General features: G+C 43.1%; 50 protein-coding genes, 6 tRNA genes and 1 pseudogene (1 of these 57 running past the window's edge). 28 read left to right on the top strand and 29 right to left on the bottom strand.

Annotated elements, in window-relative coordinates; all coding sequences use genetic code 11:
* Both B5D06_RS06590 and B5D06_RS06585 read right to left on the bottom strand, forming a co-directional pair.
* Positions 1 to 344: the 5' portion of a tetratricopeptide repeat protein gene (locus B5D06_RS06590; protein WP_078737210.1), read on the bottom strand. 2668 nt of this gene lie to the left of the window's left edge; 344 of the gene's 3012 nt are visible here — the first part of the coding sequence; the start codon lies at positions 342 to 344; the stop codon falls past the left edge of the window.
* Between the two features lie 166 nt (positions 345 to 510).
* Positions 511 to 581: transfer RNA gene (locus B5D06_RS06585), tRNA-Gln, on the bottom strand.
* A gap of 939 nt (positions 582 to 1520) precedes the next feature.
* On the opposite strand from B5D06_RS06585, the gene B5D06_RS06580 reads away from it, so the two are divergent.
* A complete protein-coding gene (locus B5D06_RS06580) occupies positions 1521 to 2717 on the top strand; it encodes a hypothetical protein (protein ID WP_078737209.1) in 1197 nt (398 codons plus the stop codon).
* Between the two features lie 266 nt (positions 2718 to 2983).
* Here the strand turns inward: B5D06_RS06580 and B5D06_RS06575 are convergent, their stop codons facing one another.
* The 5 genes from B5D06_RS06575 to pdxH form a co-directional block, all read right to left on the bottom strand.
* Complete coding sequence (locus tag B5D06_RS06575) at positions 2984 to 4702, bottom strand: Acyl-CoA dehydrogenase C-terminal domain-containing protein (protein ID WP_078737208.1); 1719 nt, start codon at positions 4700 to 4702, stop codon at positions 2984 to 2986.
* A 17-nt stretch (positions 4703 to 4719) separates the two neighbouring features.
* The gene (locus B5D06_RS06570) at positions 4720 to 5739 is read right to left on the bottom strand and encodes an electron transfer flavoprotein subunit alpha/FixB family protein (RefSeq protein WP_078737207.1); all 1020 of its coding nucleotides are present in this window, start codon (positions 5737 to 5739) and stop codon (positions 4720 to 4722) included.
* Between the two features lie 20 nt (positions 5740 to 5759).
* Complete coding sequence (locus B5D06_RS06565; RefSeq protein WP_078737206.1) at positions 5760 to 6632, bottom strand: electron transfer flavoprotein subunit beta/FixA family protein; 873 nt, start codon at positions 6630 to 6632, stop codon at positions 5760 to 5762.
* A 64-nt stretch (positions 6633 to 6696) separates the two neighbouring features.
* Positions 6697 to 7410 (bottom strand): tRNA (adenosine(37)-N6)-threonylcarbamoyltransferase complex dimerization subunit type 1 TsaB, encoded by a 714-nt coding sequence (gene tsaB / locus B5D06_RS06560; RefSeq protein WP_159442700.1) that lies wholly within the window; start codon positions 7408 to 7410, stop codon positions 6697 to 6699.
* 23 nt (positions 7411 to 7433) lie between these two features.
* Entirely contained in the window at positions 7434 to 8078 is a 645-nt protein-coding gene (pdxH, locus tag B5D06_RS06555; protein ID WP_078737204.1) for a pyridoxamine 5'-phosphate oxidase, read from the bottom strand.
* Positions 8079 to 8216: 138 nt separating this feature from the next.
* Here pdxH and B5D06_RS06550 point away from each other — a divergent pair, with 138 nt between their 5' ends.
* The 4 genes from B5D06_RS06550 (at position 8217) to B5D06_RS06535 (ending at position 12632) form a co-directional block, all read left to right on the top strand.
* Positions 8217 to 9479 carry an L-serine ammonia-lyase gene (locus tag B5D06_RS06550; RefSeq protein WP_078737221.1) on the top strand — a complete coding sequence of 421 codons (1263 nt, stop codon included), beginning with the start codon at positions 8217 to 8219 and terminating at the stop codon, positions 9477 to 9479.
* Positions 9480 to 9511: 32 nt separating this feature from the next.
* Positions 9512 to 9871, top strand: coding sequence for a dihydroneopterin aldolase (gene folB / locus B5D06_RS06545; protein WP_078737220.1), 360 nt, complete (start codon positions 9512 to 9514; stop codon positions 9869 to 9871).
* A 193-nt stretch (positions 9872 to 10064) separates the two neighbouring features.
* Entirely contained in the window at positions 10065 to 12383 is a 2319-nt protein-coding gene (locus B5D06_RS06540; protein WP_159442699.1) for an outer membrane beta-barrel family protein, read from the top strand.
* A 175-nt stretch (positions 12384 to 12558) separates the two neighbouring features.
* A tRNA-Ile gene (locus tag B5D06_RS06535) sits at positions 12559 to 12632 on the top strand.
* An 81-nt stretch (positions 12633 to 12713) separates the two neighbouring features.
* Here the strand turns inward: B5D06_RS06535 and B5D06_RS06530 are convergent.
* From B5D06_RS06530 to B5D06_RS06420, 22 genes are all read right to left on the bottom strand, one after another.
* Positions 12714 to 13430 carry an IMPACT family protein gene (locus B5D06_RS06530; protein WP_234989568.1) on the bottom strand — a complete coding sequence of 239 codons (717 nt, stop codon included), beginning with the start codon at positions 13428 to 13430 and terminating at the stop codon, positions 12714 to 12716.
* A tRNA-His gene (locus B5D06_RS06525) sits at positions 13406 to 13479 on the bottom strand. Before B5D06_RS06525 ends, B5D06_RS06530 begins: the two co-directional genes overlap by 25 nt.
* Before the next feature lie 138 nt (positions 13480 to 13617).
* Positions 13618 to 15069 carry an O-antigen ligase family protein gene (locus tag B5D06_RS06520; RefSeq protein ID WP_078737201.1) on the bottom strand — a complete coding sequence of 484 codons (1452 nt, stop codon included), beginning with the start codon at positions 15067 to 15069 and terminating at the stop codon, positions 13618 to 13620.
* Positions 15056 to 16009, bottom strand: a complete 954-nt coding sequence (locus B5D06_RS06515; protein ID WP_159442698.1) for a lysophospholipid acyltransferase family protein — start codon at positions 16007 to 16009, stop codon at positions 15056 to 15058. Before B5D06_RS06515 ends, B5D06_RS06520 begins: the two co-directional genes overlap by 14 nt.
* 522 nt (positions 16010 to 16531) lie before the next feature.
* A complete protein-coding gene (hemH, locus tag B5D06_RS06510) occupies positions 16532 to 17500 on the bottom strand; it encodes a ferrochelatase (RefSeq protein ID WP_078737199.1) in 969 nt (322 codons plus the stop codon).
* Between the two features lie 24 nt (positions 17501 to 17524).
* Positions 17525 to 18100, bottom strand: a complete 576-nt coding sequence (locus B5D06_RS06505; protein ID WP_078737198.1) for an acyltransferase — start codon at positions 18098 to 18100, stop codon at positions 17525 to 17527.
* Positions 18101 to 18102: 2 nt separating this feature from the next.
* Positions 18103 to 19230, bottom strand: coding sequence for a DegT/DnrJ/EryC1/StrS family aminotransferase (locus B5D06_RS06500; protein WP_078737197.1), 1128 nt, complete (start codon positions 19228 to 19230; stop codon positions 18103 to 18105).
* Between the two features lie 642 nt (positions 19231 to 19872).
* Positions 19873 to 19956, bottom strand: a tRNA-Leu gene (locus B5D06_RS06495).
* Positions 19957 to 20031: 75 nt separating this feature from the next.
* A tRNA-Gly gene (locus tag B5D06_RS06490) sits at positions 20032 to 20104 on the bottom strand.
* Positions 20105 to 20145: 41 nt separating this feature from the next.
* Positions 20146 to 20228 (bottom strand) — tRNA-Tyr (locus B5D06_RS06485).
* 41 nt (positions 20229 to 20269) lie between these two features.
* Complete coding sequence (ribH, locus tag B5D06_RS06480) at positions 20270 to 20770, bottom strand: 6,7-dimethyl-8-ribityllumazine synthase (RefSeq protein ID WP_078737196.1); 501 nt, start codon at positions 20768 to 20770, stop codon at positions 20270 to 20272.
* A 123-nt stretch (positions 20771 to 20893) separates the two neighbouring features.
* Positions 20894 to 21571, bottom strand: coding sequence for a tetratricopeptide repeat protein (locus tag B5D06_RS06475; RefSeq protein WP_078737195.1), 678 nt, complete (start codon positions 21569 to 21571; stop codon positions 20894 to 20896).
* 518 nt (positions 21572 to 22089) lie between these two features.
* Positions 22090 to 22635 (bottom strand): 2-oxoacid:acceptor oxidoreductase family protein, encoded by a 546-nt coding sequence (locus B5D06_RS06465; RefSeq protein ID WP_078737193.1) that lies wholly within the window; start codon positions 22633 to 22635, stop codon positions 22090 to 22092.
* Between the two features lie 13 nt (positions 22636 to 22648).
* The gene (locus tag B5D06_RS06460; RefSeq protein ID WP_078737192.1) at positions 22649 to 23446 is read right to left on the bottom strand and encodes a thiamine pyrophosphate-dependent enzyme; all 798 of its coding nucleotides are present in this window, start codon (positions 23444 to 23446) and stop codon (positions 22649 to 22651) included.
* Between the two features lie 11 nt (positions 23447 to 23457).
* Positions 23458 to 23649, bottom strand: a complete 192-nt coding sequence (locus B5D06_RS06455) for a hypothetical protein (protein ID WP_078737191.1) — start codon at positions 23647 to 23649, stop codon at positions 23458 to 23460.
* A gap of 74 nt (positions 23650 to 23723) precedes the next feature.
* Positions 23724 to 24812 (bottom strand): 3-methyl-2-oxobutanoate dehydrogenase subunit VorB, encoded by a 1089-nt coding sequence (locus B5D06_RS06450; protein WP_078737190.1) that lies wholly within the window; start codon positions 24810 to 24812, stop codon positions 23724 to 23726.
* 18 nt (positions 24813 to 24830) lie between these two features.
* Positions 24831 to 25058: a 4Fe-4S dicluster domain-containing protein gene (locus B5D06_RS06445; RefSeq protein ID WP_078737189.1), complete on the bottom strand. Its 228-nt coding sequence runs from the start codon at positions 25056 to 25058 to the stop codon at positions 24831 to 24833.
* Between the two features lie 397 nt (positions 25059 to 25455).
* Positions 25456 to 26922, bottom strand: coding sequence for a right-handed parallel beta-helix repeat-containing protein (locus B5D06_RS06440; protein ID WP_221416035.1), 1467 nt, complete (start codon positions 26920 to 26922; stop codon positions 25456 to 25458).
* A gap of 67 nt (positions 26923 to 26989) precedes the next feature.
* Positions 26990 to 27823 carry an SH3 domain-containing protein gene (locus B5D06_RS06435; RefSeq protein ID WP_078737188.1) on the bottom strand — a complete coding sequence of 278 codons (834 nt, stop codon included), beginning with the start codon at positions 27821 to 27823 and terminating at the stop codon, positions 26990 to 26992.
* A gap of 54 nt (positions 27824 to 27877) precedes the next feature.
* Positions 27878 to 28585 carry a hypothetical protein gene (locus B5D06_RS06430; protein WP_078737187.1) on the bottom strand — a complete coding sequence of 236 codons (708 nt, stop codon included), beginning with the start codon at positions 28583 to 28585 and terminating at the stop codon, positions 27878 to 27880.
* Between the two features lie 65 nt (positions 28586 to 28650).
* Positions 28651 to 29673, bottom strand: coding sequence for a PD40 domain-containing protein (locus tag B5D06_RS06425; RefSeq protein ID WP_078737186.1), 1023 nt, complete (start codon positions 29671 to 29673; stop codon positions 28651 to 28653).
* A gap of 31 nt (positions 29674 to 29704) precedes the next feature.
* A complete protein-coding gene (locus B5D06_RS06420) occupies positions 29705 to 30370 on the bottom strand; it encodes a hypothetical protein (RefSeq protein ID WP_078737185.1) in 666 nt (221 codons plus the stop codon).
* A 741-nt stretch (positions 30371 to 31111) separates the two neighbouring features.
* Here B5D06_RS06420 and B5D06_RS06415 point away from each other — a divergent pair.
* The 23 genes and pseudogenes from B5D06_RS06415 to B5D06_RS06310 all read left to right on the top strand — a co-directional run.
* Complete coding sequence (locus B5D06_RS06415) at positions 31112 to 31408, top strand: hypothetical protein (protein WP_078737184.1); 297 nt, start codon at positions 31112 to 31114, stop codon at positions 31406 to 31408.
* A 63-nt stretch (positions 31409 to 31471) separates the two neighbouring features.
* Positions 31472 to 31873: a cell division protein ZapA gene (zapA, locus tag B5D06_RS06410; RefSeq protein WP_078737183.1), complete on the top strand. Its 402-nt coding sequence runs from the start codon at positions 31472 to 31474 to the stop codon at positions 31871 to 31873.
* A 298-nt stretch (positions 31874 to 32171) separates the two neighbouring features.
* A complete protein-coding gene (rny, locus tag B5D06_RS06405) occupies positions 32172 to 33737 on the top strand; it encodes a ribonuclease Y (RefSeq protein WP_078737182.1) in 1566 nt (521 codons plus the stop codon).
* A gap of 28 nt (positions 33738 to 33765) precedes the next feature.
* On the top strand, positions 33766 to 35349 hold the full coding sequence (locus tag B5D06_RS06400) for a peptide chain release factor 3 (protein WP_078737181.1): 1584 nt from the start codon (positions 33766 to 33768) through the stop codon (positions 35347 to 35349).
* A 62-nt stretch (positions 35350 to 35411) separates the two neighbouring features.
* Positions 35412 to 36431, top strand: coding sequence for a tetratricopeptide repeat protein (locus B5D06_RS06395; protein ID WP_078737180.1), 1020 nt, complete (start codon positions 35412 to 35414; stop codon positions 36429 to 36431).
* A gap of 7 nt (positions 36432 to 36438) precedes the next feature.
* Positions 36439 to 37035, top strand: coding sequence for a ribonuclease H1 domain-containing protein (locus tag B5D06_RS06390; protein WP_078737218.1), 597 nt, complete (start codon positions 36439 to 36441; stop codon positions 37033 to 37035).
* A complete protein-coding gene (locus B5D06_RS06385) occupies positions 37022 to 38263 on the top strand; it encodes an ATP-grasp domain-containing protein (RefSeq protein ID WP_078737179.1) in 1242 nt (413 codons plus the stop codon). Before B5D06_RS06390 ends, B5D06_RS06385 begins: the two co-directional genes overlap by 14 nt.
* Positions 38264 to 38399: 136 nt before the next feature.
* Entirely contained in the window at positions 38400 to 38903 is a 504-nt protein-coding gene (locus B5D06_RS06380) for an RNA polymerase sigma factor (protein ID WP_078737178.1), read from the top strand.
* A gap of 116 nt (positions 38904 to 39019) precedes the next feature.
* Entirely contained in the window at positions 39020 to 40672 is a 1653-nt protein-coding gene (locus B5D06_RS06375) for a fumarate hydratase (protein WP_078737177.1), read from the top strand.
* Between the two features lie 248 nt (positions 40673 to 40920).
* Positions 40921 to 41052, top strand: a complete 132-nt coding sequence (locus tag B5D06_RS09120; RefSeq protein ID WP_260398702.1) for a hypothetical protein — start codon at positions 40921 to 40923, stop codon at positions 41050 to 41052.
* A gap of 248 nt (positions 41053 to 41300) precedes the next feature.
* Positions 41301 to 43586: a S1 family peptidase gene (locus tag B5D06_RS06370; RefSeq protein ID WP_184227931.1), complete on the top strand. Its 2286-nt coding sequence runs from the start codon at positions 41301 to 41303 to the stop codon at positions 43584 to 43586.
* Positions 43587 to 43601: 15 nt separating this feature from the next.
* Positions 43602 to 44345: a copper homeostasis protein CutC gene (locus B5D06_RS06365; protein ID WP_078737175.1), complete on the top strand. Its 744-nt coding sequence runs from the start codon at positions 43602 to 43604 to the stop codon at positions 44343 to 44345.
* Positions 44346 to 45257: 912 nt separating this feature from the next.
* The gene (gene rplM, locus B5D06_RS06360) at positions 45258 to 45713 is read left to right on the top strand and encodes a 50S ribosomal protein L13 (RefSeq protein ID WP_078737217.1); all 456 of its coding nucleotides are present in this window, start codon (positions 45258 to 45260) and stop codon (positions 45711 to 45713) included.
* A gap of 11 nt (positions 45714 to 45724) precedes the next feature.
* Positions 45725 to 46111 (top strand): 30S ribosomal protein S9, encoded by a 387-nt coding sequence (gene rpsI / locus B5D06_RS06355; RefSeq protein WP_078737174.1) that lies wholly within the window; start codon positions 45725 to 45727, stop codon positions 46109 to 46111.
* A gap of 169 nt (positions 46112 to 46280) precedes the next feature.
* Positions 46281 to 47153 carry a 30S ribosomal protein S2 gene (gene rpsB / locus B5D06_RS06350; RefSeq protein WP_078737173.1) on the top strand — a complete coding sequence of 291 codons (873 nt, stop codon included), beginning with the start codon at positions 46281 to 46283 and terminating at the stop codon, positions 47151 to 47153.
* A 28-nt stretch (positions 47154 to 47181) separates the two neighbouring features.
* The gene (gene tsf / locus B5D06_RS06345; RefSeq protein WP_078737172.1) at positions 47182 to 48006 is read left to right on the top strand and encodes a translation elongation factor Ts; all 825 of its coding nucleotides are present in this window, start codon (positions 47182 to 47184) and stop codon (positions 48004 to 48006) included.
* 363 nt (positions 48007 to 48369) lie between these two features.
* A complete protein-coding gene (locus B5D06_RS06340) occupies positions 48370 to 49041 on the top strand; it encodes an HmuY family protein (protein WP_078737171.1) in 672 nt (223 codons plus the stop codon).
* Positions 49042 to 49103: 62 nt separating this feature from the next.
* A complete protein-coding gene (locus B5D06_RS06335) occupies positions 49104 to 51071 on the top strand; it encodes a TonB-dependent receptor plug domain-containing protein (RefSeq protein ID WP_078737170.1) in 1968 nt (655 codons plus the stop codon).
* A gap of 11 nt (positions 51072 to 51082) precedes the next feature.
* Positions 51083 to 55435, top strand: coding sequence for a cobaltochelatase subunit CobN (locus B5D06_RS06330; RefSeq protein ID WP_078737216.1), 4353 nt, complete (start codon positions 51083 to 51085; stop codon positions 55433 to 55435).
* Positions 55432 to 56115: a hypothetical protein gene (locus tag B5D06_RS06325; RefSeq protein ID WP_078737169.1), complete on the top strand. Its 684-nt coding sequence runs from the start codon at positions 55432 to 55434 to the stop codon at positions 56113 to 56115. The genes B5D06_RS06330 and B5D06_RS06325 overlap by 4 nt, the downstream gene beginning before the upstream one ends.
* 13 nt (positions 56116 to 56128) lie before the next feature.
* Positions 56129 to 56713 (top strand): MotA/TolQ/ExbB proton channel family protein, encoded by a 585-nt coding sequence (locus tag B5D06_RS06320; RefSeq protein ID WP_078737168.1) that lies wholly within the window; start codon positions 56129 to 56131, stop codon positions 56711 to 56713.
* Entirely contained in the window at positions 56710 to 57042 is a 333-nt protein-coding gene (locus tag B5D06_RS06315) for a DUF2149 domain-containing protein (RefSeq protein ID WP_078737167.1), read from the top strand. The genes B5D06_RS06320 and B5D06_RS06315 overlap by 4 nt, the downstream gene beginning before the upstream one ends.
* A gap of 405 nt (positions 57043 to 57447) precedes the next feature.
* Positions 57448 to 57671: pseudogene (locus B5D06_RS06310) on the top strand (IS256 family transposase); the annotation flags it as partial.

Below are 57671 nucleotides of genomic sequence, written 5' to 3'. Positions count from 1 at the left end.
CCCTTGTGCATGTAGAGGGCAGATCGATGTAGCGTGGTAATAGATTTTCTGCTATCTGTAGGATACTCTTTTATAAAGTAGTCGAGGGTATTCTCTGCAAGTCGATGCCCTACTCTATAATATCCTTCTGCTCTGTCGTACAACTGATGAGCCGAGGGCAAGTAGTCCAATGTCAAATTGTAGGGAGCATTTTTGTAGTGCGCTTTACTCGAATAGATATCGTTGAGGAGTAGAACCTGCTCCTTTTCTGTGCGTATTTGAGAGTAATTAACGATGTTTTGAGAGAGGGAGGGGAGTATTAAAAAAGCTCCTAAAGAGGAAGCTATAACTTTTTTCTTGTTCATCGCTTTTTTTCTTATAAAGCCTGTTTTTCTTAGTTGGGAAGAACTTTTTTAGACAATAGCACTCCCATAATACCCAAAGATACAATCTATTTGTAACAATTATGCTTTTAAGTTGGCAAGAAAAGAAAAACTCAGCCATTAGATAGGGCTGAGCTGTAAATAGTAGTTGTCCCGGAAGAACTCGAATCCTCAATTTCAGAGCCAGAATCTGACGTGTTACCATTACACCACGGGACAGGAATAAAGCGGCTTCAGGAGTAAAAACCAAGAACCGCCTGCAAAGATAAGGATTTATCTGAAAATAAAAATAATCGATACCCTTGCGTGCAGGGCAACCGCATCAAAATGTAAGTGTCTGATTATCAATCATAGTTTTGAGTGCATTCTTTATCTTTGAATATAATCCTCAAAATGCAATCATTTGAAAATTAGCGACTTGTATTTTGTCGAGATTTTTGATGCGGTTGCCCTGCCCTTGCGTGTACTATAAAAAGTATCAGAACACTCGTCTCGAATCCCTAATAGAGCTTGAATCATGCTCATAATGTAGTAAGAGAGCATTCATTATACAACATCACCCAAGGGGTGACTAAGTCTTGTTAATCTCCTCTTTTTAAGTCTTTTCTCTCTCGTGGTAAAGTGTAAAAAACTCCCTGTAAAAGTCGTTTTTCTCTTGAGTAAAACTCTATTTGCAGATTGAGTATATATATATTCAGATTAAATATATGTATATTCAATCTGAAAATACATATTTGCAAGTTGCAAATAAAGATTTGTTCGTGAGTCAATGATGTTATACTCGACAGTAAACTATCTTTACTTTTCTGATATAATGTTTTTTGCGACACTCGATACTTCTCTCCTCTCTGTTTAGAGGGAAAAAAGGAATCTAAAATACTTATATAAAGGTATTGAATGATTTTTTTTAATAAATATCAGGTATTGAGTAGTCCTTAATTCTCTTCTACCTTTGCACTCGCATAGCACTATGTCGAGGAGAAACCCCTTAACCATAACGATAGTAAAAACTGTAATTCAGACTTATGACTTCCTGGGTACTGTGCTTTTAAGTCTGTACCGAAATCAATAGGGAAGGTCTTCCTTATCTATATAAAAACATAGTTTGCTCAGATTTCATGTATTGATTTTTATCCATAAACAAATAATAGAAAGATTATGAAGAAAATTTTTTACGCATTAGTTATTGTGTTTTTTTCTACAATAACACTTTATGCACAACTTCCCGCCATAGGAGGGCCAGCTACATTTAGCTCTCAAGGCTATAAGTACCGGTTAAAATCATTTTTGGAGTATAGAGAAAATGGAGCATTAGCCTCTTACAGATATGTTTACGACAAGGATGGATATATTGAGCAGCGCATTATTTCTACCGATAATGAAAACGAAGTAGAGCGTGATCGCTTTGTTTATAATGAGAAAAAACAGCTTATTGAAAAAGTACAGGAAGCTGGAGCCGACTTCGACCAAAAACTTCAAAAGAGTCTCTACGAGTATGATAATTTAGGTCGTTTGGGTATATCTGCTGTGTACATCTGGTTGGATGATGAGTATCAACTCTTTGCCAAACAATCTTATGAGTATGAAGGAGACTCTTTCTTACCCAAAGTAATCCATCACGACGGGTTTACACAGAATCAGCAGCGGACGGAAGAAGTCGAGATTTCTTTTGATTACAATGAGCAGGGAAAACCTACCCAGATTAAAAGTAGAGTTGACAACTCTTACTTGAGAAATACTACTAAGATATTTTATGACAATCAAAATAGAATTACGAAGCTAAAAATAGAAGTGCTTAATCCTGGAACTGGACAGCGAGAGGTGTATATGGATGACTATAAATACGAAGAGAATGGAAACATGTTACAAACTGGGTCTGGAGACTTCTTGGACTTCTGGGAGTACGATAATAGCAAGAGTGGGGCAGAGACCTATTTCCCTCCTCAGTTCGTAGACTTTTATGCTATGGCTGGCTCTCTTTACCCAAGTACTTTTTTCATGTTTAAGATTCCCTACGAAGGATTGGCGCATCAGGTGACAAAAGTAAGCTCAACGAATGGTGCAGAAAACCCTGCCGAACTTTTATACGAATTTGAGTACGAAGAGAACCCCTCGTACAATAGTATAGGGGTTGTCGAGACAGAGAACAGAGCATGTATTTTGTATACTCAAAATGGAGAGATGTTCGTAGAGGCTCCTGTGCAATTCTTAGGCAAGGAATATCGTCTCTTTGACAGCTTAGGGGTAATGCACGCACAGGGTAATATTACTTCGGCGGTTACTTCTTTGGGTACTTTAGAAGCGGGAGTTTATATTCTTTCTGTCGAAGGAAGAGCCTACAAAGTAATCATCTAAAGAAGGAAGCGTCCAAAGCATCTTCAAGTTATAACGAGAGGCTCTATCCTCTTCTGATAATAAATCCTCAGTCTTGCTCATAGAGTAGCAGGGCTGAGGTTTTTTGACACCCCTCCCCTTTGTCAGATATGATACAAAGAAGTATAGGCGCAGACCTCTAAGTTTTGACCTATACACCAAAGTTTTTTCAACTCTACGGTCGAGTACAAAAAAAGAGACCTCCGATAAGGAAGGCCTCTTTCTATAAAAAGTGTGGAAACTATTACTTATGCTTCTTCAGAACGATAGTCTGCGAGTTCGCTTGCAGAGAAGTTGCGTACATAGCTATCAATCTTTTCTTGCTCTGCCAAAGCATAGCGATGATAAACACGGCAACTCTTGTCGAAGAGTTTGGGCTCATCGTTAGCGGAGAGCAGTAGTAAGTGAGCAAAGAGTGCATGAGAGGTAATCTCCACAAGACGTCGAGCATGGAAATCCAACAACTCTTGGTCTTTTTGTGCTGTTACGAAGTCTACCAAAGCACGAGCACGCTCAGCCATTTGAGCCATAGACTCTTTCAAAGATTGTAGTTCTGGGCGCACCTCTACCTTTTGATATTCCTGCATACGATCATAGTAGGTGCCTGTGGTTACGTGGCGGATAGCGGCAACTATCTGCAGCTGTGTGGTACCTTCATAGATATTTGTGATACGAACATCGCGATAAAGGCGTTCACACTTATAATCTTTCATGTAGCCCGAACCACCGTGAATCTGTACACAGTCATACACGTTTTGATTGGCAAACTCTGTGCTTAATCCCTTACCGATAGGGGTAAAAGCATCTGCCAAACGAGTATAATACTTCATCTCTTGACGCTCTTCGGGAGTTAGTTTTCGCTCACGAGATATATCCTCAAGTAGCTTGGACATATCTACAAGGCGACACGTTTCGTAGAGGTGAGCACGTGTTGCATCTGTCTTGGCGCGCATCAAAGCCAACATCTCGTATACAGCAGGGAATTTGTCAACTGTCTTACCAAACTGCTTACGTTCGATAGCATAGGCGTGGGCTTCCTGCCAAGCTGCTTCGCTGATACCTACTGCTTGAGACATTATACCCAAACGAGCACCATTCATAAGTGCCATGATGTATTTGATCAAACCTAAACGACGCTCTCCACAGAGTTCGGCACGGGCATTGGAGAATACCAACTCGCAAGTAGGTACACCTTTGATACCCATCTTATGCTCGATACGACGTACTGTTACACCAGGGTTGTTTTTTGCATCAAATATGAACATAGACAAACCGCGACCATCACGGGTACCCTCTTCACTACGAGCGAGTACTAAGTGTATGTGCGAGTCTCCGTTGGTGATAAAACGTTTTACCCCATTGAGATACCAAGCATCTTCCTCTTCGTTGTAGGTAGCTTTAAGCATTACCGCCTGAAGGTCGCTACCTGCATCGGGTTCGGTAAGATCCATAGACATAGTTTCTCCCGCAGAAACACGAGGGAGGAAACGCTGACGCTGGTCTTCGTTACCAAATTCATAGAGCGTAGTAGCACAGTCTTGTAGTCCCCACAAGTTTTCAAAACCTGCATCACTGCGCGATACGATATCTGCTGCCATGATGTAAGGAGTAATGGGAAAGTTCAAACCATCGTAACGACGAGGTAGAGCGATACCCATCAAACCAGCACGACGTACTGCATCTAAGTTTTGTTGTGTGTATTGGTCGTAGATAGCACGGCCATTTTCGAGTGTAGGACCTGTTTGGTCTACATTTTGAGCATTGGGTTCAATCAAATCGCCACAAATCTCGCCGACGATTTCCAATACTTGCTCATAGCTATTCATGGCATCCTCAAAGTTTTGAGGAGCGTAGTCATATTTATCTTTATCTGAGTAATCGCGCTCCCGGAGGGCTACAATGCGCTCCATCAATGGGTGACGAAGGTGGTAACGTAGCTGAGGGATTTCGTTAAAGAAATTAGCCATAATAATACTTTTGGGGATTATTTACTATTCTTCTTATAAGCCGCAATCATCTTGGGAATAACCTCCTCGACGCGACCTGTTATAACATAGTCTGCAATAGCATTGATGGGGGCTTCGGGGTCTTCATTAATAGATATGATGAGAGAGCTCTCCTGCATACCTGCCACGTGCTGAATCTGACCACTAATACCACATGCAATGTAGAGTTTAGGACGTACAGTTACACCTGTCTGACCAATCTGGCGGGCATGCTCTGCATAGCCAGCATCGACAGCGGCGCGAGATGCTCCTACTTCAGCTCCCAATACATCAGCCAATTGATAGAGCAGGTTGAAGCCTTCTTTAGACCCCATGCCGTAACCTCCTGCCACGATGATAGGACTTCCGTTAAGGTTTACTTTGCTCTCTTCGATATGTCGCTCAATGATAGATACAACGAAGTCGGCGTCGGTAACGTAGTCGGCTACATTATGTCTTACTGTTTGTCCTTTGTAGTTGGCATCGAAAATCTCCTTTTTCATAACCCCTGGACGTACTGTTGCCATTTGTGGGCGGCAGTCGGGGTTCACGATAGTTGCTACGATGTTTCCCCCAAAAGCTGGACGTATTTGATACAAAAGATTGGGGTAATGCTTCTTGCTCTTGGAATCGGTATACTCGCCTATTTCAAGCGTTGTACAGTCTGCCGTTAGTCCACTATGAAGAGCAGAAGAAACTAAGGGCCCTAAATCACGTCCCAACGTTGTTGCCCCCATTAAAGCTATTTGAGGTTGCTCTTTTTCAAACAACTTGGTAACGATAGCACCATAAGGATTGGTGGTATAGTGTTTGAGTCTTGAATCCTCAAAGATGTGAAGCACGTCTACTCCAAAAGGAAACACTTGACCCTCTACCTTAGAGGCGTCGTCTGTTATGGCAAGAGCCTCTAACTGGCATCCCAACTGGGTAGCTAATGAACGCCCTTTAGTAAGGAGCTCTAAGCTAACCTCTTGCACACAACCATTCTCTATTTCGAGATATACAAAAAGATTATTCATAGGATTTGTTTATATGAAAGTTATCCGATCGTATGGTTGGCGATAAGCTCCGCTACCAAATCGTTAATTTGAGCATCGGAAGAGTCATAACGACGAGCTTCTTTTGCTTGGAATACTACATTCTCGATAGTTTTCACCTTAGTGGGTGATCCTGCCAAACCGCATTGTTCGAGGTCTGCACCTACTTCAGAAGCAGATAGTTCTACCAACTGAAGGAAAGGACGCTCGTTATAGAGCTTTTGGTTAATTTCTGGCGCAGCTGCAATCTCAGATGCTGAGAGGGCATACTTGTAACGCTGTAATAATTTTGCATTGCGAGGACGGCAAGGAGCCGAACTCCCATTGACAGTAACCAATAGAGGCAAAGTAGCTTTTACCTTCTCCACACCATGTTCCAAACGGCGGCGTACGGTGATTTCATTCTTATCGATGGAGACAATTTCTTCTGCATAGGTAATGGTTGTTATCCTTAACTTATGAGCTACTTGGGGGCCTACTTGAGCTGTATCTCCGTCGATAGCTTGTCTTCCAGAAAGAATCAAATCGGGCATACCAATGTGACGTATCGCCATAGCGAGAGCATAACTGGTTGCTAATGTATCGGCTCCTGCAAAGGCACGGTCTGTAAGTAAATATCCACGGTCGGCTCCACGGTATAGAGCTTCACGAAGTACATCTGCAGCACGGAATGGTCCCATAGTGAGTACAGAAATAGTTGTCTCTGGGAATTGATCTTTAATGCGGAGTGCCTGCTCCAAAGCATTAAGGTCTTCTGGATTGAAGATAGCAGGGAGGGCGGCACGATTGACGGTACCATCCGCTCTCATGGCATCCTTTCCCACATTACGGGTGTCAGGCACTTGCTTGGCAAGGACTATGATCTTCATAAAAATTTTTATTTAGAATTCTGTTTGTGACTATTTGTTCTAAAAACTCTCTTATATATTTAGGCCTCTCTTACCGATTAAGGATTTTATTTTTCGCAACGATCGCATTGTAGGGCTTGATATAATCAGGCTCCCAATAAGCCAAGTTTACGAATTTGCCTTTGGCATAGCGATCAAATGCTATCTTCTGCATGTTTCGAGCCAGACATTCAAAATGTTGGAAAGAAGCATTGGGCAGTTGGAGGGTGTCTTGGCACTTAAGTGCACCATTACCGATAAAATAGATGGGAGATGCTCCTGCAAACTCTTGAAAGCTTTCGTCTGTGATAATTGCTGCTTGAGGAGAGGAGATTTCTTCTAAAAGAGGGGTGTAAGATGCAGTGTAAACCTCCATGCGTCCTGCATCTATCATAGAGATAATGCAAGCATCGGAGGCTAATTGATTTGATTGTAAGAAACCAGAAGCTAAAGCCTCTAAGGTGGAAATTGCTACAATAGGCTTGCCCGTAGCAAAGGCATATCCTTTGGCGAAAGAGGCTCCGATGCGTAGACCTGTATAAGAGCCTGGTCCACTGCTTAGAGCTATTCCTTCTATTTGTAACCCCTTTTGCTCTGCCTCTTCCAGCAGTTCTTGGGCAAATACAGCTATTTGTTTGGCGTGTATGTTGGGCTCCGTATTGACCCGCTCTGCAACTACCTCGGAGAGGGTCAGAAGTGCTAACGAGCAGCTATTAGAAGAGGTCTCTATCGCTAAGAGAGCAGAACGATCATTTATAGGTGCCATGTTTGTAACCATTTTGCTGCTTGTCAAGGAGCCAATCGGTTTAATGTCCAAGAGTTATCCTCCTGTTTTTCGTATAAAAATCTGTCGTGCAAGCGACTTTCTCTTCCTTGCCAAAACTCGATGCGAGAGGCTTTTACACCGTATCCTCCCCAAGTGTCGGGGCGAGGTACTGTACGCCCAGCATATTTCAAAGACTCTTTGGCAAACTGTACCATTATATACTCTCTATTAGGAATAGGACGGCTTTGAGGCGAGATACGTGCCCCAATGCGACTTTTGTAGGGTCGTTGAGCAAAGTAGGCATCACTAATCTCGGGGGAGAGTTTCTCTACCACTCCCTCTACGTGTATCTGACGCTCTAGCTCGTGCCATACGAAAGAGAGGGCAACGTGGGCGTTAGCACTCATCTGCGTCCCCTTTCGACTCGTATAATTACTATAGAAGATGAATTGGTCATCCAATATCTCCTTAAGTAGTACGGTACGCATGCTAGGGTGACCATCTGGAGTGGAAGTGGCAACAATGACAGCTGTTGGTTCTAATGCCTGAGCATCAATGGCATCTTTTAGCCACTGACTTACCTTTTCAAAAGGGTTGTTAGGCATCTCTTTCCGACTCAAACTCCTTTTGATGTACTCCCGACGGATATTCTCAAAATGCTGATCCATATCTACTTCCTATTCTTGGACTCCTTCCCTTTCCTTTATTTAAGCATCGCAGAAGGGTATACAATGCACAAAAATAGTCTTTTTTTCGATACCTTTGATGCGAATTTGTTTAAGGAAAAGAGTTTACCACCTATTATGATGGACACAATAAAACAGATATATCGCATTGGGCACGGTCCGAGTAGTAGTCATACTATGGGGCCTAGAAGAGCCGCTGAGATGTTTCTGGCACAGACTAAGGGGCTTTCTATAGGCTCTTTTGAGGTTACCCTTTATGGTAGCCTTGCGGCGACGGGTAAGGGGCACATGACAGACCAAGCCTTACTTTCTGTACTCACCCCTCTTTCTCCCACTACCATATTGTGGGAACCTAAGATAGAGTTGCCTTTTCACTCCAATGGTCTGCTGTTTCGCGCTCTTGACCCCGCTGGAGAGGAGCTAAAGCGTTTTACAGTGTACAGTATCGGAGGAGGAGTATTGGCCAATGATGACTTTAATGAACAGATAAGTAACCCGATTTATAAGATGTCTCGCATCGGAGAGATGATGCCTGTACTTCAGAAGCATGGGATGTCTTATTGGGAGTATGTAGAGCACTGTGAGGGACCTGAGATTTGGGACTATCTGGCAGAGGTTTGGAAAGTGATGAAGCAGGCCATACAGGCGGGGCTGGAAGCAGAGGGAATACTTCCAGGTGGATTAGGCCTCCGACGTAAAGCAGCGGAGTATTTTATCAAAGCGCAAAGTTATTCCGAGAATGTGCGTGCGCGAGGTCAGGTATATGCTTATGCTTTGGCGGTAAGTGAACAAAATGCCTCGGGCGGATTGGTGGTGACGGCACCTACCTGCGGTTCGTGCGGAGTTATGCCTGCTGTTCTTTATCACTTGCAAGAGACGCGAAAGTTTACCGATAAACGCATCTTCCGCGCTTTGGCAACAGCGGGGTTGTTTGGTAACGTGGTGCGTACCAATGCTTCTATAAGTGGGGCAGAGGTAGGCTGTCAGGGAGAAGTAGGTGTGGCATGCTCTATGGCAGCAGCGGCAGCAAGTCAGCTCTTCGGAGGGACTTTGGCACAAATAGAGTATGCTGCAGAGATGGGCTTGGAGCACCACCTCGGACTTACTTGCGATCCCGTGTGCGGTTTAGTGCAAATACCTTGTATAGAGCGTAATGCCTTTGCAGCAAGCCGAGCTTTGGATGCTAATACTTATGCCAATTTTACGGATGGAAAGCATCGTGTGAGCTTTGACCGAGTGGTGGCTACGATGCATCAGACTGGGAAAGACCTCCCAAGTTTGTATAAGGAAACTTCTACGGGTGGTTTGGCAAGCAACTCCGATATGGACGAGCAGCCTGGAGATCCCGAGAATAAAGTCAAGGAACTTAATAAGGAGTTATAGTTATAATTGGCTAAATGGTGGAGCAAAGTCCTATGAAAACGAGTATAGAACTCACAGGAATGAAGTTTTATGCCTATCATGGTGTACTCTCTCAAGAGCAGAAAGTGGGGAACTGGTTTTCTGTAGACCTTGCTCTCTCTGTTGATTTTACCTCGGCTACCTACTCTGATCGCTTGGAGGATACGATAAACTATGCGCATGTGCACGAATTGGTTGAAAAGGAGATGAATACTCCGTCGCAACTCATAGAGCATGTTGCTGGACGTATACTCCAATCTCTCGAGAAGAGTTATCCAACGATACAGGCTATCCGAATTAAGGTTACTAAGATAGCCCCACCCTTCAAAGGACAGCTTGATGGCGTGTCCGTTGTTATAGAAAAGAGGGTGTAACTCTTTTCTTTTCAGTACATCTGTCAATATTTTTTACTTTTCCTCTTTGGAGAGCTATTCTGAAGTTCTTCTTCTTTTGTCGTAGCCCATTATGACGACTTTATTGGGGCTTTTCTTTTGATTGTTCTTTGTAAGGGCTCTCTATTTTTTTACTTTTGTTCTGCTTTTTCCAATATAAACAATGAAAAGATTTATGCAGCGAATTATTTTTCTTATCACTACCATCGTTCTTTTTTACCAATTTGGTTACGTACAGGCTCAGCAGGCTGTGAAAGGTGTAGTGATAGGTAATGGAGGGGAGGCTCTGGAGTATATCAATGTTGTGGCAAGGAGTTTGCCTGACTCTACTTTTATTGCGGGAGTTGTTACCAATAGAGAGGGGGCTTTTTCTTTTGAGAGTTTGCCGAAAAACAGTTGTTTATCTTTTAGCTCCATCGGGTACGAAACTTCTACTTATCCAATAGCCGAAGAGATGAGCATCACCCTAAAGGAAACTTCTATTGAGTTAAAGAACCTGGTAGTCAAAGCCAATCGCCCCCAGATACGCCTCAAAGATGGTGCTTTGGAGATGAATGTACGAGGCTCTGTTTTGAGTCATCACTCTGATATTATGAACCTATTGGGGCAAGTGCCTGGGTTAAGAGAGACTCCTGAGGGAGGTGTAGGCTTGATTGCAGGAGGAAGACTCATGATTTTCCTCAATGGTAGGGAAGTACGACAAATGGATGAGTTGCGTACGATTGACGTAAAAAGTATTAAGAGTCTGCGTATAGACAATGCCCCAGGGGCGCGCTATCCCAGTGATGTGCGAGCTGTGTTACATATTCGCACCTTGCAAGACCTTTCGGCCCTTTCGGTGCGGTTGGAAAGTTGGACAAGGCAGGCAACTAATCTCTCTAATAGTGAAGAGGCGTATATAAGTTACGGTCAAGGAAAGATGAACTTCTACGGAATGGCTTCGCATGGGTTCTATCAAAAAATCAATGAGCAAGATTGGAAGACTACTATCTCTGAAACCCAGGGGACAAATGTAGAGGAACGACTTAGTTCGAATTTAATTAATAGAGCCAACAATAGGAGGCTTGATGTGATGACGGGGTTTGATTTTACCCCAGTCGAAAAGCTCACTTTAGGACTAAAATACACCTTTAATAGAGAGGGAATAATAGCTAATGTGAAAGATGATTCACACTCTTATATTGGCACTCTTCTCAATGACCATGTGCTTTCTCAAACACGTTTAGATGATATAACCCTTTCGCACCACGTCAATGCTTTTTCTTCATGGCAGATTACTCCAAAGCTCAATCTTACCTTAAATGCAGACTTTTTTGGAAAGAAGAAAGATAAAGACCAAAACTCTACCGAACAGAGCCTAATACACCATACTACTACGCCAATAGCTATCTACTCTTTTACTCGTCATAGCCTTTGGCAAGGCAATGCCATTTTGGGGTATGACTTGGGTAAGGGACGCACGGCAGAGATAGGCGCAGAGGTAAACAGTATTGGGGGCGATAGCCACCAACTGTACGGGCTGGAGCGTAATCGGGTGAGTGATTATACCAATGCCGAAAAGATTTACGCAGGTTTTGTCTCTTACAACTTCGATTGGTCGGGCTGGAGTACCCAGTTAGGCTTACGGTATGAGTATGCAGAGAGTGGTTTGTACAACCACCTTGTGGCTGGCAAAGATATTCTTCGCTCTTGGGGAAATCTTTTTTATACAGCCAAAGTGTCGGGCAATATTGGAAAGACAATGCACATCTTCAGCCTCAAATCGGGTATTGAACGCCCTACTATGGAGCAACTCAGTAACAATACCTATCGTTCCAATCAGTATTTGAAACAAGAGGGAAATCCTTATTTAGTACCCGAGCGTAGCTATGATTTTGGGTATAATCTAATCTACTCTAACTACTACTTCTCGGCAAACTATACGTACTATGAAGATTATATGGAAACCTACATCCGAGCCAATCGAGAAGTGCCGAGCGGATACATTGTATCTTCAACTAACTATCGTCAGGCTGGTAAACTGCAACTTGTAGCCAATGTGCGCCAGAAGTGGGATTGGTACAACCTGACTGTAACAGGCTTTTTTCAGTACCATCATGTCAAAGGAGAGAAACAACAACTTTTAGTTAAACCTCTTCCTCTTTATTATCTTCGTTTGAACAATGGCTTTTCGCTCCCCAAAGGTTACTATATAGATTTGGAGTATAGCTATCAAAGCCCTACTACAATGAAAGTTTATTTAGTTGATAGGAAGCATCTCCTCAATCTATATGCCAATAAGGATTTTTTCGATGGTAAACTACAATTATCTCTGCGCCTTAATAATATACTACGTTCAAGAAGTCGATTTTTTACCTCGATGGGGGGTGTTGTAATAAACCAAGGAGAGTATAATGATTCTCGCAATATATCGCTAAACATAGTCTATCGGTTCAATAAAGAGCGTAGCTATAAGGGAAAAGATACTGCCTCCGAAGCTATGGGGCGTATGTAGCAGGGCATAGAAGACTTTTATGGTAAGAAGAAAGGAACGAGAAGTACATGAGGAAACCCGTGTGTACTCTCGAAGCCTATTTGCTATTTTCAAGAAAAGTAGTACCTTTGCCATGCATTTGAGAAAAGAGGAGTGTTTAGCATTTTGTAGACGTTCTCCTTTTTGATAGAAAGCAGGTCCTATAGCTCAGTTGGTTAGAGCACCTGACTCATAATCAGGGAGTCCTTGGTTCAAGCCCAAGTGGGACCACAGAAAGCATCGAATTGAGAAATTCGGTGCTTTTTTATTTTAAGATTTAGGGAAAGACTTTCCCCTGCTATCAAATTCTCCCTATTCTTCTATTTTAGCTTCAGCACCATAGACCGCATTGATGGCATCTACAAGCTTTTGGCAATTTCTTTTTCTCAAAGAGCAGTAAATGATGCTTTTGCCATCAATGAAGTCTTGTCCCGTAACAAGGGCTTCGTGCTGTTTGATGCGGTGCATAATTTCCCCTGTCAAGGAGGGATTGAATTGGATATAAATGGAGTCGTGGAGTAAAACCTCCTCGCGCTCGGCACTTTCCAATACTATTTTGGCTCCCTCTTTATAGGCCTCTATAAGTCCCCCTGTTCCCAACTTAACGCCCCCGAAGTAGCGAACGACCGCTACCAGCACATTGCTCAGGTCTGCCGAGACGATTTGTCCATAAATGGGACGTCCTGCCGTTCCCGAGGGTTCACCATCATCGTTATGCCTACTCTCTGCTCGCTCTAATCCTATCGCATAGGCCCAGCAAACGTGTGTTGCATCAAAATACTCTTTGCGCAAACGAGCTACGATTGCCATTGCTTCGTCAACGGATTGTACAGGATAGGCAAGTGCGATAAATTTGCTACGTTGTATGTTGTACTGCTCTTCACAGCTCTTTTTTATCGTGGTATAACTATCAATAGAAGGCATGAGATCTATAAAACCGAAAAGACCAGTTTTCGGGAAGTCCCAAAAACCAGCCTCAATCCAACATTCAAATTCAATAAGCGGGTGAGTAATGGGGCTCGAACCCACGACCTTCGGAACCACAATCCGACGCTCTAACCAACTGAGCTATACTCACCATCTATCGTTTCTCCTCTTAGAGTTTTTAACCCCCTTTAGCGAAACGCACGGCAAAGGTACAAAAAGTTTTCTATTGTACAAGAGATTTGCGCGCCAACAACGGAGCAAAGCTGAATAGAATCGTACTCGTAGTCGCTTATTCGGTTGCTTTCGTAGAGGTGCCGTGTATCATGATGCTCAGAAGAAGAAGCATGGCGATGAGATACTCCGTGAGGAAAACGACCAAGTCAATAACCATAATAAGGCTAAAGAGAAGTATCAGAAAGAGAGAGGCTCCATTTTTCTGCCTGTAACTTTCTATGCCATAGGAAATGGGAATAAGGGCTACAAGCAATCCACTTACTACTCCCCCTTCCAGTAGGGATTGTATGAATTGGTTATGGAAGTGTGCCGTATGTTTGGCTCCGTTGAAGAAAGGGTATATAAGATTCTCGGAAGAACCTAATCCGTAACCATTGAGGAGGTTATCTCCCAAGTAGTTGCGTGCCACACGTAGTAGCTCCAGGCGGTGGGTATCTACAAAGAAGTGGAGCAGATGAGGATAAAAGTAGAGCAGTACTCCTAAGATAACTCCAAGGCCTACGATGCTACTGGCCACTACACGTTTGTATCCCCAGCCGTTCTTTTTTCGTACAATAACGATCAATGCTATAAAGAGGTAAAATAGCATGAGGGTGCGGCTTTGGTGTATAAACGAATAGCTGATAGCAGCTAAGGAAACAAGGGAAATAATCTCCCAAGAGTGTCGGTTACTGCTTTTCAAAATATGCTCGGTAAGGAAGTAAAGAATCGGAGCAAGGAATACGAAGCCGAGATAGGTGTAGTGGTCGAAGCCTAAAAGAGAGAGCAGGAAGCCAGGGAACATAGCCTCTCCCGAGATGGTAAAATAGGCTTTGTTGAAAGAGAAGGCAGCCCAGAGAGGGTTTTCTATGCTGAGGCAAGTCCATCCATAGATAAGTAGCTGACTTAGTAGGTATAGGTAGCTGATTTGCAACGCATACTTCATAAATCGGCGCACTGTGTAGCCAGAGGGGGGAGCAATGCACATCAAGAGAGGTACTATCGCTATCCAAATTTCCTTTTGCCAGTAAGTAAGAGACTGCAACGCATTATCACTCCAAAGCAAAGTCAACGCTTCGTAGGCAACGTAAGCGGTGGTAGCTATGAGGAAAAGTTTAGGGCGCAACAATCCCTTGAACCCATTGCGGAAATAGGGAATACAATTCGTTATTGCTCCCAGAATGAAGAAAAATAGAATGCCCAGATGGCTATTGATAACACCGAAGAGCAGATTGGCGTAGCCCAACGACCAAAAGAGCAGGGTACCCTCTTCGTTGAGATGGGCTCTTTTCTCCGTTTTTGCTTGAACCTCTGCCAAGAACTGGTATAGGATCAGGGCTCCTGCTAAGGAAATAAATATCCAAAAGGGGAGCGCAAAATGGGTTATGTCAAGTCGGTCAAGAGCAATCTCTTTCTCGAAAAGATGGGGCGAGAGTAGTGGAAGAAGCACTCCTCCTATCCCAAAGAGGAGAGGAAGCAAGCGAAAATATAAGGTATAAGAGAGCAGAAGATTTTTAGTCTGTTTCATCCTTTGAGGGGTGATTTTCTAATGATGGAGAGAGCGTGATACGTGCCACATCTTTAGGCTGTATGCGCCAGCGGTTATGGCTCCAAAGCCATGCATGGGGTTGGCGACGAATATTTTCTTCCAGCAATCGGGCGTAGCGTTCTACCAGAGCGTAGGGCTTCTCTTGTGACGGGTGTGCCGAGAGCAGTTGTAGATGTCCCGTCCAGTGAAAACGACTATCGCTCTCGATGTTCATATAGACAACGGGCAGATTCATTTTGCGAGCTATGGTCTCCCACCCGACGATGAAAGTGGTAGCTCTATCGAAGAGAAGTGTGCCATAACGTGCCGCCTCGGGAAAGGGGCATTGATCGGCAAGAAAGGCAACTATGGCAACATCTTGCTGCTCGCTCTGCTCTCTCTCGAGAAGTACTTTTGCTGTTTGGCGCATTTCGATGCAACTGGCCCCATGTTTTTGGCGCAAATCAATCATCAAACGGTCGAAATAGGGGTTCGATAGCTGCTTATATATGTTGGCATTGGAGTAGCCTTTCTCTTGAATGAGACAGGGGGCGCCCGTGAAAACCTCCCAATTACCGATGTGCCCCATTGTTAGGATTATGGTTTTATGGCCTTGCTCTCGCAACTCATCCAAAAGTTCTATATTGGCAAAAGAGAGATGCTCTTTGATCTTTTTGCGCGAGAGATAGGGGATTTTGAAGCTCCAGAGCAATGTGTCGGCCAGATGGAGGTAGTAGCGATGCTCCATCTCTTTGCGCTCTTCATCAGAGCGTTCGGGGAAAGCGTTGCGCAGATTTTCTGCGACCAATGCGCGTCGGTATCGGAACCCGTGGTAGAGGAGGTAAGCCAGTGGGCGAGCTTTGACCTTGAGTACCCAACGAGGTAATTGCCCTAAGAGGTAACATCCGCCAGAAAGAATGGTGTAGAGATATGATTTCACGAGCGCAAAGGTACAAAATGAGATAATATAGAGTATTTTGGAAAGTCTTGAGAGGCGAAGGTATGGAGCGTTTATTAGTGTGTGACTGCATCTAAAATATTGGCAATGATAAAGTGAGAGAGCACTTTTACAGACTCTTTCCATTATTCCAAAATAGATTAGATCGTACTATAAATAGTTAAGCTAATTAGTATAAACTTCTTTACTTAATAGAATTTTTCTATTTGTAATCTATGTATGTGCATACGCAACCTATGTATGGCCATACGTAGGTTAAGAATAAAAGAATATATGGGAATAATAGACTTTTTACTTCTGAGCTTTTGATTTTTATCTCAGGAGTTTTGAAGATTTAGTGCCAGAAATTAGGAGCTTTATCTACGATAGAACCTTGTAATAGTAATACAAGAGGGGTGTAGTACGATATAGCACCCTCTCGAGAGGAATAGTACTATGACAAGGTTAGGTGTCTCTTTTTTTGCCGAAAAAATCCAGCGTATGGGAGGAAAACGGTAGAAGATTTTATGAGAGAAGAGTTCCCTCTGCAAGTTGGAAGTAGAGTTCTCGGGCTCTTTTCCCGCTATTCAAGCAGGGAACAAGGCGGAGTTCTTCACCCCCGATGGCAAGATAGTTGGAGCGGAGTTCTTCGCCGATGTCGAGTATCGTTTCCAAACAATCTACAGCAAAGCCAGGGCAGACCACCGTTACACGTTTATACCCTCGCTTGACCCATCTGTACATCTCCTTTTCAATGATAGGGTTTAACCAGCGATGCGGTTTAATAGAAGACTGGAAAAGCATCTCTTTATGGCTCTTTTCGGGAAGTCCTGCAAAGAGTAATTGGGCTGTTTTTTCGCACTGCTCTTTGTAGTCGAAGCCTTTTCGAATGCCTCTTTTCCAGTGTGTAATGGGTATGCTGTGAAAAGAGGCTATATACAAATCGGAGAGGGGCTTTGTGTAGGGAGCGATAGACTCTTGTAAAAGACGTATATAGGTGGGGTGTTGGTAGTAGGGTGGAACAATCCGAATGGGGGTGTTGGGGTACTTTTTGCTTAGTAGCTGAGGGAGATTAGCAAAGGAGGCATAGTAAGAACTGAAAGTTTCATGCGCAAAAATCGGTAAAAGAACTATTTGCTCTACCTTCCTTTCTCTTTCAATCTCTTTTATCAGCGAGGAGGGTTTCTCGCCGCAATACTGCATGAAAGAGAGTACGCGCCAGTGTTGCGTCTCCTTTTGCATCCCCTCTTTTAGTTCCTTGAGATGGCGTCTCAGGGGAAGGTCCCCCTGACAAAGGGAGGCTAACTTCTGATAGCGAGCCAGGGAATCATCTAACTTGCTGGGTATGATAATGCCTCTCGTGAGCAAATATCGAAAAGGTTGAGGTACAGAAACGATATTTTTATCTCCTAAAAAGCTCTGAAGGTATTTTTTGATTGACTGTCGGGAGGTATCTTGAGGAGTACCGATGGTACACAAGATAAGTATATTCATATATGCGTCGAAGTAAGGAAATAGCTACTTTTCATTGAGCTTTACAGATCCATCGATGAGAGTGTAGCTTTCTCCACTTACGGGACAAATGGCTTCTCCTGTGGAAGAAAAATCCAGCTGCATCCCCGCTCTGCTAACCCATCCTATTTGACGAGCTGGATTGCCCACCACAAGAGCATAGTTGGGGACATCTTGACAAACCACACTTCCCCCACCCACAAGAGCATATCGACCTATCGAATGACCGCAAATGATGGTCGCATTAGCCCCGATGGAAGCTCCCTTTTGAACTAACGTAGGGCGGAACTCTTCTTTGCGCTCTATGAAAGCACGAGGGTTGATAACATTGGTGAATACAACTGATGGACCTATAAAAACATCATCTTCGCAGACCACTCCCGTATAAAGCGATACATTGTTTTGCACTTTACACCCATTGCCGAGCCGTACTTGGGGGGCTATAAAGACATTTTGCCCTATAACACAGCACTCGCCCAAAGTACATCCGCCCATAATATGACAGAAGTGCCATATTTTAGAGCCTCTGCCTATGCTTGCTGCGGGGTCTACAATGCTTGTCGGGTGTATATAAAAGTCCATATTCAAGAGTAATACTGCTTAATTAGATGAATGATTTTATCCTGCGTTTTGTTCGATAGTTCAGAGTGTATAGGGAGTGAAAGGACCTGTTGGGAAAGGAGATGAGAGTGTGTTAAGGTCGCTTCTCTTGTGGGAAGCAAGGCAAAAGCCTCTTGGGCGTTAAGAGGTATCGGGTAGTAAATCATGGAGGGGATACCCTCGGCTTCGAGGAACTGTTTCAAACCCTCTCTATTTTCCGATATGCGCAAGGTGTATTGGTGGTAAACATGTGTCGAGTAGGATGCTTCATGGGGAGTTGTAATCGCGGGGATATCCTGCAACTCCCTTGTGTAGTATTGTGCCGCAGCGTGGCGATGGCTGTTGTATGAATCTAAATAGGGCAGTTTGCACCTTAGTATCGCGGCTTGGATTGTGTCTAATCGAGAGTTGCAGCCTACAATTGTATGGTGGTATTTCTTTTTTTGCCCATGGTTGGCTAGCATTTTTATGCGTTGTGCCAGTGCGTCGTCTTGGGTGAAAATCGCTCCCCCATCTCCGTAACAACCCAGATTTTTAGAAGGGAAAAAAGAGGTGCATCCGATTGTTCCCATGGTACCCGTATAAGCCTTTTGTCCGTTCGAAAAGGTATATTGAGCCCCGAGGGCCTGCGCGTTGTCCTCTATAACGAAGAGATCGTGGTGCTGGGCAATAGAGAGTATTTCCTCCATCGGCGCACTTTGTCCAAAAAGATGTACGGGTATGATGGCTTTGCTACGAGGGGTTATGGCAGCTTCGATGCGTTTAGGGTCTATGTTGAACGTATCGGGGTTTACATCTATCCATACGGGAGTAAGTCCGAGTAGTGCGATTACCTCGGCACTTGCTACATAGGTAAAGGAGGGTACGATTACCTCATCTCCCTTTTCAAGAGGAAGTGCCATCAAGGCTAACTGGAGGGCATCCGTCCCGTTGGCGCATGGAATAACATGTCGAGAACCAGTGTATTGAGCTAATTCTTCGGCAAACAGACCTACATCCTCTCCATTGATAAAATCCCCTCTAAGGAGTACTTTCTCTATAGCTTGGTCTATTTGGGGTTTTATCCGCAGATATTGCCCTTTTAAGTCGACCATTGGTATCTTTAACTCCATAGTAAAAGAATTATAAAACTGCCAGCAAAGATACTTAGTTAGATTGAGCTGACGAGAAACAGCGACAGAAAAAAAAGGTTTGTCCCTTTTCTCTCACTCCTTTATACTAAACCATTGGGTTGAAGTTTAGGCACTAAGAAACTACTTTTCAGCCTTTCTTGCCTTTTTATTTTGAAGTCTTGAAGAATAAAGTTTACTATATCCCTATTAGAGCCTGGGTAAACTTTGTAATGCTTTCGACTTGGTGCGCCAATACGAGTTTACTATATTCCTATAAAGATAGCAGCGTATAGGTCAATGTTGTTGTGGTATTAGAGAATCGAGTGTAATACACCACTGGCGGTATTATGTCCAATATTCAGTTGGGGGTAGAGTGTTTGTATACCTTTCGCTTTACAGCTTTAATATCTGCAAGAGGCTTTTCCTCCACCTCCTTCTGGGGATAGGATTGGCGGTTGGGTAGGAGTAACTAATTGTGCTTTCCTCTCGACTTATTAGATTCTTACACTTGTGGATATTACGGTGCTTGGTGAAAAAGGTCAGAGAATACTTCTTAGATTCTGTCAATGCTCCCCAAAATAAAAATGGTAAACAAAAAAAGTCTCTTCCCAAAACTGGAAAGAGACTTTGTATTCTCTTAAGTGCCCGAAGCGGGACTTGAACCCGCACGGCTGCAATAGCCAAAGGATTTTAAGTCCTTCGTGTCTACCATTCCACCATCCGGGCCTCAAAGAAGATTTTCTAACAGAAAAGGATTGGAGATACTAAATCTTTAGAACCCTTCATATCTGTCAGACTTAGAGCGGAAGACGGGGCTCAAACCCGCGACCCTCAGCTTGGAAGGCTGATGCTCTATCGACTGAGCTACTTCCGCAAGCATTCGCCAATGCAAGCCATCTCTTCAGAGGTCTTGTGTGGGCAGTGATGGATTCGAACCACCGAAGGCGTAAGCCAGCTGAGTTACAGTCAGCCCCATTTGGCCACTCTGGTAACTGCCCTTGTATTGACTCCCTTTTGAAACCGATTGCAAAGGTAATAACTAATTATGAATCTCGCAAGAGGTGTCTATCATTTTTAGTGCTGTAATTGCAGCTTCAGCCCCTTTGTTGCCCAAAGCTCCTCCTGCTCGGTCTAACGCTTGTTGCTCATTTTCAGTTGTAATAAGCCCAAAGATAACAGGTGAAGAAGCATTCCTGTTTAGTGATGTGATACCATAGGTTACACCATCACAGATATGATCATAGTGTGAAGTGTCTCCTCTTATTACGCATCCCAATATAATGACGGCATCATAGTATACTTCCGTTTGAAGGAATGCTGCCGCTGCATAAGTGAGTTCGAAAGCTCCAGGTACGTGTACGATTTTGATCTGTTTTTCCTTAATACCTGATTGGTGCAATACTTCAAGTGCTCCCTCTAGTAATTTGTGGGTGATATGACTGTTCCAGTCTGCAACAGCAATAGCAATTTCAACCTCCTCCGTTGCGAGATGCTTTAGCTTGTAGTGGCCTTCAGATAGGTTATGTAGTAGGGTTGACATATAAAATTTTGGGTAGGTATTTAGCAAAGGAGGGGAAAAGTAGGCTTATAGAGCTCTTTCCCCCTTCTGTATATGGATAGAAATAGACATACTATGTAACTATTTCTACAGCTTTGATTGTTTTTAGTTTTGAAGTACTTGGAGGCGTGTGATGTCTGCTTTTGCTTGATTCACTTCTGCAGAGTTGTAATATTCATCTACAATCTTTTGGTAGGCATCGATAGCCTTAGAGTAGTTCTTTTGAACTTCATACACACGTGCTGCTTTGACAAGGCATCCAGGAGAAACAACTTCATTATTTGCCATAGAAGCTGCCTTTTCGAAATACTTTACAGCATCTTCCAAACGATCCAATTCTACACAGCAGTCTCCCATTAAACGTATTACAGAGGGGGCTACCATCTGATCCTTTGCACTGAATTTTTTAAGTTCTGCAAGAGATTCTTCGTACTTTCCTAAGTCATAATAAGCAATACCTGCATACACATGACTCAAGTTAGCAGCGTCGGTACTTGAGTAATCATTGATGATGCGCAGTACGCCCTCTTCGCTCACTCCTGTTGCTTGGAGTACGGTGCTATCTTCTCCCAAAATAAAACGCTCTTCGGAACGGAATAGCTCTGCGGAGGCTTTTGCCTCACGGGGCTTGCTTACATACTGGATGTAAGCCCATATACCAAATGCAACAACTATAACTCCAAGGATACAGTAGATAATCACATTTGCATAACGCTCTGCAAACTTCTCTCCACGAGATATAATTTCTGCAGCATCAATGTCTCTTTCTTTTTCGTTTGACATAAAAACTTTAACTTTTTGCCTTATTTCTGAGAGACAAAAGTAACACTTTCTCCTACAATAACAATATATTTGCCTATACTTTTAGAATGTGCTCCACTCTGGAGTTACAGGAGAAGAACTTCACCCCTTCGCAGCACACTCTCTTTTCTTTTTGTGGAAAGTGTTATTCTATTCTTTTGGCATACTCTGTTGACAGATCTATTGTAGACTGTCAGGCTCCAATGATTGTAGATATTCTCCCTAACCTACATTTCCATTATCGCTCTCTTTACTTTTGTTCTCAACGCTTTTCAATTTACATCTTTTTTGCAGAGTATCACACAAAAAGCCTACTAAACAGACCTTCTGCCTCCTATGCAAGCTTTATTGCATACATGAGTTTTTTGGGGGGACGAGAAAAGAGGTAAAAAAGAAAGGGCTGAAAGATTACTTCAAAAGAAGCGTCTTTCAGACCCTTTTTTAGTTGCGCTCTCCTGCTTGGATTAGAGAGACAATATTGTACATCAATAGAATCTTGATTAGTTGATTTTCTTGATAACAGACATTCCTATATTAATAGCTTCTTCATTCATAGGAATGAGTTTGTGGTGACGTTCTGGAAGAGATTTCTTCAAACCCGTGATGACACTCTCGAGCTTTACAACAGGAGCAACCTTGAGCAGTCCACCCAAGATAATCATGTTGAAAGACTTGTCGTTACCCAGTTTAAGAGATTCTGTAGTGGCATCTACTTCATAGATTTGAATATCCTTGCGGTCGGTCATTGTATGGATACCGTTAGGTTCATAGATTAGTATACCACCTTTTTTTACGCGGGGGGCAAACTTGTCCAACGAAGGTTGGTTCAATGCAATAACGATATCGTATAGATTAACTACAGGAGAACTAACGGTCTCGTCGCTAACAATAACTGTTACGTTAGAAGTCCCTCCGCGCTGTTCTGGTCCGTAGGAAGGCATCCAACTAACTTCTTTAGACTCCATAAGTCCAGAGTAAGCCAATATCTTACCCATCGAGAGCACTCCTTGTCCTCCAAATCCAGAAATAACAATTTCGTATGTCATCTTTTTATCTCAATTACTGGTTATCAATATCTTTAAGGTCACCAAGGGCATAGGTAGGAGTCATGTTCTCTACCATCCAATCGTTGGATTTTTGAGGAGATAACTTCCAACCTGTGTTACAGGTGGCAACGAACTCAATTACAGAAGTTCCTTTTTCGGCCATTGAGTTTTCAAATGCTTTGCGAAGAGCCTTTTTTGCCTTGCGTATAGCAGCTACGGTGTGTACCGCTTGACGGGTTACATAGCAAGTGCCTTCGAGCTCTTTTAAAACGTTAGATACAATAAATGGATATCCTTGTTTTTTAGGATCGCGACCGTAAGGAGAAGTAGCGGTCTTCATGCCCACAAGGCTGGTAGGAGACATCTGTCCTCCTGTCATACCATAGATAGCATTGTTAACGAAAATGATAACAATATTTTCTCCACGGTTGCAAGAGTGGATCGTTTCTGCGGTACCAATTGCAGAGAGGTCACCATCGCCTTGATAGGTAAATACTAATAGGTCTTTGTGAAGACGCTTGATGGCAGTAGCAAGTGCGGGTGCACGACCATGGGCAGCTTCTTGCCAGTCGATGTCAACGTAGTTATAGGCAAATACAGAACAACCTACTGGAGCGATACCTACAGATTTGTCTGCCATACCCATTTCATCAATTACTTCGGCAATGAGCTTATGAATTACCCCGTGGCTACATCCAGGGCAGTAGTGCATGGTGTTGCTGTTTAGAAGGCGGGGCTTCTCATACACTAAGTTCTCAGGCTTAACAATCTCGTTGATGTCAAGAACCTTATTTTCTACACATGTATTCATTGTTATGCTTTTTATCTATTTAAAAATTTCAGGATATAACTAATAATGCGGACAATAAGTGCAGCTCCAGCAGGAATGAGAAAGAGGCGTGGTGTTTCAGTATTCCTATAAAGGAAGAATACCACAACCATAGCTACGATGAGTAGATAGAATACCATCTGTAGTATAAATTCTATTTTCCCTGTTTGGCAATTACTATTCATATCCTTAAACCTTAATGTACTCTATTTCTTTGTGTTGGATGGTTCAAGAAATATTATCGATAGAGAGTTGGTACTTACTTGCGGTTGATAATACGCTCTTTAAGGGCTTCGAGTACTTCGTCTGGAGAGAATAGCATACCTCCCATACGTCCGTAGTGAGCCACTGGAACGGCCCCATTAACACCTAAGCGTACATCCTCTACCATTTGACCTGCGTTGAGCTCAACAGAGAGGAATCCCTTTACGCCTTGTTTTACCAACTTTTCGATAGCATTGTAAGGGTAAGGCCACAATGTAATAGGACGTAAAAGCCCTACCTTTAAACCCTCTTCACGAGCCAATTGTACTACCTTTTGGCAAATACGTGCAGAAGAACCGAAGGCAACCAATACATAATCTGCATCTTCTGTTTTATATTCTTCGTAACGTACTTCGTTTTTCTCGATTTCTGCATATTTGGCTTGGAAACGTTCGTTGTTCCTTTCCATAACTGCAGAGTCTAACTCGAGAGAAGTTATGATGCGACGCTTGCCTCCGCGAGCACCTGTTGTAGCCCAAGGACATTGTTCTCTAACTTCTTCGTCTGTGCGGCGAGGTTTGTAGTCTGGAAGAACTACCTTCTCCATCATCTGGCCGATGATACCGTCTGACAGCATCATTACAGGGTTGCGATATTTGAACGCAAGTTCGATACCGAGGTCAACAAAGTCCACAGTCTCCTGTACAGAGTTGGGAGCCAATGTTATAAGTCGGTAGTCACCATGCCCGCATCCCTTAGTAGTTTGGAAGTAGTCTGCCTGGCTGGGTTGAATTGTTCCAAGACCAGGACCACCACGCATAACATTTACGATAAGAGCGGGGAGCTCTGCTCCAGCTAAATAGCTGAGACCTTCTGCCATAAGGCTGATACCAGGACTTGAAGAAGAGGTCATAACCTTCTTACCAGCTCCAGCTCCTCCATATACCATGTTAATAGAAGCAACTTCGCTTTCTGCTTGAAGTACTACCATCCCCGTAATTTCTTCTGGGTTTTCCACGGTTAATGTTTCGAGTACTTCTGATTGAGGAGTGATGGGGTAACCGAAGTAGCCATCCATCCCAGCACGTATAGCGGCATGGGCAAGTGCCTCATTGCCTTTCATCAGTCTGATTTCTTCTGCCATATCTCTAACTGCTTAGCTTTATAGTTTTACTTTGTATACCGTGATGCATCCATCTGGACATATCATACCACAGCTTGCACAGCCTATACAAGCCTCAGGGTCACTCATGTAGCAATAGTGATATCCTTTGTCATTCATCTCATCAGGATGTAAACTGATCGCTTGAGTAGGACATGATACCACGCACAGATTACACCCCTTACAACGCTGTTGGTTGACTACCACAGCACCTCTAACCTTTGCCATTACCTATGTTTATTATTTGAATTTATACTTCCTTAGGTTAGTGCCTTTGAGGCTATTACCTAAATATCTATGCGTCAAAGTTACAAATACTTTTTTGATTCCTACCTAACATTCGCTATTCTTTACATGTTTTATACCTATTGTTTTGTATAGGTCGTAATTCATGACACAATATACGTATTCCATTAATAGTATTGATATTTTCTGTTTGGAAAAGTATAATCTTTTTGAGAGCTTAATCCTTTGTAATAGTTAGCAAGAAATTAATCTTTTGCGATGCTTCGATGAAATAAAAGAATCCGTATCGAAATAGACATTGCATCTGATACTTCGATACGGTTCTCTTAAGAATAATGGATAGATATAACCGCAGTAGGGGAGGAGGCTTTTTAGAATTTTACTTTTGGGGGATTTGTGCTCCGTAGTTTTTAACAGCTCCAAATAGCTTCCGAGCCTTTTCCCATGGGTATTTGTTGGCAAACATACTCACTCGAGTAGTGCTTGTGCCTTGTTGATTTAATCCTAAAGCGCGGTTTATCTGGTTAGAGGTAGACTTAGCATCGTAGCTCTCGGTGTGAGAAATCTTTAGTTCGGTAAAGCCCTTGAGATAGGCTGCGTCTATGGCTGAGATGAATTTCTTATCGAAAGGCATCTCTTTATTGCCTTCATATTTAGGACCTATTTCGTCAGCCTCTTCAATGCGAGCTGCAGGAACATTGATGCCGTTAGAGCTTTTGCATATTTCGAGGTCGGAATGATTACCTATAAAATAGTTGTCAAAGAGGTTGCTTTGTTTGAGCTTTTCGTATTCCTGTTTAGCCTCATAACGGCAGCGTTGAACTCCACAGCCTGTGTTGAATCCGAAGATGTTATTGTACACATTAATGGTGCGGATGCCATTCATGAAGCGAAAACCTTGTCCCATCGAATCAAATTCTTGTGTAATAGGCCAAGTGAATAAAACTGTATTGTGATGAAAGTCGAATGAGATTTCATCTTCTCTTCCAGCTGCAAGAGTACCCCATACTTCGCATGCCGCATAACGATTGGCTACAAAAACATTGTTGCTTACCTCGATATGCCCAGCCCCCATAGCAGCTTGCAACCCAAAGTAGCGACAGTTTACGAACACGCAGTTACTTATTCTCACTTTCCCCTCTACGGTGAGGTGAAGTGCTCTCCAGTCTGCTTTGGAGAAGCCTACAGGTTTGACGGCTGCTTTATCGGGATGAATTAACATGCCTGTAAGAACCTCTGCGTTCGGAGTGCCTGTTCTGGGGTCTTTAACATCTGCTTTGTTGTACAGAATGACCTCTCCGCCATCGAATGTAAAACCATCTACTACAACTTCTCCTGCAGGGCGTTTGTCTCCATAGGCACGGCGTGCTGTGATGTGAAATAGGGCAGAACCCAATATTCGAGGTGTTTTCTCATTGGGTTGGATTTTAGTAATGTATTTAAGAGGGTTGCGCTCTGAGAAATCGGGCGAATAACCTCCGTAGAATTTGAGGAATTTACCGTTATCTGCTCCATTACCAAACTTGCCACATTCAATGTAGCCACCATCCATGTTGCCGAGGTAATTGCCTTCTGCCACTAAAATGGTTGAACCTTCTTCGGCCAAATCAATAGCTTTTTGCAGATCTTTTAGGGCTGTTTCTTTTGTCAGACCATCGGCTCTTGTCTTGCCATTAGGGCTTACGTAATAAGTTTTTCCTGTAGAGGCAGGGGTGCTTGCCTTGGTCTCTCTACTTGTTTCTTTCTCAGAGGGCTTGTTCTGTTGATTGTTCTGTCCCGATTGTGCGGGCAATGCGATACCTAACCCGAGTAGGAGAGTCGCATAGAAAATGCTTTTTCGTATCATTTGTTGCATGGTTAATTTGAACTTCTTGAATATGATGTATTGTGTCCTTTATAGTATCCTTTGTCTATTATGAGCAATTTGTGAGAGGATTACCGCATAGCCATACGACCTCTATCCAGCCACGCTGTTTCTTGTCCACGGTTTCTACCTTAACCCAATCTCCTTTTACCTTCAAGGGGCGCAGGAATATCTCTTCGTTGAAAGAGTAGAGTGTACGAGCTTTTTGAGAGGGGTGCTCTCGTAGTTGTAGAGTTTCTCCCCCATAGTTGCGTGTGCTCATGGCAATTACGGAGTAGTGTATCCAACTGTTACCACTCTCATGGGCTACGATTTCTCCCTCGAAGTCATCGAGATAGGCGGAGATCTCATTGCTACAGATACGCCACCAACCCTTTGTTTCATCACACACTCTTAGCATATACTCACCCTCCTTAGTCAACCCTCGTACTACTTTTCCTTTGGGGGTATTGCGTATGTTGGTATTCCCAGCTGTAGTATCAAAGACAAAGGCTGCCAAGCCTGTATCACACTTGTCCAGTATAAGGGTCTTTTCTTCTCCCTCTATATGCAGAGAGAGTGTGAGGCAATCCTTTTTGAGCTTTAGTTCCTCCGTTGGAATGGTAGCACTGTTGCCACTCTTTTTGCATTGGAACTCGTGGCGATTGAGGGGGGGAGCGCAACTCGCGTAGCCGAAAGTATCAACGGAACCATTCTTGTACTCCAGCCGAAGTGCCGAAGAAGAGAGGAAATTGGCATTGTAGTCCAATGTTACTCTGAAGTCTTTGGTACGGCAGGAATAGGTAACGGAGACCTCTTTCTCTTGCTGTATGGACAAGGAAGAGAGCGTAAATATCAATGCCGAGGCGAGGAGAATAGTTTTGAAAAACAAATTGGTTCGCACTTTGAGGGAGACTTATTCTTTTGTTTGCGTTTGTTTATTTGTTTGTGGAAGGTTTTAGATACCGTTTTTAACCTTTTTCTTCCACGTCTGATTCACCCACTCGAAAAGAACATGTTTATACTGGAGCTTATCTTCAAATCCAGCATCTAGAAACATCGTTTCGTATTCCATGTCGAAAGGAATACTCCCTAAGTGCATTTCAATTGTAGTTCCTCGGCGAGGTAGCGAGAACTCAAACACAACGCGCTTATTAAAGAGCTCTGTAAGAAGCTCTTTTTCTTTCTTGTTAAGTAACGATGTGTCGAAGAAGTCTTCGACTTGAACCTTTTTTGTCTCTGGAGCATAAGAGGGGGCTAAGCGTAGTTTACCTGCCTCATATAGATAGAAAGTTACATCGCCAAATCCTGCATATTGATTGACGGCAACAAGTTTCTTCCCATCCTTAAGATTCCAGTAACAGATCTCATATTTGTATCCCTCTGGATAGTAGTAGAAGACAGACATATAGCCATTACGCTCGTCACACACCTCGATATAGGTATAGTTGCTATCTTCATTTTCTTCTTTGAATTCTGGCCTTTGTCCGATTGTTGTGAGCATTCTTTTGCGCTCTTTTTGAGGCAAGCGGTTATCGAGAGCATCATCGGGTAGCATTAAGAAAATTTCCTTGATGCTCGTCTTCTTACCACTCGCCCCTCTGTTTTGTGCAAACAGAGGAGTGAGGAATAAGAGGCATAAATAAATGAATAGTATTTTTCGCATATGGAAATGATCGCTTTGTTGGCCATTACAGCGAGAGTAAGAACTTTTACTCTGCTTCTTGCAACCTATTTTGCAGGTTGTTTTATGTCAAAACGTTTTGTGTCAGAAAAATGACGACGGCGGGCATTACCGTTGTCGGGGTCGGTACTATATAGAGCAGTGCCACTTTCCGACTCGGGATCTTCGTCTGCATCTATAAAGAATAGGCTGTTGCCGATCCACTGTAGCTTAATTAAATAGGGCGTAGCATCTTCAGATAAGATTCGTTGATTTTTTCCATCGGCATCTGCAATACAGAGAGGACCCACTCCCAAGTCGCCCCACTCGGCAATAGCTACAAAGGCAATTTTCGAACCATCGGGTGAAAATGTTGCTTCGAAGTACTCGATATTTTCGTCCGAAGAGTATTTGTTGTTTAGCCTTAAATCAAGCTTATCGGTCAGACTGTAACGTTGGTTATTTTTTTTATAGATCAATTGTTCCTCTTCAACCTCAAAAGAAGCTCCGAGAGGTTCGTAAGAAACCTCGAACAACTCCTCCATTTTACTTCGGTCTCGGGTAGTCATTAGACTATTATCTGCAATGTTGTAGATTGTGTAAGTGCTAAAGTCGTACGTATCCCAACTAAAGTCGCTGCTCAGTAGAAGTTTTCCATCCTTATATTCCAGAGGACTGCGATCGTCTAAAAGATAGCTGACACACTTCTCTTTGGGGATGTTTAGGTTAACGAGGTCCTCGAGTGTACCTCCCTCATCAGAGAAAGTTGCCTTACGAAGCCATAGTGTACCCTCACGTACCACGGTATAGTACATGGTACGCCCGTCGGGGTCGAACTTGAAATTGAATATTTCGTCTTTTTCTCGCATATGGAAGGGGAGTGTTGTATCCTCTTCTACATTGTAGAGAAAAAGAAGACTGTCTTGCATGGCGATAACGTGAGAGGAGGTAAAGCCCGCATATTTGGTAGACTTGTAGGTCTCAACCTCCTTTTTCTCCGTGTTACCCTTGGAGTTCCCTCCTGAACCACATGCCATAAGGGATGCTATAAAGCCGATTAACAGTGCTGTGCGTAAGTAGATTGCTTTCATTGTGATATTATATGGATTCAGTTCTGTCTATTTATTCGAGATAACCCCATTTGTATTCATCTACAGGAGTTGCGGTGCGCTCCTTGAGATCCACTTTTACTTTTCGGTAAGCCATTAGAGAAAATCCATCGAATAGATTTTCTTCAGCTTCTTTCTTGACTTTTTCTAAGTCTGCGTTTTGTACGGTCTCGGGTAGTTCGTTTGGGCTTTTCCATGATTTCGTTTGCTCGTCCCAACTGATTGTAGGGAGTGTCTCTTCGTACGTATAGAATGAGAATTGATAGTCGTTATCAACGTCGATTCCTGGATCTGACGAAAAATTATATTCGATGTCGAAAATTTTCTCTCCTGTAGTTAAATCGTAGGGGAGAAGAGTGCGTAGGGTACTTGTGCCCTCACTTACAAGCATTGTGTTTCCTATAACGGACTCAAAAGATAGGATTGTACCCTCTATTTGGAAGTTTTTAATCGTAGATTGTTTGGGATGAACTTTTAGAATATTGTACACCCAGCCTTCTGTTTCCATGCCATCTTCCTCAACGATGCGCAGTGCGTCATTCTCGAATAGGCTTCGTTCATTGGCCGTCAGTACGGGTAGCTTTTGGCTTTTTTGCCTACCGTCACTGTTTCCACCACAGCTGGTAAATAAGAGTGCAACAACAGCAATATATGCACCTATTAAAGATATTTGTTTCATAATGAGTTAAATAAAATATGTGTTTGTAATAATGATTTGAAAAATGCTACACGAGAGAGTTGCTTTGTCCCATTTTTGTTCCTAGAATTGTTACAGAAAAATGCTGATAAACAAACAGCTGCCAAGAGTTGTCTTGTTGGTTTTGTTGAATTTGCTTGTCGGAGATTCACAACCCTTCTTGTAGAGTTTTATGTTCCCAATATCTGTAACCTAATTTAGCCGAATACGTCTCCAAAATTAGTAAATGTTCTCGTATTTTCAAATTCTTAATAGGTTAGGCTTGATGAGTGTACAGATGAAAGGAAGGAGAGCTCTATCTTTTTTTGTTTTCTGCCCTTGGAAAAACTTCTTCCCTCTCTAATAAAACTCTATTTGCAGATTGAATATATATATACGCAATCTAAATATATGTATTTTTAGATTGAATATATATATACGCAGATTGCATATAAAGAATTGCATGTGTGTTTTTCCATTTTAGCTCCTGTAGTAGAAGGTTTTTCCACATATTGAAAGAAAGATTTTGATATTTCTAAATTCTTGTTGTACGACTATTGGAGGCTATTTTCCTCCTTTTTGTTCTCTTTGTAGAAGCCCGCATAACGAAGATGGATAGAGGCTCTTTGGAGGCTTGTAGCAAATCTTTTAGAGACCTCCTTGATATATAGTGTGTGTGGATAGGTCGAATTTTGTTTTTCTTTCCATTATATTATTTACCTTTGCAACGAGAATTGGTGTGCAATGACTCCAGAAGAGGAAAGAAATTTAGAACGCTTAGAGCGGGCTGTAACGCATCTTATAGATTTAGTGAATAGCCAGCGTAGCGTAATGCAAAAGCAACAGGAAGAGAATCGTTTACTCTCTGAGCGTTGCAGAGTCTTGGAAGAAAGTTTAGACGAAGTACAAGACAAGCATCAAACCCTTCTGATGGCACGCATGATAGTGGCGAACGACAAGGATTGGGCCAAGGCCTATTCTCGTCTTTCGGTATTACAAGAAGAGATTCGAGAGGCTATAAAACTCTTGGAGTTGGAATAAGTACTAAGGAATATATAGTGCCAATAGTCATCATATAGAGAGTGCTTTTATTAAAGGTTTGCTATGAAGAAGAGAGATAGAGATAAGGCAGACGAGGTGCTCGCGACAAGCTCTAGAACGAAGAGTATAAATATGACTATTGATGGGGAGTCTTTCTCCTTAAATGTAGAGCCATCTACAGAATTGGCCTATCGTTTGAGTGCAGGAACCTTTAACAGAGCAATTGATACCTACCGCTCTGCTTTTCCACCTGAAACGCCAGGAATATCGGGGGGGCTTTATAGACTGATGGCAGGTTTGGAGATGGCATTCCTATATGAAGAGGAGAAGAAGCTCAGGGATAGCAAACCTGTGGAGCAGAGGTTAGAGGCTTTGTGTGAATGGGTTGAGCTATTTTTAGAAGAGCAAGAGCAGGATGAGTTTTGGCAAAAGGTTTCTCGAGATACCTTTACGAAGCGTAAATGAGCTCCTCCCCCTTTCTCTTTTCTAACTCGAAATATATAGATAACAGAGATAGTTAAGGCCTGGTTTCTCCACTTTTTCCTTTTGTGGGGGCACGAGAGAGCTTAGTTTCTGTTTTAATTTCTTTTTGTGTAATACACACTTTCCCACTCGTTTTTGCGTGCTTCCCTTTTTTATGAAAGAGGGAAGAGTTGGCTGTACATTAAGGTCTATTTGGGTAATTGATGTCCCCTAAGATATAAGGCATCGAGATATAGCTTGGGTGTGAAAGACCCAAGTAAGAGAAACTTAAGGACGTTATATGACAGGAATTATTGTAGGAGGGATAGGCCTACTGGTTGCAGCCTTAGTTGCTGTAATCTTTATTAAGCGTTATGCCGACAAACTCTATGCTTCGAAAGTGAACGAAGCTTTGCAGAAAACGGTGCAATTAGAGAGAGAGGCTGAGAAGAAAGCCGAGGTATTACAAGCTCAGAAACTGGGCGAAGTTAAGAGTAAATACACTCAACTCAAGCAAGAACTTGAGCGGGAAGTAGCCCATAAGAATAATGCAATCGAGGCGCGATTGGACAAACTGAAGCGTAAAGAGGATGATTTTTTCGCTCGCCAAAAAGATATCGCCAAGAAAAGTGATGAACTAACCAAAATACAAGAGCAAGTAGAGGCGCAACAGTCTGTACTCAATAAGCGTAAAGAGGAGTTAGATCAACTCGTACAACAGCAACGTGTGCATTTGGAACGTATCGGGGGGCTTTCCTCGACAGAGGCTCGAGAGCAATTGATTGAAAGCATCAAAGCCGAAGCTCAAGACGAGGCCGCTTCTTACGTATCTGAAATTATTGAAGAGGCTAAGATGACTGCCAATAAGGAGGCTAAGCGCATCGTTATTCAGTCTATTCAGCGTTTGGCGACCGAGACGGCCGTTGAAAATCTGGTTAGTGTATTCCATATTGAAAATGACGAGATAAAGGGTCGTATTATTGGTCGAGAAGGGCGTAATATACGTGCCTTGGAGGCTGCTACGGGGATAGAAATCATCGTAGATGATACTCCCGAGGCCATTGTTCTCTCTGGTTTCGACCCTGTGCGTAGAGAGATTGCTCGCTTGGCATTGCATCAGTTGGTGCAGGATGGACGTATCCACCCTGCCCGCATCGAAGAGGTTGTCTCTAAGGTGAGAAAGCAAGTAGAGGAAGAGCTCGTCGAGGTGGGTAAACGTACACTTATCGACTTGGGAATACATGGGGTACATCCCGAGTTAGTACGTCTCATCGGTAAGATGAAGTATCGTTCTTCTTATGGACAAAACTTGCTCCAGCACTCAAGAGAAACAGCCAATCTCTGTGCTATTATGGCAGCAGAGCTTGGGTTGGATCCCAAGAAAGCAAAGAGAGCGGGCTTGCTACACGATATTGGTAAGGTACCCGATGATGAACCCGAATTGTCTCACGCTATCTTGGGTATGAAGCTTTGTGAAAAGTATAAAGAGAAACCCGATGTTTGCAATGCTGTGGGGGCTCACCATGATGAGGTAGAGATGACCTCTCTTATCGCTCCTATTGTTCAGGTGTGTGATGCTATCAGTGGTGCGCGTCCAGGAGCTCGTCGAGAGATTGTAGAGGCTTACATCAAGCGTTTGAATGATTTAGAGCAGCTGGCTCTATCTTATCCTGGTGTTGTAAAGACCTATGCTATCCAAGCAGGTAGGGAATTGCGTGTTATTGTTGGAGCCGACAAGATTCAAGATAAAGACGTTTCTACCCTTTCAGACGAGATAGCACGCAAGATACAGGATGAAATGACCTATCCTGGACAGGTTAAAATCACCGTGATACGTGAGGTGCGTTCCGTAAGCGTGGCGAAGTAAAATCTTTTTCGACTAATTTTTAGAACAAATGTCTACCTATAGCCAAGAGATTGACAAACGCCGTACGTTTGCTATCATATCGCACCCAGATGCGGGTAAGACGACCCTAACCGAAAAGCTCCTCCTGTTTGGGGGAGCTATTCATGTGGCGGGTGCCGTGAAAAGCAACAAGATACGAAAGACTGCCACCAGTGACTGGATGGAAATAGAGCGTCAGAGAGGAATTTCCGTGGCGACCTCTGTGATGGGTTTTCAGTATAAAGACTATAAAATCAATATCTTAGATACTCCTGGGCACGAGGACTTCGCAGAAGATACCTTCCGCACCTTGACTGCTGTAGATAGTGTAATTATCGTGGTAGATAGTGCCAAAGGGGTCGAGAAACAGACACGACGCCTTATGGAAGTCTGTCGTATGCGCCATACGCCCGTCATAGTCTTTGTCAATAAATTGGACCGAGAGGGGAGAGATGCCTTTGACCTTTTGGATGAAATCGAGGAAGAGCTGCAGCTCTCTGTACGCCCGATGACTTGGCCTATTGGTATGGGAGAGAGATTTAAAGGAGTGTACGATTTATTCTCTTCTGAACTCAATCTCTTCAAAGTAGACAAACAGCATATTGCAGAGGATGTTAAGAAAATAGACTCGATAGATTCGACGGTTTTAGACGAGTCGGTGGGGCCTTCTTTGGCAGAGCGTTTGCGTGCCGATATAGAGCTTGTCAATGGAGTTTACCCCGATTTTGATCGCGAGCGTTACCTCCGAGGAGAGTTAGCTCCTGTCTTTTTTGGTTCGGCATTGAATAACTTCGGCATTCGAGAGCTATTGGATTGTTTTGTTCGCATAGCCCCTTCTCCGCAACCTCTCCAAGCGCAGGAGCGCGAGATTAGTCCTCACGAAGAGCCTTTTACAGGCTTTGTATTCAAAATCCATGCTAATATGGATCCTAACCACCGCAGTTGTATTGCCTTTGTAAAGATCTGTTCGGGGCGTTTCGAGCGGAACAAATACTATCGACATATACGTTTAGACAAGCAGTTCCGTTTCTCTTCTCCCACTGCCTTTATGGCACAGAAGAAAGAGATTGTAGATGATGCTTATGCGGGAGATATTGTGGGACTTCCCGATACGGGCAATTTTAAGATTGGCGATACGCTTACCGAGGGAGAACTTCTTCACTTCAAGGGATTGCCCAGCTTCTCTCCAGAGCTTTTCCAATATATAGAGAATGCCGACCCGATGAAACAAAAGCAGTTGATAAAGGGCATCGAGCAGTTGATGGGCGAGGGGGTTGCACAGTTGTTCGTGAATCAATTCAATGGACGTCGAATCATAGGAACAGTAGGGCAACTACAATTTGAGGTTATCAAGTATCGTCTGCTGCACGAGTACGGTGCTGAGTGCCGATGGGAACCTATACATCTCTATAAAGCCTGCTGGATAGAGAGTGACAACAGAGAGGTGTTGGACAATTTTAAGAGGAGAAAAGCGCAGTATATGGCGCACGACATAGAGGGGCGAGATGTTTTCTTGGCAGATTCTGGATATGTCTTACAGATGGCACAGCAGGACTTCCCTGAGATAAAGTTCCATTTTACGAGTGAGTTTTAAGTTAGAGTAGCATCCCTACCTCAAAAAGGTAGGGATTGTATCATATAATATAGAAGGAGTATATGAGTTTCTTAAAGTCAATATTTGGTCGTAAGAAAGAAAACGCGCAAGAGAGCGAAGAGAAGACACTTGTAACGGGAAGTGTGGAAAAAGGCTCCGACCGACAGGGAGAAAAAGAGGCAGATATATTGAAGTTTGATGCGCTTAGGGCGATGAAAATGGGTGAGGTCGCTTTCGCTCTCAAAGCTCTTACTAAGGCTTTGGAACTACGACCCGAGTTTGAAACACGCTTCTATTATGCCGAAGCTTTGACCCTCAATGGTCAAGAGACGGAAGCTTTGAAGCAGTATGATTTGCTTTTGGAAGAGTACCCTCAGCACTCTCTTTGTTTGAAAAACAGAGCTTCCTTGAAGATCGTTGCGGAAGATTATAAAGGAGCTTTGGAGGATATTGAGCTTGCCCTCCAAGTGGAGGAGGCAGAGGAGCAGCGCATCGTGCTATATCAACAGAGGGCAAAGGCTTATCTCATGTTACAAGAGTTTGATAAGGCTTGTACTGCAGCAGAAGAGGCCATAGTTCTAAAGACGCCTTTTCCTGCCGCTTATTTATATAAAACAGAAGCTCTCATCGGGTTGCAACGTTTAGAAGAGGCCAATAGTTTCGTGCAGGAAGCACTTTCCCTCTTTCCAGAGGAGGAGCGATTTAGTCTCCTTCAAGCCAAGATAGCTTTAGTGCAGAAGGATTATACTGCTGCCTACAGGGCTTATCAAGATACTTTAGAGAAAGATCCCTTTAGCGAAGAAGCCTATTGTGGTATAACTTGTCTTATGGTGCAAGAGGGGAAATCGGAAGAGGCTATCGACTTTTTAGAACGAGCACTCGAAGAGCAAAGTCTCGGTTATACGACCCTTTCTCTTTTGGCCAATCTTTACCGAAAGAAGGGGTTGGTAGAGAAAGAACAAAAACTGCAAGAACAGATGAAGGAGCTTGCTTCTTCTGAGGAGGCAGGACCTGTTGATTTTATTCAACTTTATTACAAAGGAACGGCTTACGGAGAGATATTCGGGAACCTTATGTCGTGAGATGGGAGTGAAAAAGAAGAAGTTCTACGTCGTTTGGAAAGGGGTTAATCCAGGAGTGTACGCATCTTGGGAGGAGTGCAAGGCACAAGTAAAAAACTTCCCGAACGCAGTATATAAGTCTTTCAATACAGAGGCAGAAGCGGTACAGGCCTATCACAGTGAGTTTGCTTCCTACTCTTTTAGAGAAACCGAGAAGTATATTTATCCCAGTGTAGCAGTGGATGGGGCTACTTCGGGCAATCCTGGCCCCTCGGAATACAGAGGGGTTGATACATTGACGCATGAGATTTTATTCTCTTTTGGTCCTATTTACGCAACTAACAACATAGTAGAGTTCCTTGCCATAGTACATGCTATGGGATTTTTATTACAGAGGGGGCTGAATATACCCATATATAGTGATAGTAAAACAGCTATTGGATGGGTTTATGGAGGTAAGTGTAAAACACTACTCCCTCGAACGCCCGAAACGGAGGCAACGCTACAACTTGTAGCTCGTGCCGAGCGTTGGTTGCAGAAGCATCCACCTACACAACGCCCCGAATTATTGAAATGGAATACAACTTGTTGGGGAGAGATTCCTGCTGACTATGGTAGAAAATAGCTTGCTAAACGCGAGTTATTCACTTGCACCTTCGCATCTTTACTGTTTTAATAGTGGTAATGAGCAGGCACTCCTCCATATGGAAAAAGCATCTTTCACGCACTCAAAATTGGTACGGCAGATGCGCTGCGATCTCTCAATGCTTTTGGCTTGGGTTGCCGAGAGTCCAGAGGAGGACTGGGTGTGGATGCCGAGGGGGACTGCAAGAGCAATCCCTCAAAATAAAGGATTGCTGCCTCCGTGCAGGTGTTTGTTTGAGGAAGATGTCCTCTATCAATCGATTTCCACTCCTCTACATTTAACGCTTTGGGCACCCGAGCCAACGTTGGTTCGCTCTTTTGAGCGTATTACACCTCTTTTCCCCAACGGATTGTTATTACCCAAAGAGCAGACTTTCCCCTCTTTTCTTTTCGATCGCTCCCAAGCCTCTTTTCTACTTGCTTCTATGGGAGACGATTTTCATTCTCTTCTACCTTTTTCCTGTTCTTCACGAGATGATCTTGATAGAGCCTTACTTCATTTTAAGGCTTCTTCCCAATTGGTTGTCAAGCTACCTTTTTCCTCTTCGGGAAGAGGGGTGCTTCTCTTTCATCTTCCGCTTGCGGGAAAACAGGAGGAACAATTATACTCTTTATTAAATACGCACAGGCAAATTACCTTAGAACCCTTTCTAAATAAGTGTGGAGATTATGCAGCAGAGTACATTGTAGAGGCCGATCGTAGTGTCCGCTTTGTGGGGTTGTCTCATTTTGAAACAAAAGATTTTCGCTATCTCTATAATCATGTGCAGCACCCCGATGCTCTTTGGGCTAGATTGGCACATAGAGTAGGAGAAAAATCATTGGAGCAAGCCATTGTAGCCCATAAAGCTTTTATTGTTAACCATATAGCCCCCTACTATCAAGGTGTAGTGGGGATAGATATGCTTGCTTATAGAAAAGAGGGTAGCGAAAGAGAGTTTTTACATCCTGCTGTAGAGATTAATGTGCGTTGTACAATGGGTTTTTTAGCCCATCTGTTGTACGAGCGTTACGGAGTGCCTAATCGTTCCTACAAGATGTTTATAAAGAGCTATTCACAAGCTGGCATGGCTTTAAGAGAATACAGCGAAGCTCAAAATCGTAATCTTATGAAGGCGAATGAGAAAGGTGCTTTGATAGAAGGGACTATGTTTCTTTCTACCCCCTCAGAGAACAGCCGATTTTTTGCTTATCTCGAGACGGTTTGACCCTATATAGATAGATAAAATCTATTTGCCTCAAGGTAATATCTATTGTTTTTCTCTTCTCTCTGACCTATCTTCGCTATCGAATCTTAAGCTTAAAGTGGCGATAAGCGTTAGGATGAAATAAGCGAATAAGGCTATGAACACGATACAGTTTAGAGAAAATCTTTTAGATATACAGGGTAACCTTCGTCGTTATGCTCTCAAGCTAACGAGGGATGTGAACGATGCAGACGACCTAATTCAAGATACCACACTTCGAGCACTTAAAAACGTTGATAAATATGTCGAGAATGCCAACTTCAAAGGTTGGGTGATGACCATTATGTACAACATATATCTTAATAATAGAGATCGGTTGGATCGCCAAAGACGATTGATTGACTCTAATGTAGATATTGCCAACGTACCTGTTTTGGTGAGTGGAGGTTACTCGACTCCCGACGGGTCCTACAATATAAAGGAGATTTATGGAGCTGTGGATCGATTGAGTAGTCATATACGAGTGCCTTTTTCTATGTACCTGAGTGGTTACAAGTATGCCGAGATAGCTGAGCATTTGGATATCCCTATTGGTACGGTCAAGAGTAGAATATTTTTCGCTCGTAAGGTGCTTCAGCAAGAATTGAGAGAGATGCGCTAACGTAATCTTGTTACGGGTTATATAGACTTGCTGGTGGGGCTCGTGGAGGCAACACTTTGGCAGGTCTATTTTTTGTACTTTCGTTCGTTAGAATAAGTTGATTGAGGAATAAGGAAATGGAAAAGAGAGAATTTGTTTATCAGAAAATGTTCCCGCTGGGGGATGATACTACTGAATATTACCATCTTACCAGTGATTACGTTCATACAGAATCGTTTGGTAATCGCGAGATGCTTGTTGTCCAACCAGAGGCTTTGCGTCTTTTGGCTCGTACGGCTTTTCATGACGTTTCGTACTATTTACGCCCCGAACATCAGGAGCAGGTTGCCAAAATACTACAAGACCCCGAAGCGAGTGAAAACGATCGTTTCGTAGCGTTGACTTTTTTACGTAATGCAGAGATATCTTCTTTGGGAAAGCTCCCTTTTTGTCAAGATACTGGTACGGCTATTGTCTTCGGGAAAAAGGGGCAAAATGTTTATACTGGAGGTGGAGATGAAGAAGCTCTATCGCACGGAATTTTTGACACCTATACCCAAGAGTTTTTACGCTACTCTCAAAATGCTCCCTTAGATATGTATAAGGAGGTAAATACGGGCACTAATCTTCCAGCTCAGATTGATTTATTGGCTGTAGATGGAGATGAGTATAACTTTCTTTGCATTGCAAAAGGAGGAGGTTCTGCCAATAAAACATTTCTTTATCAAGAGACTAAGGCTCTCATTACGCCTGAGAGATTGCTCCCTTTTCTGGTAGAAAAGATGCGTTCATTGGGTACGGCAGCTTGCCCTCCTTACCACATTGCTTTTGTCATAGGAGGTACATCGGCCGAGATGAACCTTAAAACAGTGAAGTTAGCTTCTACGAAGTACTACGATTCTCTCCCTACTACAGGTAATGAATACGGGAGAGCTTTTCGTGATGTAGAGTTGGAAACGCAACTTTTGGAAGAGGCTTATAAAATTGGTTTCGGAGCACAATTCGGAGGCAAATACTTTGCTCACGATATTAGGGTTATACGTTTGCCTCGTCATGGAGCTTCTTGTCCTGTCGGCATGGGTGTTAGTTGCTCGGCAGACCGCAATATAAAAGCGAAGATTAATAAGCAGGGTATCTGGATAGAACGCTTGGAAACGAACCCAGGAAGATGGATCCCTGAAGAACTTCGCACTACGGAAATGGAGGGACAAGTTGTACAAATAGACCTGAATCGCCCTATGGAAGAGATAAGAAAAGAACTTTCTAAATACCCTGTTTCCACGCGTTTATCTCTGACGGGTACTATTATAGTAGGGCGAGATATTGCTCATGCCAAGTTGAAAGAGCGTATTGATAGAGGAGAAGGCTTGCCCGATTACGTCAAGCAACACCCGATTTATTACGCAGGTCCCTCTAAAACTCCCGAGGGAATGCCCAGTGGAAGTTTTGGTCCGACTACGGCAGGTCGTATGGATAGTTATGTACGCCTCTTCCAAGAACACGGAGGTAGCATGGTTATGATTGCCAAAGGAAATAGAAGTAAAGAAGTAACAGATGCTTGTAAAGAGTTTGGTGGATTTTACTTGGGAAGTATAGGTGGTCCAGCTGCCGTATTAGCGAAGGAGAGCATAAAAAAGGTAGAGTGCGTTGAATATTCCGAATTGGGTATGGAGGCTATATGGAAGATAGAGGTGGTAGATTTCCCTGCCTTCATATTGGTAGATGATAAGGGGAATGACTTCTTTACCAAAATACGCGAGCAATGCGCTGGTTGCGCTTTGCATCAATAAAGAATACAACCAAAATCTTTGAAGATTTATACTCTCTTCATGGTCTCTCTCTGCTTTTGAGCGGAGGGAGACCATTTTTTTGCTCAGTTATACTCCTAAGGAAAAACTGTTTCAGGTACTTTGTTGGGATAGTTTTTTCTTGTTGTGTACTAAAAGAAGCGTTACAGCGTTTATAGAGTAAGACCTTGTGTAGAGGTGTTTACTGCTCCTTTGTAGAGGAGTGATGATAAATTATAGAGTGATTGCCTATGGAGGATTGTTACGAGATGAGTTTGTCCCTGCAAGCATGGAAGTGTCTTGCTGCGATAGAACGAGAAGTAAACGACGAGCGTCATAGAGCGGTGGTTGAGTCTCTGAAGGCTTATGCTCGATCCTTTTGATGGGAGCCTTATTGGATTGCGTGGGAAAAGGTTACATTGTCCTTTGACGGAGCAGCTTCTCTTTCGGAGAAACTCTTTTCTGGAGAAGGGTGTTAATAGATAGGTTACATTACGAGAAAAGGGGTCTTAGGTAGTATCTAAGACTCCCTTTTGTTTTTAGAATGCTTTTGCAGAGCAGATATATACAATTAGCAGAAGATAAATTGTAACTTTGGTGCGTATACCCACAAACATAACTTAAAAGAATGATGAAACGAATAGGCCTACTGTTCCTTTGCATAGTTTTCTTGCTTCCCATTCAACTGCCTCTTTGGGCACAACTTTCACAGGGAGGCGTACCTGCAACTTCCTTAACTCAATTGCGTAGTGCTTCTGAGGTACTGCCAGTTATCTCCCTCGCCCCCCCGACTAAGGAGAAGATAGAGCAGCTACTTTCAGAGCCAGCTCTGGGCTTTCGCAATACTTACATCATAGGAGAGCCTCTGGGAGTACATATTACGCCCGAGAATAGTGGCACCCAATCTATGGGAACGAATAATAACTTGATTTGGCAGCTTGTTTTAGAAAGCCCCTTCGCAGAGGCTCTTCAGATCTATTTCTCTCGTTTCCATTTGCCCGAGGGTGCACGTCTGTTTCTTATATCTCCATCTACGGGAGAGATTAAGGGTGCTTTCGGAGCTCATAATAATACAACCGAAGAGAGTTTAGCGGTATCTCCTGTTCGAGGAGACCGTGTTATCGTACATTACGAGGCCCCTGCCAATGATTATACTCTCCCCGAGTTGGAGATTGGAAGTGTATCTTATTGTTTTCGAACCATTGCAGAGGATCCTATGCACAATATATATGGCAGAGGAGAACCTTGGTTTATGGGAGGGTATTCTTGTGCTCCTAACGTTGTTTCTCATCCAGAGGTAGAGGAGATTAGTCGCAGTCAAGTGCTTATGATGGTTCGAGGAAAAAGTGTTTGCTCTGGAGCACTGATTAACAATACTGCAAAGGATGGGACGGCTTATGTGCTTACAGCCGCTCATTGTATGAATGGTTCATTCAAGTATCCCAATGACAAAGCCTATCGAGACGAGTCGGCACGACAAACTATTTTCTTTTTCAATTTCCGTAGTCCTGTAGGTGACCGCTTTATACGTGCTACTGAAGAGCAATCTCTCTCGGGAGCTACCATCGTTGCCTGGGATGAAGAGCACGATCTTTGTTTACTACGTATAACTGGTGTGCAAAATACAGACGGAGGGATTGAATGTGGTATTCCTGCCTCCTACCGCCCTTACTTCTCGGGGTGGAATATAGGCTCTCATCAGCCACCCTATGTAGGGTTACACCATCCGTCTGCTTCGGTAACTCGTTATAACCAAGCTTTGGGCGAGGTTGAGCTTAGCTCTTTTACAGCTGGTTCTACGCAGTGGACAGACTCTCACTGGAGAATCAAAAAATGGGATATCGGTACTACGGCTCCTGGTTCGTCTGGTTCTCCTCTGTACGACAGTCAAAACTTGATTATTGGAGCTCTTACGGGAGGGAATTCTTATTGTGCTACTCCAGTTAATGACTATTACTATGCTATTAGTCGTTGTTGGGCTAAAGAGGGAGTTGTAACGGAGCAGTTGAAGCCTTTTCTCGACCCGATCAATACTCAGTCGGAGACTTGCACTGGTTTCGACCCTTATGCCCCGAAATCACCTCGCCGTCTATCTAATAATCTCTACTCATTATCTCGGGATGCTATAGAGGAAACTAACGGAAAGTTGGGAGAACTTACTGCCGTGGCCTCTCAATATATGATAAGCGATAGTAGTAAACTATTGGGCGTTATGATTGTAGCCTCTCCTATGGTAGTTTTCAATAAGAACAAGCTTCTTATCATGGAGGGCGATGAAAACGGTCCTACTACAGTTGTGCATACACAGGAGATACAGCACCCCTTGTATCAGTCTTGGAATCCCGAGGTCGAACCACGAGAGCGCACCATTGGAGGGTTTATAGAGTTTTTTGTTCACCTGAATAGAGAACTTACTTTTTCTAAAAACAGCATCATTTATGTCGGCGTAGAGAGAACAGAGGGAGTAGAGGGTAGTTTGATACCTATTGTACGCATGAAGCATTCGGCACAGAATGCTCACACCGCTTGGGTGAAAACTTCTTCGACAGCCGATAATTGGATATCGCATAATAGTTCTGTACTTCCGTCCCATCTTAATTATAGAGGCAGTTACTGGATTGACCTATTAACGCATCCTTTGGAAGTATCGGAGGTAACACCTTCTATAGATGAAGAGCGTCCTACTATTGTGTTGGTTGAAGGACGTTTGAGGATTACTCTTCCCGACACTCCCAGCGAGCCAATTCCGCTGAGTCTTTACGATTTGAATGGGGTGCGTCTTTTCTCCACTTCCATAGATTATAAAGTAGGAGAGTGGGATCTCTCCCCACATCTCTCAAATCTTCATTGGGTGGTAATAAGCTACGTGTACAAAGGAGGACGTTACTCGGCTCTTGTTCCTCTTTTTGTCGATTAACTACGCATAAAGTCTATGAGATACGAATTAGAAGTGTGCGTTCCCTCGGCAGAGGGGGCAATGGTCGCTCAGAAAGGAGGGGCTTGTCGCGTGGAGCTGTGTGCAGCGTTGGCGATAGGAGGCATAACACCTTCGATGGCTTGTATAGAGCGTGCTTGCGAATTGACCGATTTGGATGTGTATGTCTTAGTTCGTCCCCGAGAAGGGCATTTTGTATATGCCAAGGTCGAGGTGGAAGAGATGTGCCGAGATATTAAAATGGCTCGTAAGTTGGGAGTAGATGGATTTGTCTTCGGGGCTCTCACGCTTCAAGGTGCCTATGACTACGAGGCTAATAGTCGTCTGTTGGAGGCAGCTGACGGATTGCCCTGTACCTTTCATCGTGCTTTTGACGTGGCACGGCAGCCTAATGAACTATTAGAAGTTCTTATTGAACAAGGCTTTCGTCGTGTCTTGACCTCGGGATGTGCTGCGAGTGTTGTCGAGGGATTACCCCTTTTACGGGAGTTAACAGTGCAGGCCGCAGGGCGTATCGGAGTACAGTGTGGGGGAGGGGTAACACCCGAAAATATAGAATCGCTTGCTCGCTTTACAGGAGCGCGTATGTTTCATGGCTCTTTTCGTTCTACCGTTCCCTCTCCTCTTCTTTTTGACCGTAAAGAGATTGATATGGGAGCTAATCCCGATGGTTCGCTCTATGTAACTTCTTTGGAGAAAGTTTCTAAGGCTTCTCACATTCTGTCCAACTTTTTCTCTTAAGGTAGAGTAGCACTGCTTTTGCCCAAAAGGGATATACTTTTTGTAAAACGATTATAGCTGAGAGAAGTTTGCACTCGTGTGAACTTCTCTTTTGGTTATATACCACTTTGTTTTTGAGAGGGTAAAATACTTTCATTTTCGTATAGAAGCAGGTTGTCCGTCAGATTTTAGGGAGCGTTCGGAGGTTTCTAATATATAAAAGACGTCTAAAAAAGGCATGTGCCCTCCGGGGTAAGGGCTGTTTCCCCAGTACTCCACCTCTGTGCATCTTTTGATGTTTCCCTTGAGCACCCAAATTGTCTCTAATGATTTTTATTTACTTCTCGTTGAAAAGTGTAATTGCTCTGGAGTAAAAATACTTTCTACCTGAACTATTCTATATATTCAGATTAAATATATGTATATTCAAATTGAATATATATATTTTCAAGTTGAATATATGTATATTTAGATTGCAAATAAAGATTTTCTCGTAACAAATTGGTTTTGTGTATAGGAACAAACAACTTTTTATACCCCTATTGATATTCTTAATTAGGAGGGAAAATAGGTCTCTGATAATTTGTGCAGTGTTTTCAGCCAGGCTGCAAGAGTAGGTGTTGGTAGCGTACAAGAGTAGGCATACCTCCTCGAAAATTGATGGGAGTGCAATGAGCATTCCGATCGTGCAATAGATTCTTTTTGCGATTTGACGTGTTGGTAAGTGTTCCAGTTACAGAATTTTGTAGTACCTTTGCTCGGCTGATTATTATCAAAAGTGATAAAAGTGCTTTCTCGGGTACTGCTCAGTCGAAAACTCTTGTGCTATGTTTCGGGGCGTCCAACCTGATATATAGTGGGTGACAATGTAGTTTAGATGTGTAAGAGAAGTGTCGAGAAGCGAGTGTGTATAATAAAGAAAGAATTAAAGAAGTGAATACTTTAAGTTACAAGACAGTATCGGCGAATAAGGCAACTGCAGCCAAAGAATGGGTTCTTGTAGATGCCGAGGGTCAGACTTTAGGTCGTTTGTGCTCAAAAATCGCAAAGCTTTTACGCGGTAAGTACAAACCAAGTTTTACCCCTCACGTAGATTGTGGTGACAATGTTATTGTTATCAATGCCGACAAGATTATGCTTACGGGCAAAAAGTGGGATGAGCGCGTTTATTTGAAATATAGCGGTTATCCTGGTGGTCAGCGTGAATTCTCTCCAAGAGATCTTCAAAAGAAGGGCAGTGATCGCCTCTTCCGTAAAGTTGTAAAGGGTATGTTGCCTAAAAACAAACTTGGTGACAAGTTGCTGGGTAACCTTTATGTATATGAAGGTACAGAGCATAAGCACGAAGCGCAACAACCACGTTTAATTGATATCAATACGCTTAAATAAGTTGCCCAACGATGGAACAAATTAATGCATTAGGCCGTCGCAAATGCGCTATAGCGCGCGTGTATCTGACAGAAGGTACCGGCAAGATAACAATCAATAAGAAAGATTTGACCAACTACTTCCCTTCAAGCATTTTGCAGTTCGTGGTTCGTCAACCTCTTGCTAAGTTAGAGGTGGTTGAGAAATACGATATCAAGATTAATCTTAGGGGTGGTGGTTTCAAGGGACAGAGTGAGGCTGCTCGTTTGGCTATTGCTCGTGCTCTTGTTAAGATCAATCCAGAGGACAAGGCTGCTTTACGTGCCGCTGGCTTCATGACTCGTGATGCTCGTGTGGTAGAACGTAAGAAACCAGGTCGTCCTAAAGCTCGTAAGAGATTCCAGTTTAGTAAACGTTAATCTCCTTTTTCGATATCCAGTATTATTTATACTGCTATTGTCGGATGCCAAAGGCGATTACTCGTGTTTAGTATCTAAACCCCTTGGATGGAAAGCTCGAATGTTTTCTCTACCAGGAGGTTGCAAAATCAATGGTTAAGTAATTAAGAACGTAAACAAAACAAACATTATGGCATCGATTTCATTCGAACAATTGCTCAAAGCAGGTGCGCACTTTGGACACCAACCTCGCAAGTGGAACCCTGCAATGGCTCCCTATATCTTCATGGAGCGTAATAACACCCATATTATCGACCTCCACAAGACAGTTGCCAAGGTAGAGGAGTCTGCTGAGATTATTAAAAATATGGCACGTAGCGGAAAGAAGGTCCTTTTCGTTGCTACCAAGAAACAGGTTAGAGAGCCTGTTGAAGAGCTTGCCAAATCTATAGGTATGCCCTACGTTATAGAGCGTTGGCCTGCTGGTATGCTTACTAACTTCCCTACAATCCGTAAGGCGGTTAAGAAGATGTCGCAGATTGACAAGATGAAAGAGGATGGTACTTACAACAATCTTTCAAAGCGCGAAAAGCTTCAGGTTGAGCGTCAACGTACCAAGCTTGAAAAGAACCTCGGTTCTATTCAGGACATGACTCGTCTCCCATCAGCTCTTTTCGTTGTAGACATTACTAAAGAACATATTGCAGTACGTGAGGCTACACGCCTTGGAATACCCGTGTTTGCTATCGTAGATACCAATGCAGATCCTAAGTTGGTAGACTATGTAATTCCTGCAAATGATGACTCTAAGGATGCTGTACAACTAATCGTTGGTGCTATGTGTAGTGCTATTAGTGAAGGTCTTGTAGAGTATAAGGCTCAGAATGCTAATGCCGAAGAAGAGGAAGCTAATCAAGATGGAGCAGCACGCTCTGGTCGTCGTGCTCGTACAGGTGCTCGCCGTGAGCGTGTACGTGATGTAGAGGCTTCTTCTACAGAGGTAGCTCGAGAGGCTCCCGAGGCAGAAGCAGTGGCTGCAGAAACAACTGAAGTCGTAGAATAATTACTCTAAAAAATATAAGAAATAAGTCATGGCTGTTTCAATCCAAGATATTGCAAAACTGCGCAAAATGAGTGGCGCAGGACTCACAGACTGTAAGCATGCTCTCGAAGAATCTAATGGAGACTTCGATAAGGCTATGGAGATTATACGTACAAAGGGTAAGGCCGTTGCCGCTAAGCGTTCAGATCGTGAAGCTGCGGAGGGTTGCGTACTCGCTGCACATACAGAAGGTTTTGCGGCTGTTGTATCTCTCCAATGCGAAACAGATTTCGTAGCTAAAAACGAAGGTCATATAAAGCTTACACAAGATATTCTTAACGTGGCTATGAAGGAACAACCCGCTACCAAGGAAGCTCTTTTGCAACTTCCTCTTGCAGATGGTCGTCCCGTTGCAGATCACATTACAGACCGTGTAGGTACCACAGGGGAAAAGATGGAGTTGGGTTCTTACGAGTTCGTTAAGTCTCCCTACACCATGTCTTATATTCACCCAGGAAACAAATTGGCCGTTGTAGCATCTTTCAACGAAGCTGTTGAGGAGCAAATGGCTCGTGATATTACCATGCAGGTAGCATCGATGAACCCAGTTGCCATCCGTGAAGAAGAAGTTCCTCAAAACATCGTAGACGAAGAACTTCGTGTAGCACGTGAGAAAGCTCACGAAGAGGGCAAACCTGAAAATCTTTGGGATCGTATTGCTCAAGGATCATTGCAAAAGTATTTCAAAGAAAATACTCTTCTTCGTCAAGCCTTCATTAAGGATAACAAGATGGATATAGAAACTTATCTCCGTACAGCGAGCAAAACGCTTACAGTAGATGCTTTTCGTCGTGTTACTCTTAATGCAGAGTAAGCGCACAGTAGAGTAGACTACTCGATACTAAAGGCCTCCTTTTCTCTTAGAGAAGAGGAGGTCTTTTTTATGAGATACTCTTTATTACGAAGCTCGCCCCGTAATATTCCCTCTCGCTGTTGAGACTCTTGCGAGAGCTTGCCCAAATGACTTTTTCTATACCTATTATTGGTTAGCTCTGCGTTTCTTTTTTCTGGGTTTGTAGACTGGGCATTGCAGTAGAGGCTGTTTTATACCTTTAAGTTTGTATCAATTCTCATAAAATACCAATAGGTCGGTATTGTCCGCTTGTCGTAGAAGTGTGAATTTTGCGACAGTAAAAAAACTATACGAATCAAAACAAAATAAGTAATACGCAGTCTTATGAAAAAGGTTATCTATTTGGCTTCTTCAGCTTTTATTATGTTGGCTGTAGCCGTTTCTTCTTGTAAAAAAGAACCTAAGAAAAATCCAGACCCCAATCCTAATCCCAATCAAGAGCAAATGATCGCAAAGACTATGACGGTTGATGCGACCAGTTATGCTAAGTGGGTTTACGTATCTTTGAAGAAAGGTGAAGTTGTTGAAGTGACTAATCCCAAAGAAGATTTGAGTTGGGATATTGCATTCCATCGCTTCGATGTTCGTTTGAATGGAGGAGAAAGCGGTAAGGGAATGGGTGCAGCCCTTAAGTCTAATGCATCTGGTAAAAAGACTCCATTGAAAGATGCTGGCGCACCTCCTGCAGAAGGTTGGCAAGTAGATGCTCTCGTAGATATAACAACTTCTTTCAATCCTGGTGGTGGTAACCATAGTTCTTCTGTAGAAAAACAGGGAGCTAATGAGGTTATTTCAGGTAAGAAAAAAGGAGGCTTGCCTTCAGGTGGTTGGATTGATGTTTCCATGCAGATGGGGCCATCTTATAAATTGAGCCATGATATCTACTTTGTTAAGTTGGCGGACGGATCTATGGCTCGGATTAAGTTGACCGATTTCTTCGATGCAAAGCTTAAGCCTGGTCATGTGAAATTCTCTTATGAATATCCTGTAAAGTGATATTTCTAAGGGACTTGTAGACTTTTTTGATTTAAAATTCTATCAAAACAGACTTTGTGGATATGAATCGAAATATAGCGAAGCAGGCTTTTGCGAGCCTGCTTCTTTTACTTACGCTGAGTACAGGTAATCTTTTTGCTCAAGACAAAAAATATATAGACAAGGATACTACGATCTGTAGAGAAAATGCTCTGGACAATGTTGTTGTAACGGGCAGTCGTACACCCCGCTTGTTAAAAAATGAGCCTATCCCTATACGAGTGGTAAAGGCTAAGGAGATAAAGATATTAGCTCCTCAGAATTTTATAGACTTGATGCAGTATGTACTGCCTGGTGTAGAGTTCAGTAAGCATGGGCCACAGGATAAGATTACGATGCAAGGCTTTAACGGTACAGCTTTGCTCTTTCTTGTAGATGGGGAGTTGATAACAACTGGGGCAGGTAATACCATTGACTTTGAGCGTATTAATCCAGATGATATAGAGCGTATCGAAGTGTTGCGAGGAGCATCTTCGGCATTGTATGGCTCTAATGCCATCGGGGGGGTAATCAATATTATTACGCGTAGTGCAAGGGAACCTTTTCGCTTAGTAAGCTCTGCCCGTATAGACTCTCGTTTGGGGCAAAAGTATGATTTGTCTTTAGGCTTAAAGAAAGGTATACTGTCTTCTCAAACAGGCATTCAATATCGCACAGATCGCTCTTATGATTTCTTAGATGTAGATGGTCAGGGAATCAACGTAGCAGGAAATAAGGCATGGACTTTGAGTGAGAAGTTGACCCTTAAGCCTAATAAAAACCTACAACTCTCTCTTACGGGGCGTGCCAATCTTCGTTCCCAACAGTGGGCAGAAAAGATTGACTTTGGATATGATTCTTACGATGTTATCGGAGGGGTGCAGTGGAAATTGTCAGATAAAGCGAGTACAGACTTCTCTTACCACTACAATAACTATATAAGAGACACCATCTTTACGCAAACTCCCGACAGGGAACGTAGTCATATATTTACCGAACAGATGCACCATTTGCGTGCTCAATTTAACTATGAGTGGACGCCCGAGCGTTACATAAATACAGGGGTAGAGTATATCCATGATGCTGTGGCTTCTAATCGTTTTCTCTCTCCGACTCAGGGTAAGGAGCAATACGTGCGTAACTGCATACTTTACGGCCAAGGTGTTTATCAGCTTATTCCAACTGTAACGTTGAACTATGGAGGGCGTTTAGATTTGCACTCTGGTTTTGGGGCACACTATACCTCAAGAGCATCGGTGATGTATAAGCCAGAGGATTATTTGTCGCTTCGGTTGTCTTATTCAGAAGGTTATCGTGCACCTACTTTGCAAGAGCAGTTTTTCTTCTTTAACCATCAACCCTTCTATATATTGGGTAACCCGAACCTTAAACCAGAGAAGAGTCGTATGTTCTCTTTCTCTGCAGAGGGTAAATGGAGCCACGTTAGCCTAATGGCGAATGTGTTTTATAATACCGTTTACAGTCGTATCGCTCTCAAGAATACCGTAGATTCGAAGACAAAGCAGAGTAATTACGTATATTCCAACATCTCTGGTAACAGTAGAATATTTGGAGCCGAAGTACAGTCACACATTTCTCTTCCTAAAGGTTTTGGATTACGACTGTCTGGTACTTATACAAACGACAAACGTCATGTTAGAAATGCCTCGGGAAAGAGTGTAGCTATCTACGATACTCGTCCTTTCTCTGCTTTGGGTGCTCTAACCTATGATAAGTACTACTCTCCTAACTATGGCGTTTCTGCCAACCTCTCTGTTCGTTATTTATCCTCTTTTACAGCGGCCCAGTTTGATGAAAAAGGAGATGTGGAGGCAATTTTCTATCCTGGATATTTCTATGGACGACTTTCATTTGAACAGAGATTCCTTAAACACTATAGCCTGAATTTGGGGATAGATAATCTTTTAGATTTCAAACCCAATCGTATTTATGTAAATACTCCCGTTTCGCCAGGGCGTGTCTATAGTGCTACTTTTAGAGTCCACTTTTAATGTTAGATAAAATGAATAAGAAAATAATGCGATATGGGCTTCCCCTATTAGGAGTAATCTTGATAGGGGCTCTCGTGGCTATTTTTTGGCCGCGCCCTACTAAAGTTGCCCTTGTAAATTTTCCACAGTTTATGCTTTCAAGGGCTGTAAGTTCGTCAGATGTAAAGAATGTATCTGTGCAGAGTGAAGAGGACTTTTTCAAGTTAAAGAATTATGACTTTGTCTTGGCTTTCGGCATGGGAGCTCGTTGGAGCGAAGAAGAGCGCGAAGAGCTTCTTCGTTTGCAAGAAAAAGGTAAAGTAAAAGTTCATGTCATTTCTGCTACTAATCCAGACAATAACATTTCTTCTCTCGACGATGCTCAAATAGAAGCTATTAGTGCTTACTTTGGCAACGGTGGGGCAAGAAACTACAGGTCGGGCTTTAATTATATCCGTCAGGAGATTTTGGGTAAGAAGTTAAAGGAGGGTACTGTAGAGCCTCCTATTGTTTATGCCGATAATATCTATTTCGGTAAGACGGATGATGATATTTTTAGCTCTTTCGAGGAGTATCAAGAGTACTATAACAAGAACGGTTACCGTCCAGGAGCTCCTAACGTGGCTATGCTTATCAGTTTTGCCTCTCCTATTAACTCCAACAGAGAGCATATTGATGAAATGGTCGCTTCTTTGGAGCAATCGGGCTTGAATGTTTATCCATTCTCTGCTGGCACTAATCGTTTGGAGCACTTGAAGAAGATAGACCCTTCTGTGCTTTTATACCTTCCCCACGGAAAGCTTATGACGGGGCAGGACAATGCCATGAAAGAGTGGTTTAAGGAGCGTAATATACCTATTGTTACTCCCATGACTATAGCAACGCTTCGTAAGGTGTGGGAAGAAGACAAGCAGGGTATGCAGGGCGGATTTCTCTCGCAAAGTGTGTCTGTACCAGAGATAGATGGAGCTATAATACCTTTCGCTCTTATCGCTTTGGAAGAGGATGAAAAGACAGGTTTGCAGCTCTTCCACACAATTCCTGGTCGTATGGAAGTTTTCACAAGTCTTATCAATCGCTATATAAATCTTCAACAAAAGCCCAACAAGGATAAGAAGGTGGCTATATACTACTTCAAAGGGCCTGGACAGAACAGTCTCGTTGCTCAAGGAATAGAGACCTTGCCATCTTTGTACAATGTTATAAAGAGATTGCGCCAAGAAGGTTATACGGTAACTGGTTTGCCAGAAAGCGAAAAAGAGTTTGAACGGATTATTATGCAACGAGGCTCTCTCTTTAATAGTTATGCAGAGGGTGCATTGGCAGAGTTTATAGAGAAGGGATATCCTCAGTTTGTCTCTACCGACTCTTTGAATAGTTGGATGAAAGCAGTACTTACACCAGCGCAGATAGAATCTTTGTCTAAACTTTATGGGGCAGCACCTGGACAGTACTATGCTATGACCAAGGAGGGAGTAGAGGGAATTGCCGTAACTGCTGTTCCTTTTGGCAACATAGTTTTATTGCCACAGCCTGGTCAGGGCGTGGGAGTTAATGACTTCAAAGCAGTTCACGGTTCGAACCCTGTTCCTCCTTATCCCTATGTAGCCTCTTATTTGTGGACGCAGAAAGGCTTCAAGGCAGATGTAATGATGCACTTCGGTACTCATGGTAGTTTAGAGTTTATCAATGGTAAGCAAATAGCTCTTTCCAGTGAAGACTGGACAGATAGATTAGTAAATGATCTTCCTCACATCTATTACTATACGATTGCAAATATCGGTGAGGGTATGATTGCCAAGCGTCGTAGCTACGCTCAAACAGTATCCTATTTGGCACCTCCTTTTATTGAGACCCGTATGCGTGGTATTGTGGGAGATTTGTTAACGATGACAGATACTTATCTGGGTAACGAATCAGATGATGAGGCTCTCTCGCTCAAAATAAAAGAGAGAGCTATAAAGATGGGGTATCATAGAGATCTTCGTTTAGACTCCGTTAAGCATAAGCCTTGGACACGTCGTGAAATAGAGCAATTAAGCAACTTTGCCGAGGAGTTAGCTGTGAGTAAAATTCCTGGAGGAATGTACGTCACAGGTGTTCCTTTCGTGCCAGAGAAAATATTCTCGTCTGTAGTGCATATTGCTACCGATCCGATTGCTTACTCTCTCGCAGCTTTGGATAGAGAGCGAGGACGCTATACACAAAAAGAGCAGGACAACGAGCGACTTTTCTCTCAGCTTTATCGCACCCCTGCCGATCGTTTCGTGCGTCAAGCTATCAACACGAGTAGTGTCAATGTAGATGCTGCGCTTCAATCTTTGGGTGTAACGAAAGAAGAGGTAGAGCGAGCTAATAATTTGCTTGAGCAACTCGATCGTCAAGCGCAGATGAATAATATGATGCGTAATATGATGAGCGGAGGCGGCACTAGTATGCCTACATCTATGGCAAATATGATGCCTCGAGCAACTTCTTCTAAAAAAACGAAAAAGGGAGGAGGTCATCCCTCTTGGATTCCCAAGACGTCTAAGTCTGCTAAAAAGCCTGATTATGCCCAAAATGCCGATAAAAAGGAGAGCGTTGATAGTAAGACAGAGGCTACTAAGCAGACTGCTTCGACGGATTCTGCTGCCCGAAAGGAACATCCTCAAATGGGAGAACATCCTAAGGGCATGGGAATGGAGCCAATGAGCGATAAGGATAGAGATTTTGCACTCGCTATCGCTACATTGAAACGTACGATTCTCTCCGTTAAGCTGTATCAGAAGTATCTGACTACCAGCCCTGGTTTGGAATTGGATGGTATTGTAAATGCCCTGAATGGGGGCTACACGGCTCCTTCTCCAGGGGGAGACTATATTGCCAATCCAGAGGCTTTACCCACGGGGCGCAACCTCTATTCTATCAATGCAGAGGAGACTCCCACAAAAGCAGCTTGGGATAAGGGGCGTAAGTTGGCAGATGATATGCTTGCCGACTATGCAGCTCGCCACAATGGAGAGTTGCCTCAAAAGGTGAGCTTTACTCTTTGGAGCAGTAGTTTCATAGAGAGTGAGGGAGCCACCATTGCAGAAATCATTTATTTGTTAGGGTGTGAACCTATAAGGGACCCAATGGGTAGAGTGCGCGACATTAGGCTTATCCCCAGAGAAGAGCTGGGGCGTAAGCGCGTTGATGTGGTAGTACAAACCTCGGGACAGCTTAGAGATTTAGCGGCATCTCGTTTATATCTCATCCAAAAAGCAGTTGATTTGGCTTCTAAAGCAACGGACGAGAAGGACAACGAAGTGGCCAATGGAGCTGTAGATGCAGAGCGTGTATTACTCGAAAAGGGACTTTCTCCTAATCAAGCAAGAACTTTGGCTACACAACGTGTCTTCGGTGGAGTCAATGGAAATTATGGTACTGGCATACAGGCTATGGTAGAGAGTGGTGATAAGTGGGAGAAAGAATCTGAAGTTGCCAACGTGTATCTCAATAACATGGGAGCTATCTACGGTATGGAAGGCAACTGGGGAGACTTCCAAGAAGGTCTCTTTGAAGCGGCTCTTCAGAATGTAGATGCGGTTGTTCAGCCCAGACAGAGCAATAGTTGGGGGGCTTTAAGTCTTGACCACGTGTATGAGTTTATGGGAGGTTTGACGCTTGCCGTACGCCACGTTACGGGTAAGGATCCCGAAGGTTACTTTAACGACTTGCGCAATCACCACCGTACGAGAGTACAGGAGATTAAACAGGCGGTAGGGGTAGAGGCTCGAACAACCATTCTGAACCCTACATACATCAAAGAGGTTACCAAAGAAGGTCAGGGAGCGGCTAATGCTTTGGCCGAAACAATCCGCAATACCTATGGATGGAATGTGATGAAGCCAGCTCTTATTGATAAAGAGTTGTGGGATGATATATACAATACCTATATCAAGGACGAACAGAATCTTGGTATTCGTAAGTTCTTCGAAGAACAGAATCCCGCTGCGTTGCAAGAGATGACAGCGGTAATGCTCGAAACGGCTCGTAAGGGACTTTGGGCTGCTTCGCAAGAACAGCTTGACGAGTTGGCTAAGATGCATGCAGAAGTAGTGGATAAGTATGGGGCTGGATGTAGTGGTTTCGTCTGTGACAATGCTTCGCTGAGAGAGTTTATTAAAAACAGACTTCCTCAAGATCAGCAACAGCAGTACGCTTCTTCCATTAAAAAGGTAAGAGAGGTTACTCAAGATGGTAAGTCTAAGGGGCAGGTGCTCAAGAAAGAGGAACAGAATACTCAAACTTCAGAGCAACATAAGCCAGCTAAGCTTTTCTTACCGATTTCTCTCGGGGTACTTATCTTACTACTCCTTGTTTTTGTAATTTATCGTCGTCAGAGAGGTAAACGACAATGAGCGAACTGCTTATAGTAATAGCCCTCCTCGGGTCCGTTAAATGGATTATGGAGGAGGGCTTGCACACCTCCTTTTTAGTAAGGGGTGGGCATGCCGTACTATATCTTCTTTTCATATTGTGGACGCACTATGTCTCTATGGACAGTAGTCTTACTACGCTTCAAGAGTTACTCTATACGCCCACTATGCTTAGGGATATCTCCCTTTTTATAATGGTAGACTTACTTTATGTAGTCTATCTCTGTACGAGGAATAGAACTCCTTCGTCTAAATGGTATAAACGGCTGAGTACTATGCTCCCCTCGCTTCTCTTTTTTCCTGTGCTTTTTTACATTAGACTGAAGCTGTTTTATCTACTACCTGGTTACTCTTTCTTTGGAGTAACAATTGTTCTGATGGTTCTGGTGGTATTGATAACGCTCTTTGCACCTGTGATAGGTCGCTTTATTATGCTATCTATCGACACCAGTAAGGAACTTAGTATTTTGCTCTCTTTAGCGTTGTTTTTTATTGCTGTTGCAGCAGGAGCAATGCATCCCGACTCGCAAGTGCGAGGAACAGGGAGCGAGGTAGACTGGCTACAAGTAGGACTTCTTGTATTAGCTGTACTTCTCTTTGCTTTTGTCGGATATATAGGTCGACGACTTTACCCTATAATAAAAAAGAGACTTAAATCATAACTATTTAACTGTAATGAATTACATTTCAAACGCCATGTTCTGGGTATCGAATGGTTTGCTGGTACCCGTTGTTATAGGACTATTATTTCTTTTTGTTCGTTCCCTCCTCATGTTGGGTACGTTGTTTAGTAAGTGGCAAAGTTATCGCAACCGTAATAATGCTCTCGGTAAGTTTATCAGAACGAAAGAAAGGCTTGACTTAGAAGCCATCAAGGAGGTTGTTTCGAAACAAAAGAGCGGCATCTTTGAGTCAACTCTTTTGTCTCTTTTGGAGAGTAATACTACTCGCCGAGAACTTCTCATCGGAGAGTATGAATTGAGAATGGAAGGCTCTCTTGGTAGTGCCAAGATATTGAGTAAGTTTGGCCCTATATTGGGACTTATGGGTACGCTTATCCCCATGGGACCTGCTTTGGTGGGGCTTTCGGCAGGAGATATAGAGAGTATGGCGTACAATATGCAGGTTGCTTTTGCCACTACCGTCATAGGTATGTTTACCTCTGCAGTGGGGTACATTGCCCTTCACGTATTGCGTAACTACCACCACAGAGATCTTATTTGGTTGGATTATATTAACGAATCTATTGATCAGCAATGAGTCGCAGGCGTTTTAGTGAAGAAGAGCCAGACCCATCTTCTCTCGTATCGAATTTATTCGATATAGCCATGGTTTTTGCGTTGGCTCTCATGGTTGCCTTGGTGACAAAGTTTAATATGACCGAGGTCTTCAGCAAAGAAGATTATACCATCGTGAAAAATCCGGGTAAGGACAATATGGAGTTACTTATAAAGAAAGGGGATAAAATAGAGAAGTTTACCCCAAGTAATGAGACGGATAGTAGCTCGGGTAGTAAAGGTAAACGTGTAGGTACTGCCTATCAGTTAGAGAATGGGGAGATTGTTTATATCCCCGAAGAAGCTGAGTAAGCATTGATAGAGATATTCGAGGAATACTTGTGTAATCGCTGCTGATTAAGCGAGCCTTGTGGGAGAGGCTTGTGCAACAGTATTGATAAAATAACTTTTTAGCTTTTTGAGAGTGGGGCTGATTCCATTTCTGGGGTCAGTCCTTTTTTATGGAGTATACTACTGGGTGGTGTCCCTCTGAAAAGGGGGTAGCTTCTTTGGTTTTTATTTCTGGGGAGAGTTGGAGGAAAAGATAAAAACGGAAATTAAAAAACAGGCGGACTTTTCTCCGAGGGGGCTAGTCTTTTAATACTTTCATTACACGAACTTTTTGCAATCAATACGAAAAATGATACTGTCCTACAAAAGTGTGTAAGCCCCGTAGCTCTTAACTTTGTGGTAAAAAGTAAAAACAAACTAAGAACAATGGAGCTTACAGCATCACAAAAGTCGGCATTTATTTCGGAAATGCTATCATCAGAGTCAGGAATTAACGAGATTATTCGAGTGTTATTGAACACCTTCTCCAAACAAGAACGTGCTCTTTTTGTAGAGGAGCATAAAGGGGAACAGTGCAATGGTTTCCGTCCCCGTCGATGGCGAGGCTATGGATGTAGCTTTGAGCTTCGGATTCCACGTACTCGTTCAGG

Source organism: Porphyromonas circumdentaria (assembly GCF_900167105.1).
Classification (GTDB): domain Bacteria; phylum Bacteroidota; class Bacteroidia; order Bacteroidales; family Porphyromonadaceae; genus Porphyromonas; species Porphyromonas circumdentaria.
Note: the sequence above shows the minus strand (reverse complement) of the source record. Positions and strands in the feature narration are given on the sequence as shown.

What these genes read in the sequence shown, in the direction of transcription:
- B5D06_RS06580 (WP_078737209.1), top strand. Translation starts at nt 1,521, where the DNA reads ATGAAGAAAATTTTTTACGCATTAGTTATTGTGTTTTTTTCTACAATA.
- B5D06_RS06575 (WP_078737208.1), bottom strand. Translation starts at nt 4,702, where the DNA reads ATGGCTAATTTCTTTAACGAAATCCCTCAGCTACGTTACCACCTTCGT.
- B5D06_RS06570 (WP_078737207.1), bottom strand. Translation starts at nt 5,739, where the DNA reads ATGAATAATCTTTTTGTATATCTCGAAATAGAGAATGGTTGTGTGCAA.
- tsaB (WP_159442700.1), bottom strand. Translation starts at nt 7,410, where the DNA reads ATGGCACCTATAAATGATCGTTCTGCTCTCTTAGCGATAGAGACCTCT.
- pdxH (WP_078737204.1), bottom strand. Translation starts at nt 8,078, where the DNA reads ATGGATCAGCATTTTGAGAATATCCGTCGGGAGTACATCAAAAGGAGT.
- B5D06_RS06550 (WP_078737221.1), top strand. Translation starts at nt 8,217, where the DNA reads ATGGACACAATAAAACAGATATATCGCATTGGGCACGGTCCGAGTAGT.
- folB (WP_078737220.1), top strand. Translation starts at nt 9,512, where the DNA reads ATGAAAACGAGTATAGAACTCACAGGAATGAAGTTTTATGCCTATCAT.
- B5D06_RS06540 (WP_159442699.1), top strand. Translation starts at nt 10,065, where the DNA reads ATGCAGCGAATTATTTTTCTTATCACTACCATCGTTCTTTTTTACCAA.
- B5D06_RS06520 (WP_078737201.1), bottom strand. Translation starts at nt 15,069, where the DNA reads ATGAAACAGACTAAAAATCTTCTGCTCTCTTATACCTTATATTTTCGC.
- hemH (WP_078737199.1), bottom strand. Translation starts at nt 17,500, where the DNA reads ATGAATATACTTATCTTGTGTACCATCGGTACTCCTCAAGATACCTCC.
- B5D06_RS06505 (WP_078737198.1), bottom strand. Translation starts at nt 18,100, where the DNA reads ATGGACTTTTATATACACCCGACAAGCATTGTAGACCCCGCAGCAAGC.
- B5D06_RS06500 (WP_078737197.1), bottom strand. Translation starts at nt 19,230, where the DNA reads ATGGAGTTAAAGATACCAATGGTCGACTTAAAAGGGCAATATCTGCGG.
- ribH (WP_078737196.1), bottom strand. Translation starts at nt 20,770, where the DNA reads ATGTCAACCCTACTACATAACCTATCTGAAGGCCACTACAAGCTAAAG.
- B5D06_RS06475 (WP_078737195.1), bottom strand. Translation starts at nt 21,571, where the DNA reads ATGTCAAACGAAAAAGAAAGAGACATTGATGCTGCAGAAATTATATCT.
- B5D06_RS06465 (WP_078737193.1), bottom strand. Translation starts at nt 22,635, where the DNA reads ATGACATACGAAATTGTTATTTCTGGATTTGGAGGACAAGGAGTGCTC.
- B5D06_RS06460 (WP_078737192.1), bottom strand. Translation starts at nt 23,446, where the DNA reads ATGAATACATGTGTAGAAAATAAGGTTCTTGACATCAACGAGATTGTT.
- B5D06_RS06455 (WP_078737191.1), bottom strand. Translation starts at nt 23,649, where the DNA reads ATGAATAGTAATTGCCAAACAGGGAAAATAGAATTTATACTACAGATG.
- B5D06_RS06450 (WP_078737190.1), bottom strand. Translation starts at nt 24,812, where the DNA reads ATGGCAGAAGAAATCAGACTGATGAAAGGCAATGAGGCACTTGCCCAT.
- B5D06_RS06445 (WP_078737189.1), bottom strand. Translation starts at nt 25,058, where the DNA reads ATGGCAAAGGTTAGAGGTGCTGTGGTAGTCAACCAACAGCGTTGTAAG.
- B5D06_RS06440 (WP_221416035.1), bottom strand. Translation starts at nt 26,922, where the DNA reads ATGATACGAAAAAGCATTTTCTATGCGACTCTCCTACTCGGGTTAGGT.
- B5D06_RS06430 (WP_078737187.1), bottom strand. Translation starts at nt 28,585, where the DNA reads ATGCGAAAAATACTATTCATTTATTTATGCCTCTTATTCCTCACTCCT.
- B5D06_RS06425 (WP_078737186.1), bottom strand. Translation starts at nt 29,673, where the DNA reads ATGAAAGCAATCTACTTACGCACAGCACTGTTAATCGGCTTTATAGCA.
- B5D06_RS06420 (WP_078737185.1), bottom strand. Translation starts at nt 30,370, where the DNA reads ATGAAACAAATATCTTTAATAGGTGCATATATTGCTGTTGTTGCACTC.
- B5D06_RS06415 (WP_078737184.1), top strand. Translation starts at nt 31,112, where the DNA reads ATGACTCCAGAAGAGGAAAGAAATTTAGAACGCTTAGAGCGGGCTGTA.
- zapA (WP_078737183.1), top strand. Translation starts at nt 31,472, where the DNA reads ATGAAGAAGAGAGATAGAGATAAGGCAGACGAGGTGCTCGCGACAAGC.
- rny (WP_078737182.1), top strand. Translation starts at nt 32,172, where the DNA reads ATGACAGGAATTATTGTAGGAGGGATAGGCCTACTGGTTGCAGCCTTA.
- B5D06_RS06400 (WP_078737181.1), top strand. Translation starts at nt 33,766, where the DNA reads ATGTCTACCTATAGCCAAGAGATTGACAAACGCCGTACGTTTGCTATC.
- B5D06_RS06395 (WP_078737180.1), top strand. Translation starts at nt 35,412, where the DNA reads ATGAGTTTCTTAAAGTCAATATTTGGTCGTAAGAAAGAAAACGCGCAA.
- B5D06_RS06385 (WP_078737179.1), top strand. Translation starts at nt 37,022, where the DNA reads ATGGTAGAAAATAGCTTGCTAAACGCGAGTTATTCACTTGCACCTTCG.
- B5D06_RS06380 (WP_078737178.1), top strand. Translation starts at nt 38,400, where the DNA reads ATGAACACGATACAGTTTAGAGAAAATCTTTTAGATATACAGGGTAAC.
- B5D06_RS06375 (WP_078737177.1), top strand. Translation starts at nt 39,020, where the DNA reads ATGGAAAAGAGAGAATTTGTTTATCAGAAAATGTTCCCGCTGGGGGAT.
- B5D06_RS09120 (WP_260398702.1), top strand. Translation starts at nt 40,921, where the DNA reads ATGGAGGATTGTTACGAGATGAGTTTGTCCCTGCAAGCATGGAAGTGT.
- B5D06_RS06370 (WP_184227931.1), top strand. Translation starts at nt 41,301, where the DNA reads ATGAAACGAATAGGCCTACTGTTCCTTTGCATAGTTTTCTTGCTTCCC.
- B5D06_RS06365 (WP_078737175.1), top strand. Translation starts at nt 43,602, where the DNA reads ATGAGATACGAATTAGAAGTGTGCGTTCCCTCGGCAGAGGGGGCAATG.
- rpsI (WP_078737174.1), top strand. Translation starts at nt 45,725, where the DNA reads ATGGAACAAATTAATGCATTAGGCCGTCGCAAATGCGCTATAGCGCGC.
- rpsB (WP_078737173.1), top strand. Translation starts at nt 46,281, where the DNA reads ATGGCATCGATTTCATTCGAACAATTGCTCAAAGCAGGTGCGCACTTT.
- tsf (WP_078737172.1), top strand. Translation starts at nt 47,182, where the DNA reads ATGGCTGTTTCAATCCAAGATATTGCAAAACTGCGCAAAATGAGTGGC.
- B5D06_RS06340 (WP_078737171.1), top strand. Translation starts at nt 48,370, where the DNA reads ATGAAAAAGGTTATCTATTTGGCTTCTTCAGCTTTTATTATGTTGGCT.
- B5D06_RS06335 (WP_078737170.1), top strand. Translation starts at nt 49,104, where the DNA reads ATGAATCGAAATATAGCGAAGCAGGCTTTTGCGAGCCTGCTTCTTTTA.
- B5D06_RS06330 (WP_078737216.1), top strand. Translation starts at nt 51,083, where the DNA reads ATGAATAAGAAAATAATGCGATATGGGCTTCCCCTATTAGGAGTAATC.
- B5D06_RS06325 (WP_078737169.1), top strand. Translation starts at nt 55,432, where the DNA reads ATGAGCGAACTGCTTATAGTAATAGCCCTCCTCGGGTCCGTTAAATGG.
- B5D06_RS06320 (WP_078737168.1), top strand. Translation starts at nt 56,129, where the DNA reads ATGAATTACATTTCAAACGCCATGTTCTGGGTATCGAATGGTTTGCTG.
- B5D06_RS06315 (WP_078737167.1), top strand. Translation starts at nt 56,710, where the DNA reads ATGAGTCGCAGGCGTTTTAGTGAAGAAGAGCCAGACCCATCTTCTCTC.